56 protein-coding genes (2 of these 56 cut by a window edge) are annotated in these 57,671 nt (G+C 66.9%); 44 read left to right on the top strand and 12 right to left on the bottom strand.

All coding sequences use genetic code 11. From position 1 onward, the window contains the following. Both smc and CG716_RS02835 read left to right on the top strand, forming a co-directional pair. On the top strand, positions 1-3,519 hold the 3' portion of the coding sequence (smc, locus tag CG716_RS02840; protein WP_094476243.1) for a chromosome segregation protein SMC. 69 nt of this gene lie to the left of the window's left edge; 3,519 of the gene's 3,588 nt are visible here — the last part of the coding sequence; the start codon falls outside the window, past its left edge; its stop codon occupies positions 3,517-3,519. A gap of 138 nt (positions 3,520-3,657) precedes the next feature. Then, positions 3,658-4,008 carry an STAS domain-containing protein gene (locus CG716_RS02835; protein WP_094476241.1) on the top strand — a complete coding sequence of 117 codons (351 nt, stop codon included), beginning with the start codon at positions 3,658-3,660 and terminating at the stop codon, positions 4,006-4,008. Here CG716_RS02835 and fni read toward each other — a convergent pair. Then, positions 3,992-5,038, bottom strand: coding sequence for a type 2 isopentenyl-diphosphate Delta-isomerase (gene fni / locus CG716_RS02830; protein WP_094476240.1), 1,047 nt, complete (start codon positions 5,036-5,038; stop codon positions 3,992-3,994). The genes CG716_RS02835 and fni overlap by 17 nt on opposite strands. 67 nt (positions 5,039-5,105) lie before the next feature. On the opposite strand from fni, the gene ftsY reads away from it, so the two are divergent. The 6 genes from ftsY (at position 5,106) to CG716_RS02800 (ending at position 13,634) form a co-directional block, all read left to right on the top strand. Beyond that, positions 5,106-6,479 carry a signal recognition particle-docking protein FtsY gene (ftsY, locus tag CG716_RS02825; RefSeq protein ID WP_094476238.1) on the top strand — a complete coding sequence of 458 codons (1,374 nt, stop codon included), beginning with the start codon at positions 5,106-5,108 and terminating at the stop codon, positions 6,477-6,479. 194 nt (positions 6,480-6,673) lie between these two features. Next, the gene (locus CG716_RS02820) at positions 6,674-8,035 is read left to right on the top strand and encodes an ammonium transporter (RefSeq protein WP_094476236.1); all 1,362 of its coding nucleotides are present in this window, start codon (positions 6,674-6,676) and stop codon (positions 8,033-8,035) included. A gap of 5 nt (positions 8,036-8,040) precedes the next feature. Then, positions 8,041-8,379, top strand: coding sequence for a P-II family nitrogen regulator (locus CG716_RS02815; RefSeq protein ID WP_005148837.1), 339 nt, complete (start codon positions 8,041-8,043; stop codon positions 8,377-8,379). A 75-nt stretch (positions 8,380-8,454) separates the two neighbouring features. Next, a complete protein-coding gene (locus CG716_RS02810) occupies positions 8,455-10,938 on the top strand; it encodes a [protein-PII] uridylyltransferase (protein WP_094476234.1) in 2,484 nt (827 codons plus the stop codon). 54 nt (positions 10,939-10,992) lie between these two features. After that, positions 10,993-12,558, top strand: coding sequence for a signal recognition particle protein (ffh, locus tag CG716_RS02805; RefSeq protein WP_094476232.1), 1,566 nt, complete (start codon positions 10,993-10,995; stop codon positions 12,556-12,558). A gap of 5 nt (positions 12,559-12,563) precedes the next feature. Continuing rightward, positions 12,564-13,634: a metal-dependent hydrolase family protein gene (locus tag CG716_RS02800; protein ID WP_094476230.1), complete on the top strand. Its 1,071-nt coding sequence runs from the start codon at positions 12,564-12,566 to the stop codon at positions 13,632-13,634. Positions 13,635-13,654: 20 nt separating this feature from the next. On the opposite strand, the gene CG716_RS02795 is transcribed toward CG716_RS02800, so the two are convergent. Beyond that, positions 13,655-14,683 carry an Ig-like domain-containing protein gene (locus tag CG716_RS02795; RefSeq protein WP_133066856.1) on the bottom strand — a complete coding sequence of 343 codons (1,029 nt, stop codon included), beginning with the start codon at positions 14,681-14,683 and terminating at the stop codon, positions 13,655-13,657. Positions 14,684-15,435: 752 nt separating this feature from the next. On the opposite strand from CG716_RS02795, the gene CG716_RS31035 reads away from it, so the two are divergent. Next, complete coding sequence (locus tag CG716_RS31035) at positions 15,436-17,685, top strand: hypothetical protein (RefSeq protein WP_165773998.1); 2,250 nt, start codon at positions 15,436-15,438, stop codon at positions 17,683-17,685. A 315-nt stretch (positions 17,686-18,000) separates the two neighbouring features. Continuing rightward, positions 18,001-18,636, top strand: coding sequence for a DUF1942 domain-containing protein (locus CG716_RS02780; RefSeq protein WP_094476224.1), 636 nt, complete (start codon positions 18,001-18,003; stop codon positions 18,634-18,636). Positions 18,637-18,646: 10 nt separating this feature from the next. Here CG716_RS02780 and CG716_RS02775 read toward each other — a convergent pair whose 3' ends face one another. Both CG716_RS02775 and CG716_RS02770 read right to left on the bottom strand, forming a co-directional pair. After that, positions 18,647-19,519 (bottom strand): D-alanyl-D-alanine carboxypeptidase family protein, encoded by an 873-nt coding sequence (locus tag CG716_RS02775; RefSeq protein ID WP_094476222.1) that lies wholly within the window; start codon positions 19,517-19,519, stop codon positions 18,647-18,649. Between the two features lie 40 nt (positions 19,520-19,559). Then, complete coding sequence (locus CG716_RS02770) at positions 19,560-21,194, bottom strand: diflavin oxidoreductase (RefSeq protein ID WP_094476220.1); 1,635 nt, start codon at positions 21,192-21,194, stop codon at positions 19,560-19,562. A gap of 108 nt (positions 21,195-21,302) precedes the next feature. Here CG716_RS02770 and CG716_RS02765 point away from each other — a divergent pair, with 108 nt between their 5' ends. After that, complete coding sequence (locus tag CG716_RS02765; RefSeq protein ID WP_094476219.1) at positions 21,303-21,719, top strand: nuclear transport factor 2 family protein; 417 nt, start codon at positions 21,303-21,305, stop codon at positions 21,717-21,719. A gap of 268 nt (positions 21,720-21,987) precedes the next feature. Here CG716_RS02765 and CG716_RS02760 read toward each other — a convergent pair whose 3' ends face one another. After that, positions 21,988-22,578 (bottom strand): fasciclin domain-containing protein, encoded by a 591-nt coding sequence (locus CG716_RS02760; RefSeq protein WP_207760557.1) that lies wholly within the window; start codon positions 22,576-22,578, stop codon positions 21,988-21,990. Between the two features lie 346 nt (positions 22,579-22,924). On the opposite strand from CG716_RS02760, the gene CG716_RS02755 reads away from it, so the two are divergent. The 8 genes from CG716_RS02755 to CG716_RS02720 all read left to right on the top strand — a co-directional run bounded on the left by CG716_RS02755 (position 22,925) and on the right by CG716_RS02720 (position 30,806). Continuing rightward, positions 22,925-23,488, top strand: coding sequence for a sigma-70 family RNA polymerase sigma factor (locus CG716_RS02755; protein WP_094476598.1), 564 nt, complete (start codon positions 22,925-22,927; stop codon positions 23,486-23,488). After that, positions 23,485-24,186 carry an anti-sigma factor gene (locus tag CG716_RS02750; RefSeq protein WP_094476218.1) on the top strand — a complete coding sequence of 234 codons (702 nt, stop codon included), beginning with the start codon at positions 23,485-23,487 and terminating at the stop codon, positions 24,184-24,186. The genes CG716_RS02755 and CG716_RS02750 overlap by 4 nt, the downstream gene beginning before the upstream one ends. 373 nt (positions 24,187-24,559) lie before the next feature. Beyond that, complete coding sequence (locus CG716_RS02745) at positions 24,560-26,299, top strand: cytochrome c biogenesis protein DipZ (protein WP_094476216.1); 1,740 nt, start codon at positions 24,560-24,562, stop codon at positions 26,297-26,299. Positions 26,300-26,566: 267 nt separating this feature from the next. After that, positions 26,567-27,052: a 30S ribosomal protein S16 gene (gene rpsP, locus CG716_RS02740; protein ID WP_094476214.1), complete on the top strand. Its 486-nt coding sequence runs from the start codon at positions 26,567-26,569 to the stop codon at positions 27,050-27,052. Continuing rightward, entirely contained in the window at positions 27,049-27,291 is a 243-nt protein-coding gene (locus tag CG716_RS02735; protein ID WP_005148848.1) for an RNA-binding protein, read from the top strand. The genes rpsP and CG716_RS02735 overlap by 4 nt, the downstream gene beginning before the upstream one ends. A gap of 40 nt (positions 27,292-27,331) precedes the next feature. Further along, positions 27,332-27,862 (top strand): ribosome maturation factor RimM, encoded by a 531-nt coding sequence (rimM, locus tag CG716_RS02730; RefSeq protein WP_094476212.1) that lies wholly within the window; start codon positions 27,332-27,334, stop codon positions 27,860-27,862. 1 nt (position 27,863) lies between these two features. Further along, positions 27,864-28,553: a tRNA (guanosine(37)-N1)-methyltransferase TrmD gene (gene trmD, locus CG716_RS02725; protein WP_094476210.1), complete on the top strand. Its 690-nt coding sequence runs from the start codon at positions 27,864-27,866 to the stop codon at positions 28,551-28,553. Positions 28,554-28,610: 57 nt separating this feature from the next. After that, positions 28,611-30,806: an MDR family MFS transporter gene (locus tag CG716_RS02720; protein WP_264005812.1), complete on the top strand. Its 2,196-nt coding sequence runs from the start codon at positions 28,611-28,613 to the stop codon at positions 30,804-30,806. Here the strand turns inward: CG716_RS02720 and CG716_RS02715 are convergent. Continuing rightward, the gene (locus CG716_RS02715) at positions 30,803-31,732 is read right to left on the bottom strand and encodes a serine hydrolase (RefSeq protein WP_094476206.1); all 930 of its coding nucleotides are present in this window, start codon (positions 31,730-31,732) and stop codon (positions 30,803-30,805) included. The two genes, CG716_RS02720 and CG716_RS02715, sit on opposite strands and share 4 nt — an antisense overlap. Before the next feature lie 311 nt (positions 31,733-32,043). On the opposite strand from CG716_RS02715, the gene rplS reads away from it, so the two are divergent. From rplS to CG716_RS02695, 4 genes are all read left to right on the top strand, one after another. After that, positions 32,044-32,385 (top strand): 50S ribosomal protein L19, encoded by a 342-nt coding sequence (gene rplS, locus CG716_RS02710; protein WP_094476204.1) that lies wholly within the window; start codon positions 32,044-32,046, stop codon positions 32,383-32,385. 76 nt (positions 32,386-32,461) lie between these two features. Further along, positions 32,462-33,295 (top strand): signal peptidase I, encoded by an 834-nt coding sequence (lepB, locus tag CG716_RS02705; protein ID WP_165774006.1) that lies wholly within the window; start codon positions 32,462-32,464, stop codon positions 33,293-33,295. Between the two features lie 11 nt (positions 33,296-33,306). Then, entirely contained in the window at positions 33,307-34,035 is a 729-nt protein-coding gene (locus tag CG716_RS02700) for a ribonuclease HII (protein ID WP_275988786.1), read from the top strand. A gap of 48 nt (positions 34,036-34,083) precedes the next feature. Continuing rightward, entirely contained in the window at positions 34,084-34,389 is a 306-nt protein-coding gene (locus CG716_RS02695) for a DUF2469 domain-containing protein (protein ID WP_094476198.1), read from the top strand. A gap of 1 nt (position 34,390) precedes the next feature. Here CG716_RS02695 and CG716_RS02690 read toward each other — a convergent pair whose 3' ends face one another. Beyond that, complete coding sequence (locus CG716_RS02690) at positions 34,391-35,569, bottom strand: ROK family protein (RefSeq protein ID WP_094476196.1); 1,179 nt, start codon at positions 35,567-35,569, stop codon at positions 34,391-34,393. A gap of 175 nt (positions 35,570-35,744) precedes the next feature. Here CG716_RS02690 and CG716_RS02685 point away from each other — a divergent pair, with 175 nt between their 5' ends. From CG716_RS02685 to CG716_RS02640, 10 genes are all read left to right on the top strand, one after another. Further along, complete coding sequence (locus tag CG716_RS02685) at positions 35,745-36,965, top strand: MFS transporter (RefSeq protein WP_094476194.1); 1,221 nt, start codon at positions 35,745-35,747, stop codon at positions 36,963-36,965. Positions 36,966-37,086: 121 nt separating this feature from the next. Next, positions 37,087-37,695: a hypothetical protein gene (locus CG716_RS02680; RefSeq protein WP_094476192.1), complete on the top strand. Its 609-nt coding sequence runs from the start codon at positions 37,087-37,089 to the stop codon at positions 37,693-37,695. Between the two features lie 110 nt (positions 37,696-37,805). Next, positions 37,806-38,546 carry an HAD-IIA family hydrolase gene (locus CG716_RS02675; protein WP_275988805.1) on the top strand — a complete coding sequence of 247 codons (741 nt, stop codon included), beginning with the start codon at positions 37,806-37,808 and terminating at the stop codon, positions 38,544-38,546. A gap of 85 nt (positions 38,547-38,631) precedes the next feature. Then, entirely contained in the window at positions 38,632-39,000 is a 369-nt protein-coding gene (locus tag CG716_RS02670; protein ID WP_094476190.1) for a hypothetical protein, read from the top strand. 36 nt (positions 39,001-39,036) lie between these two features. Then, positions 39,037-39,552, top strand: a complete 516-nt coding sequence (locus CG716_RS02665) for a hypothetical protein (protein WP_094476188.1) — start codon at positions 39,037-39,039, stop codon at positions 39,550-39,552. 113 nt (positions 39,553-39,665) lie between these two features. Beyond that, positions 39,666-40,031: a YraN family protein gene (locus CG716_RS02660; protein WP_094476187.1), complete on the top strand. Its 366-nt coding sequence runs from the start codon at positions 39,666-39,668 to the stop codon at positions 40,029-40,031. Beyond that, positions 40,031-41,542 (top strand): YifB family Mg chelatase-like AAA ATPase, encoded by a 1,512-nt coding sequence (locus CG716_RS02655; protein ID WP_094476186.1) that lies wholly within the window; start codon positions 40,031-40,033, stop codon positions 41,540-41,542. Before CG716_RS02660 ends, CG716_RS02655 begins: the two co-directional genes overlap by 1 nt. Next, entirely contained in the window at positions 41,539-42,687 is a 1,149-nt protein-coding gene (dprA, locus tag CG716_RS02650; protein WP_094476185.1) for a DNA-processing protein DprA, read from the top strand. Before CG716_RS02655 ends, dprA begins: the two co-directional genes overlap by 4 nt. Positions 42,688-42,755: 68 nt before the next feature. After that, a complete protein-coding gene (locus tag CG716_RS02645) occupies positions 42,756-43,604 on the top strand; it encodes a siderophore-interacting protein (protein WP_094476184.1) in 849 nt (282 codons plus the stop codon). A gap of 111 nt (positions 43,605-43,715) precedes the next feature. After that, on the top strand, positions 43,716-44,609 hold the full coding sequence (locus CG716_RS02640) for a tyrosine recombinase XerC (protein WP_410431425.1): 894 nt from the start codon (positions 43,716-43,718) through the stop codon (positions 44,607-44,609). A 4-nt stretch (positions 44,610-44,613) separates the two neighbouring features. Here CG716_RS02640 and CG716_RS02635 read toward each other — a convergent pair whose 3' ends face one another. Beyond that, on the bottom strand, positions 44,614-46,044 hold the full coding sequence (locus tag CG716_RS02635; protein WP_094476182.1) for a protein adenylyltransferase SelO: 1,431 nt from the start codon (positions 46,042-46,044) through the stop codon (positions 44,614-44,616). A gap of 29 nt (positions 46,045-46,073) precedes the next feature. Next, positions 46,074-46,571 (bottom strand): M23 family metallopeptidase, encoded by a 498-nt coding sequence (locus tag CG716_RS02630; protein ID WP_094476181.1) that lies wholly within the window; start codon positions 46,569-46,571, stop codon positions 46,074-46,076. Positions 46,572-46,859: 288 nt separating this feature from the next. On the opposite strand from CG716_RS02630, the gene rpsB reads away from it, so the two are divergent. The 6 genes from rpsB (at position 46,860) to CG716_RS02600 (ending at position 51,923) form a co-directional block, all read left to right on the top strand. Further along, complete coding sequence (rpsB, locus tag CG716_RS02625) at positions 46,860-47,687, top strand: 30S ribosomal protein S2 (protein WP_094476180.1); 828 nt, start codon at positions 46,860-46,862, stop codon at positions 47,685-47,687. An 11-nt stretch (positions 47,688-47,698) separates the two neighbouring features. Then, positions 47,699-48,526 carry a translation elongation factor Ts gene (tsf, locus tag CG716_RS02620; protein ID WP_094476179.1) on the top strand — a complete coding sequence of 276 codons (828 nt, stop codon included), beginning with the start codon at positions 47,699-47,701 and terminating at the stop codon, positions 48,524-48,526. Positions 48,527-48,660: 134 nt separating this feature from the next. Next, a complete protein-coding gene (locus CG716_RS02615; protein ID WP_234817684.1) occupies positions 48,661-48,969 on the top strand; it encodes a hypothetical protein in 309 nt (102 codons plus the stop codon). Continuing rightward, complete coding sequence (locus tag CG716_RS02610) at positions 48,969-49,832, top strand: LLM class F420-dependent oxidoreductase (RefSeq protein WP_094476594.1); 864 nt, start codon at positions 48,969-48,971, stop codon at positions 49,830-49,832. Before CG716_RS02615 ends, CG716_RS02610 begins: the two co-directional genes overlap by 1 nt. Before the next feature lie 40 nt (positions 49,833-49,872). Then, positions 49,873-51,315 carry an amidase gene (locus CG716_RS02605; RefSeq protein WP_094476177.1) on the top strand — a complete coding sequence of 481 codons (1,443 nt, stop codon included), beginning with the start codon at positions 49,873-49,875 and terminating at the stop codon, positions 51,313-51,315. Positions 51,316-51,452: 137 nt separating this feature from the next. Further along, positions 51,453-51,923, top strand: a complete 471-nt coding sequence (locus CG716_RS02600) for a copper amine oxidase (RefSeq protein ID WP_234817683.1) — start codon at positions 51,453-51,455, stop codon at positions 51,921-51,923. Between the two features lie 3 nt (positions 51,924-51,926). Here CG716_RS02600 and CG716_RS02595 read toward each other — a convergent pair whose 3' ends face one another. Then, entirely contained in the window at positions 51,927-52,343 is a 417-nt protein-coding gene (locus tag CG716_RS02595; RefSeq protein ID WP_094476176.1) for a MarR family winged helix-turn-helix transcriptional regulator, read from the bottom strand. Positions 52,344-52,389: 46 nt separating this feature from the next. Here CG716_RS02595 and CG716_RS02590 point away from each other — a divergent pair, with 46 nt between their 5' ends. From CG716_RS02590 to rlmN, 5 genes are all read left to right on the top strand, one after another. Next, a complete protein-coding gene (locus tag CG716_RS02590) occupies positions 52,390-53,070 on the top strand; it encodes a class I SAM-dependent methyltransferase (RefSeq protein ID WP_094476175.1) in 681 nt (226 codons plus the stop codon). 260 nt (positions 53,071-53,330) lie between these two features. Beyond that, the gene (gene pyrH, locus CG716_RS02585) at positions 53,331-54,086 is read left to right on the top strand and encodes a UMP kinase (RefSeq protein ID WP_094476174.1); all 756 of its coding nucleotides are present in this window, start codon (positions 53,331-53,333) and stop codon (positions 54,084-54,086) included. A gap of 12 nt (positions 54,087-54,098) precedes the next feature. Next, positions 54,099-54,656: a ribosome recycling factor gene (frr, locus tag CG716_RS02580; RefSeq protein ID WP_094476173.1), complete on the top strand. Its 558-nt coding sequence runs from the start codon at positions 54,099-54,101 to the stop codon at positions 54,654-54,656. Beyond that, on the top strand, positions 54,656-55,549 hold the full coding sequence (locus CG716_RS02575) for a phosphatidate cytidylyltransferase (RefSeq protein ID WP_207760556.1): 894 nt from the start codon (positions 54,656-54,658) through the stop codon (positions 55,547-55,549). The genes frr and CG716_RS02575 overlap by 1 nt, the downstream gene beginning before the upstream one ends. 32 nt (positions 55,550-55,581) lie before the next feature. After that, a complete protein-coding gene (rlmN, locus tag CG716_RS02570) occupies positions 55,582-56,673 on the top strand; it encodes a dual-specificity RNA methyltransferase RlmN (protein WP_094476172.1) in 1,092 nt (363 codons plus the stop codon). 4 nt (positions 56,674-56,677) lie between these two features. Here rlmN and CG716_RS02565 read toward each other — a convergent pair whose 3' ends face one another. Then, positions 56,678-56,932, bottom strand: coding sequence for a DUF2631 domain-containing protein (locus CG716_RS02565; RefSeq protein ID WP_094476171.1), 255 nt, complete (start codon positions 56,930-56,932; stop codon positions 56,678-56,680). Positions 56,933-56,995: 63 nt separating this feature from the next. Next, positions 56,996-57,671, bottom strand: the 3' portion of a protein-coding gene (locus CG716_RS02560; protein WP_094476170.1) for a cryptochrome/photolyase family protein. 671 nt of this gene lie beyond the right edge of the window; only the last 676 of its 1,347 coding nucleotides appear in the window; its start codon lies beyond the right edge, outside the window — the gene reads right to left on this strand; the stop codon is at positions 56,996-56,998.

The raw sequence follows: 57,671 nt of genomic DNA, 5'->3' as shown, positions 1-57,671 counted from the left end.
CCGGGCATCACCTGCGTGGTCGGCCCCAACGGGTCCGGCAAGTCCAACGTCGTCGACGCGCTGGCCTGGGTGATGGGCGAGCAGGGTGCCAAGACGCTGCGTGGCGGCAAGATGGAGGACGTCATCTTCGCCGGCACCTCCTCGCGGGCGCCGCTCGGGCGCGCGGAGGTGACGCTGACCATCGACAACTCCGATCATGCGCTGCCCATCGAGTACTCCGAGGTGTCGATCACCCGCCGGATGTTCCGCGACGGCGCCGGCGAGTACGAGATCAACGGCAGCAGCTGCCGACTGATGGACGTCCAGGAGCTGCTGAGCGATTCCGGTATCGGCCGCGAGATGCACGTCATCGTCGGCCAGGGCCGGCTCTCCCAGATCCTCGAGTCCCGGCCCGAAGATCGCCGGGCCTTCATCGAAGAGGCCGCCGGTGTGCTCAAACACCGTAAACGCAAAGAAAAGGCGGTCCGCAAGCTCGATTCGATGGGCGCGAATCTGGCACGGCTCACCGATCTGACCACCGAACTGCGCCGCCAGCTCAAGCCGCTGGGTCGCCAGGCCGAGATGGCGCGCCGCGCCCAGACCATTCAGGCCGATCTGCGCGACGCGCGGCTGCGGCTGGCCGCCGACGATCTGGTGAGCCGGCGCGCCGAGTTCGCCGGTGCCGACGACACCGAGACCACGCTGCGCCGCGCGCACGACGAGGCGACCACCCGCCTCGAAGTGGCCACCGAGGCGCTTACTGCGCACGAGGCCGCCGTGGCCACACTGTCGGAACGCACCGATGCTGCCCAGCAGGCCTGGTTCCGGTTCTCCGCCCTCGCCGAGCGGGTCAGCGCCACCGTCCGCATCGCCAACGAGCGCACCCAGTACCTGGACGCCGAACCCACCGCCAGCACCGGCCCCGACCCTGATGCCCTGGACGCCGAAGCCGACGAGGTCGCCGCGCGCGAGCAGGAGCTGCTCGCCGAACTGTCCGAAGCCCAGACCCGGCTGGAGATCGCCCGCGCGGAGCTGGGTGAACGCGAACGCGCTGCCGCCGAGGCCGAACGGGCCCACATGGCCGCCGTACGCGCCGAAGCCGACCGCCGAGAGGGCCTGGCCCGGCTGTCCGGTCAGGTGGACACCCTGCGAGCCCGGGTCGAGTCCATTGACGATGGGGTGGCTCGGCTGACCAACGCGATCGAGGAGGCCGCCGCTCGCACCCAGCACGCCAGGGCCGAGTTCGAGACCGTGCAGAGCCGGGTCGGCGAGCTGGACCAGGGCGAGGTGGGGCTCGACGAGCATCACGACCGTACGATCACCGCGTTGCGGTTGGCCGATGAGCGGGTGGCCGAACTGCAATCCGCCGAGCGTGCCGCCGAACGCCAGGTGGCATCGCTGCTGGCCCGCATCGACGCACTCGCGGTCGGGCTGGAACGCAAAGACGGCTCGGCGTGGTTGACCCAGAACCGCAGCGGCGCAGGACTTTTCGGCACCATCGCCAAGCTGGTCCGGGTGCGCTCCGGCTACGAGGTGGCCGTCGCCGCGGTGCTGGGCGCCGCTGCCGACGCGGTGGCCGCTGATGACTTCGCCGCCGCCAGTTCGGCAGTGCGCGCGCTGAAGGAAGCCGACGGTGGACGTGCCGCAATCGTGTTGGGGGACTGGCCGATTGCGCCGCGCCAGTTCGGCTCGCTGCCGGACGGGGCGGCGTGGGCCCTGGACTTGATCGAGACGCCGTCCCGGCTGCAAGGCGCGATGAACGCAATGCTGTCCGACGTCGCCGTCGTCCAGGATCTGGGTGCGGCTCTGGATCTGGTCGCGGCGCGCCCCACGCTGCGTGCCGTCACTCGCGAGGGCGACCTGGTCGGTGCAGGCTGGGTCAACGGCGGCTCCGACCGCAAGCCGAGCACGCTGGAGATCGCCAGCGAAATCGACAAGGCCAGAGCCGATCTCGCCGCGGCTGAGACACAAGTCGCCGAGCTGTCGGCCGCGCTGGCCGGTGCGCTCAGCGAGCAGGGCAACCGTCAGGACGCCGCCGAGCAAGCGCTGGCCGCGCTCAACGAATCCGATGCCGCGATCTCGGCGATCTACGAACAGCTCGGCCGACTCGGGCAGGAAGCCCGTGTCGCCGAGGAGGACTGGCGCAGGCAGCTGGCCCAGCGCGGCGAGCTCGAGGCAGGCCGGCTGCAGACGGTCGAAGAGCTCACCGATCTGGAGAACCGGCTGGCCGCTGCACAGGACACCCAGACCTCCGTCGACGACGAGCCGGTGGACCGCCAGTACATGCAGGCCGCCGCCGAAGAAGCGCGCGCCGTCGAAGTGGAAGTCCGGCTAGCGGTGCGCACCGCCGAGGAACGCGCGAATGCTGTTCGCGGGCGCGCAGATTCGCTGCGCCGCGCCGCGGCGGCCGAGCGGGAGGCGCGGATCCGCGCGCAGCGCGCCCGCGCCGCCCGCGAACACGCCGCCGCGGTCGCCGCCGCGGTGGCTGAGTCCGGCCGCCGCGTCGCCGAGCACCTGTCCGGAGTGGTCGCGGCGGCGTCCCGCCGCCGCGACGGTCTGGCCGCCGAGCGTCAGCAGCAGGCCGCCGCGATGGCGGCAGCCCGCGAAGAGGTGACCGCGCTGAACAGTCGCATCACCGCGCTGACTGATTCGCTGCACCGCGACGAGGTGGCCAAGGCGCAGGCGGCCATGCGTATCGAACAGCTCGAGCAGACGGTACTCGAGCAGTTCGGCATGGCCCCCGACGATCTGATCGCCGAGTACGGCCCCGAGGTGACGTTGCCGCCCTCCGAGCTGGAGATGGCCGAATACGAGCAGGCCAAGGAGCGCGGCGAACAGGTGACCGCGCCCGCGCCCATGGTGTTCGACCGACCGACCCAGGAGCGTCGCGCCAAGCGGGCCGAACGCGAGCTGGCCGAGCTGGGCCGGGTGAATCCTCTTGCGCTGGAGGAGTTCGCGGCGCTGGAGGAGCGCTACAACTTCCTGGCCACGCAGCTGGAGGACGTCAAAGCCGCCCGCAAGGACTTGCTCGACGTGATCGCCGACGTCGACAACCGGATCCTGCAGGTGTTCGCCGAGGCCTACGCCGACGTCGAGCGCGAGTTCGAGCAGGTCTTCTCGGCGTTGTTCCCCGGCGGGGAAGGCCGGCTGCTGCTGACCGACCCCAACGACCTGCTGACCACCGGCGTGGAAGTGGAGGCCCGCCCGCCAGGCAAGAAGGTCAAGCGGCTCTCGCTGCTGTCCGGTGGGGAGAAGTCGCTGACCGCGGTGGCGATGCTCGTGGCCATCTTCCGCGCCCGCCCGTCCCCGTTCTATGTCATGGACGAGGTCGAGGCCGCGCTCGACGACGTGAACCTGCGCAGGCTGATCGGGCTGTTCGAGCAGCTGCGGTCGCAGTCCCAGCTGATCGTCATCACCCACCAGAAGCCGACGATGGAAATCGCCGACGCGCTCTACGGCGTCACGATGCAGGGCGACGGCATCACCACCGTCATCTCGCAGCGCATGCGCGGCGAAGAACTGGTGTCGGCCGCCACCTAGCGGCGGTGCGGGACACCGGTTCCCGACGTGTTTGCTATCGCTTCTGCTCTGGCTCTACTGTGTTCGTCGGGTTCAAGCAGCAGCCTTTCGGAATACGTTATCGCCCGGCATCCGGGCATTAATCGTCGAAGGGTAGCTGTGCACGTTTACGATCCCCGCCTGCACTGGGTGGGCAGAACTGCCGTCGTCAGCGTGTCAGGAGCCTTGGATCTACTGACCGCGCCCGGTCTGGACCAGTTTCTCGCCAGCACACTGCAGCAGGGACCCGCCAGCCTGATCATCGATCTGACCGACGTGGATTTCCTCGGCTCGGCGGGCATGCAGGTACTCGTCGACGTTCACGGCGCCACCACACCCGATATCGGGTTTGCCGTGGTCGCCGACGGTCCGGGCACCAGCCGGCCGTTGACGCTCATCGGCCTGACCGAGGTGTTCGACGTGGTCTCGACACTGCAGCTCGCCGTCGACGGGCTCAGCCGAGAGGCGTGAGGCTCAAACCCCGCAGTGTGGGCAGGTCGGGCGCTCCGCAGCCGTGCAGGCAGACCCGCAGCTCCTCGATGAACCCGTGCAGCGCGTCGATCGCCGCGGCGGGCGACTCGATGGCGGGGGCCAGTAGCGGGCGGGCCAGCGCGACCATGTCGGCGCCCATCATCAAGGCCTTGGCGGCGTCCACGCCGGTGCGGATACCACCGGAGGCCACCAGCGGCACGCCCGGCAGCGTCGCCCGCACCTCGGTGAGCGCCTGTGCGGTCGGTACGCCCCACTCGGCGATCGCCGGGTGGCGGACCTCGCCATAGCGCACCAGCTGCTCGACCCGCGCCCACGACGTCCCGCCCGCACCGGCGACATCCACCGCGGCGATCGGCAGGCCACGCAGCCGCTCAGCGGCCGCCGCACCGATCCCATGGCCGACCTCTTTCAGCAACACCGGGAACGGCAGCTCCTCAGCGAGGCGGCCTAACCGCTCCAGCGAGCCGGTGAAGTCGGTATCGCCGTTGTCCTGCATCGCCTCCTGCAGGGGATTGGTGTGCACCGCCAGCGCGTCGGCGCCGATGCGGTTCAGCGCCGCAGTCAGTGTGGGAGTCAGGGCGTCGGAGAGCTGGGCCAGGCCGATATTGCCGATCAGTAAGACGTCGGGTGCCAACTCGCGCACCTCGAAAATGGTTGCGGCAGAGTCATTATCGAGCATGATGCGCTGCGAACCGAGCATCATGCCGATGCCCAGTTTCTGGGCCGCCTCGGCCAGGTTGCGGTTGATCGTGCCCGACAGTTCGGCCCCGCCGGTCATGGCGCCGATCAGAACAGGCGCTCGAAGCGGGGCGCCCAGGAAGGTGGTTCTCAGGTCGACGGCGCCCAGGCTGGTCTGAGTCAGCGCGTTGTAGGGCAGCCGGTAGCGCTCGAAGCCGGTCGTCACTGTCTGGTAGGAAACAGGCCCGTGCAGGCAGGCGTCGATGTGGCGCAGCTTCCGGTTTGCCATCGGCGCAGACACCCCCGGCCCGCTGGGTTCGGTGGAATCCATGCCCACTCAGGTACCCCGTTGTGAAGGCGTGGCACGGCTCATCTCCGCGCCCTGAAACAATGGCACGGTGTCAGAGGGTCTCTGGATCGCTATCGCGGTCATCGCTGTCCTGGTTATCGCTGCACTCGTCGTCGGGCTGGTGCGGTTCCGGCGGCGTCAGATCAGTCTGCGCCCCGGCTCAGAGAGTCCCACACCGATCGACCGATCCGGCGGATACAGCGCCTCGTCGGGCATAACTTTCACACAATCGCCCACGGTCGACGCTTCCGGCGGGCGGGAGCGTGGCGACTCGGGGATTGGCACGGGGCTCCCCGGGGTCGGCGACGATGCGGCCGTGCCGCGCGACTCGGTCAAGCGGCCGATCGCCGACGTACGACTGCCCGAGCCGCCGGTAGTCATCGAGGAGCCCGCGGCTGAGGAGCCCGCGGCTGAGGAGCCCATAACTCCGCCGGAAGCCCCAGCCCCGGAAGCCCCAGATGTCGAGGTCGTCGCGCCTGCTGCTCCCGACATCGAGGCCATCGCGCCTGCCGAAGGCCGCTTGGAGCGCCTGCGTGGGCGGCTGGCCAAATCGCAGAACGCGCTGGGGCGCAGCATGCTCGGCCTCCTCGGCGGCGGCGACCTCGACGAGGCCTCCTGGGAAGAGGTCGAGGACACCCTGCTGATCGCCGACCTCGGACCGGTGGTCACCGCATCGGTGATGGAACAGCTGCGCAGCCGGCTCGCGAGCAGCACCGTGCGCACCGAGGCCGACGCCCGCGCAGTCCTGCGCGACGTATTGATCACCGAACTCAACCCCGCTCTGGACCGCTCGATCAAGGCGCTGCCGCACGCCAACAAGCCGTCGGTGCTACTGGTTGTCGGCGTCAACGGGACCGGCAAGACCACCACCGTCGGCAAGCTGGCGCGGGTCTTGGTGGCCGACGGGCGCCGGGTCGTACTCGGTGCGGCCGACACCTTCCGTGCTGCGGCCGCCGACCAACTGCAGAGCTGGGGGTCGCGGGTCGGGGCCGAGGTGATCCGCGGCGCTGAGGGCGCCGATCCCGCGTCGGTTGCCTTCGACGCGGTGGACAAGGGCATCGAGGCCGGAGCCGACGTCGTCGTGATCGACACCGCCGGGCGACTGCACACCAAGACCGGTCTGATGGACGAACTCGGCAAGGTCAAACGAGTGGTCAGCAAACGTGCGGCCGTCGACGAGGTGTTGCTGGTGCTCGACGCGACGATCGGCCAGAACGGTCTGGCTCAAGCCAGAGTGTTCGCTGACGTCGTCGACATCACCGGGGTGGTGCTGACCAAACTCGACGGCACTGCCAAGGGCGGCATCGTCTTCCGCGTGCAGCAGGAACTCGGTGTGCCCGTCAAGCTCGTCGGCTTGGGCGAGGGTCCAGACGATCTCGCGCCATTCGAGGCTGACGCGTTCGTCGATGCGCTGCTCGGGTAGTCGTAATTCCGTTCTGAGCGCGGCAAATTGCGGGATGTAACACCGGCGAAACGATTAACGCTGATCCGTTCACATATGCGAAACACCTAGGCGTCTTAGCTGAAACAACCACTGCGCATTGTCTTGGCCTAGGTCAACGGTGCCTAACCGTGGCATGGGTGAAGGAGAAACTGCGAGTGGATGGATTTCCCGTAATGGGTGTGCCGGACACCGGCGACACAGCATGGATGCTTGCGAGCTCCGCGCTCGTGTTGCTGATGACGCCGGGTCTGGCCTTTTTCTATGGCGGCATGGTGCGTGCCAAGGGCGTGCTCAACATGATCATGATGAGCGTCAGTGCGATGGGCGTTGTCACGGTGCTGTGGGTGCTCTATGGCTACTCGATGTCGTTCGGCAACGATAAGTGGAGCGTCATCGGTGACCCCGGCCAGTATTTCGGCTTGAAGGGTCTCATCGGTGGTAATGCTGCTGCAGCAGTCGCCGCTGATCCGACGGCTGGCACCGTGGCGAAGGCCGCGGTGGACATTCCGCTCGCAGGCACGATTCCGCAGCTGGTGTTCGTGGCATTCCAGCTGATGTTCGCCATCATTACGGTCGCCCTGGTCTCGGGTGCCATCGCAGATCGCCTGAAGTTCGGGTCCTGGCTGGTTTTTGCGGCTCTCTGGGCGACGTTCGTCTACTTCCCGGTCGCACACTGGGTATTCGCGTTCGACGGCTTCACCGGTGAGCACGGCGGCTGGATTGCCAACAAGCTCAAGGCAATCGACTTCGCGGGTGGTACTGCGGTGCATATCAACTCCGGTGCCGCCGGCCTTGCGCTGTGTCTCGTTCTCGGCAAGCGCAAGGGCTGGCCGGGAACTCCGATGCGACCGCATAACCTGCCGTTCGTGATGCTCGGTGCCGGTCTGCTGTGGTTCGGCTGGTACGGATTCAACGCCGGTTCTGCGTTGAACTCGAATGGCACCGCCGCGTCGACGTTCATCACGACGACCGTGGCGACCGCCGCGGCCATGCTCGGCTGGCTGCTCACCGAGAAGATTCGCGACGGCCACGCCACCTCGCTGGGCGCCGCATCGGGCGTCGTTGCCGGGCTGGTTGTCATCACGCCCTCCTGTTCGTCGGTGAATGTGCTCGGTGCGTTGGCCATCGGTGCGATCGGCGGCATCGTCTGCGCCCTGGCAGTCGGGCTCAAGTTCAAACTGGGCTTCGATGACGCGCTCGACGTGGTCGGCGTGCACATGATCGGCGGCCTCACCGGCACGCTGCTCATCGGCTTCTTCGCCACCGCCGAGGCACCGGCGGCCGTCAAGGGCCTGTTCTACGGCGGCGGGTTCGACCAGCTGTGGCGGCAGGCAGTTGGTGCGTTCTCCGTTATGGGGTATTCGTTCATTGTCACGACTATCTTGGCCTTGATCCTGAAGTACACCATTGGCCTGCGCCTGAACGAGGAGGATGAGGTCAACGGTATCGATGAAGCAGAGCACGCTGAAACCGCATACGACTTCGCCACGGCGGGTACCGGTTCGAGCCTGAGCCGTCACGGCGCGGAGGAATGAGGGAAATGAAACTGATCACTGCGATCGTCAAGCCGTTCACGCTGGAAGACGTCAAGACCGGCCTCGAACAGACGGGTATCCTCGGGATGACCGTCAGTGAGGTCCAGGGATATGGACGCCAAAAGGGTCATACCGAGGTGTATCGAGGCGCGGAGTACTCCGTCGACTTCGTGCCCAAGGTGCGCGTGGAGGTCGTGGTCGATGACTCCGCCGTCGACAAGGTCGTGGACGTCATCGTGCAGGCTGCACGCACCGGCAAGATCGGTGACGGCAAGGTATGGGTCAGCCCCGTGGAGACCGTTGTTCGGGTCCGCACGGGCGAGCGGGGGTCCGACGCTCTCTGACGCATGCGATGTGACGTCTTCTTGCGGCCACACCGAATCAGCGTTAATTCGAGCGTCGGCCGTGGGAGGACTGAGATGACAAAGCAATCAAGAGATTCCGCCGCCGGCGCTTCCCGATGGGAAGCACCGGCGGCGGGCTCGTTTAAGCCCGCCAAAGACCTGGCCGCGGCCTGCCAGCAGCTGTTGGAAGGCGGTCAGCGCCAGTTGGATTCGGTCGCCTTGCGCGACGCACTCTTGGACCTGCACGAATTCTGGTTGTCTACCAAGGCCACCGAGATCGGGATCACGGCGACCAGCGGATTCGCCATCGTCGCCACCGGCGGCCTGGGCCGCGGGGAGTTCGTGCCGTACTCCGATCTCGACCTGATGCTGTTGCACGACAACATGCCTGCCGACGTCGTCACCCAGGTCGCCGAGCTCCTGTGGTACCCGCTGTGGGACGCCAATATTCGCCTCGATCACAGCGTGCGAACGGTGCCCGAGGCACTCAAAGTGGCCAGCGAGGATATCTCGGCCGGGCTGGCGATGCTGGAGGCCCGGCACATCGCCGGTGACTCCGAACTGTCCCAACTGCTGATCGGTGGGGCGCGGCGACAGTGGCGCACCGGAATCGCCGGCCGCTTCGACGAACTCGTCGACCAGACCAAGGCGCGCTGGCAGCGCAGCGGCGAGATCGCGCACCGCGCCGAGCCCGACCTGAAATGCGGCCGCGGCGGACTGCGTGACGTCCAGCTGCTCAACGCGCTGGCCATCGCCCAGCTGGCCGACGTCTACCCGAGCCACTCGCTGGCCTCGCCGACCGGATCGCTGGGTGGCGCGCATCTGGCGCTGCTGAACGTGCGCACCGAACTGCATCGGACCTCCAAGCGCGGCCGCGACCAGCTGTTGGCGCAGTTCGCCGACGAAATCGGCGCGGCACTGCGCATCGGTGACCGTTTCGATCTGGCCCGGGTGCTCTCAGACGCGGCGCGCACCATCAGCTACTACGTCGATGCTGGGCTGCGCACAGCGGCCAATGCCCTTCCCAAGCGCGGACTTTCGGCTCTGCGCCGGCCGGCGCGTCGCCCGCTCGACGAAGGGGTCATCGAATTCGCCGGCGAGGTGATCCTGGCCCGCGACGCCCGGCCGGAGCGCGATCCCGGCCTGATCCTGCGGGTCGCTGCGGCGTCGGCGACCACCGGACTGCCGATGTCGGGTTCGACGTTGAGCAGGCTGGCGGCCTCGGCCCCCGAGTTGCGCACGCCCTGGCCGCGCGATGCGCTCAACGACCTGCTGGTGTTGCTGGCCGCAGGCCCCACGACGGTGGCCACCGTCGAGGCGCTGGACCGCACCGGATTGTGGGGGCGGCTGTTCCCGGAGTGGGGCGCCGTCCGCGACCTTCCGCCCCGCGACGTCGTCCACATCTGGACTGTGGACCGGCATCTCGTCGAAACCGTCTCGCGGGCAAGCGCTTTCACTACCCGGGTATCGCGCCCCGATTTGCTGGTGCTGGGCGCCCTGCTGCACGACATCGGGAAGGGTCGCGGCGGCGACCACAGCGTCATCGGTGCCGAGTTGGCCGTCCAGGTCGGGACTCGACTCGGACTGTGGCCGTCGGACATCGACCTGCTCTCCGCCGTGGTGCGCTACCACCTGCTTCTGCCCGACACCGCGACCCGCCGCGATCTGCAGGACCCGCGGACCATCGCCCGTGTCATCGAGGCTCTCAACAGCGACCCGGTGCTGCTCGAACTGCTGGATGCACTGGCCGAGGCGGATTCATTGGCCACCGGACCGGGGGTGTGGGGCGACTGGAAGGCGTCGCTCATCGGCGACCTGGTGCGGCGCTGCCGGCTGGTCATGGCCGGCGAGCCGCTGCCGCAGGCGGATCCGGTTGATCCGCACCATCTTTCGCTGGCCGCCGATCTCGGGGTGCATGTCGAGATGACCCCGGGGGATAGCGCCCACACCTACAACGTCGCGATGATCGCCCCCGACCGGCGCGGCCTGCTGTCCAAGGCGGCCGGCGTGCTGGCGCTCAATTCGCTCCGGGTGCACTCGGCGTCGGTCAACAGCACCGGCGGTGCGGCGATCAACACCTTCGTGGTGTCACCACATTTCGGTTCACCACCCGCCGCCGAGCTCCTGCGCCAGCAGTTCATCCTCGCCCTGGGCGGCGAGCTCGACGTCATTGCCGCGCTGGAGAAGCGCGACCAGGAGGCCGCGCAGCCCGGCACCGGCCGGGTCGGTGAGGTCAAACTCGCCGTACCGATCAACGCAGTGCCCGCCCCGCCGCGCATCTTGTGGCATGACGGCAGCCAAGCGGGTCAGCTGATCGTCGAGATCCGCACCATCGACCGCACCGGGCTATTGGCGATGCTCACCGGGGTGTTCGAACGTGCGGCCGCCGACATCTCCTGGGCCAAGATCACCACGCTGGGCTCGTCGGTTGTCGACGCCTTCGGTATCTCGGTACTGGACGTGGAATCCATCGACGAGGTGCGCACGCAGCTCGAGGACGAGCTCTACGCGGTGCTGCCCACCCCGCCGCCGGCCAAGCCGGTCGAGGAAGCCAGCTAGCCGTGCCGCCGCCTGCGTCGGCGACGTCGGCGCTGCGCCAGATAGGCTTGCGTCGTGTTTGAATCCCTGTCCGACCGGTTGACCGGTGCGCTGGCTGGCCTGCGTGGCAAGGGTCGGCTCACCGACGCCGACATCGAAGCCACCACCCGTGAGATCCGGCTGGCGCTGCTGGAAGCCGACGTCTCGCTGCCGGTCGTGCGCACCTTCGTCAACCGCATCAAGGAGCGGGCGCGCGGCGCCGAGGTCTCCGGCGCGCTCAACCCGGCCCAGCAAGTCGTCAAGATCGTCAACGAGGAGCTCGTCGGCATCCTCGGCGGTGAGACCCGTCAGCTGGCGTTCGCCAAGAACCCGCCGACCGTGATCATGCTGGCCGGCCTGCAGGGCGCCGGTAAGACCACGCTGGCAGGCAAGCTGGCCAAATGGCTCAAGGGCCAGGGCCACACCCCGTTGCTGGTGGCCTGCGATCTGCAGCGCCCCGGCGCGGTCAACCAGCTCAAGATCGTCGGTGAGCGTGCCGGCGTCAACGTCTTCGCCCCGCACCCGGGCACCGCGCCCGACGCCGCTGACGCCGCAGATGCCGGCCCCGGCGACCCCGTCGCCGTCGCGGCGGCCGGTCTGGCCGAAGCCCAGACCAAGCACTTCGACGTCGTCATCGTCGACACCGCCGGTCGCCTCGGCATCGACGACGTGCTGATGGCGCAGGCCGCCGCCATCCGCGACGCCGTGCACCCCGACGAGACCCTTTTCGTCCTCGACGCGATGATCGGTCAGGACGCGGTGGCCACCGCCGAAGCGTTCGGCTCCGGCGTCGGGTTCACCGGCGTCGTGCTGACCAAGCTCGACGGCGACGCCCGTGGCGGTGCTGCGCTGTCGGTCCGCGAGGTCACCGGGGTACCGATCCTGTTCGCGTCGACCGGTGAGAAGCTCGAGGACTTCGACGTCTTCCACCCCGACCGGATGGCCAGCCGCATCCTGGGCATGGGCGATGTGCTCAGCCTCATCGAGCAAGCCGAGCAGGTCTTCGACCAGCAGAAGGCCGAAGAAGCCGCCGCCAAGATCGGCTCCGGTGAGCTCACGCTGGAGGACTTCCTCGAGCAGATGCTGGCGATTCGCAAGATGGGCCCCATCGGCAACCTCCTGGGCATGCTGCCCGGCGCGGGTCAGATGAAGGACGCGCTGGCCGCCGTCGACGACAAGTCGCTCGACAGGCTGCAGGCGATCATCCGCGGCATGACGCCGCAGGAGCGAGCCGACCCGAAGATCATCAACGCCTCGCGCCGGTTGCGTATCGCCAACGGCTCCGGCGTCACGGTGTCAGAGGTCAACCAGCTCGTCGACCGCTTCTTCGAAGCGCGCAAGATGATGTCGCAGATGGCCGGCGCGATGGGCATGCCCTTCGGGCGGCGCTCGTCGAAGAAGAACGCCAAGAATTCCAAGAACAGCAAGAAGGGCAAGAAGAGCGGGCGGGGCCCGACTCCGCCGAAGCGCAATCCGCTGCTCGCGGGCGGCATGCCGGGCGGGTTCCCCGATCTGTCCGGGATGCCCGAGGGCCTCAATGAGCTGCCGCCCGGACTGGCCGACTTCGATCTGTCCAAGCTGAAGTTCCCAGGCAAGAACTAAAACAGTTGGGGGCCCTACACGTTCGTGGTCGCGGCCTGCCCGACGGCGAACTCGTCGAATGGTGGATCGTCGACGGCGTCCTGCGCGCCGATCCGGTCGCTGACGCCGAGACGGTCTTCGATGGCGGGTGGATTCTGCCTGGTCTGGTCGACGCACACTGCCATGTCGGCCTGGGGGAGCGTGGCGAGATCCCGCTGGACGACGCGATCGTCCAGGCCGAGGTCGAGCGGGGCGTGGGTGCGCTGCTGCTACGCGACTGCGGCTCGCCGACCGACACCCGCAGCCTCGACGATCACCACGACCTGCCGCGAATCATCAGGGCGGGCAAGCATTTGGCCAGACCCAAGCGCTACTCGCCCGGTTTCGCCATCGAACTCGAAGACGAGTGGCAGCTACCCGAAGCGTTGGCCGCACAGGCCCGCCTCGGCGACGGGTGGGTCAAGTTGGTCGGCGACTGGATCGACCGGTCGGTGGGGGACCTGGCTCCGCTGTGGTCCGACGACGTGCTGCGGGCCGCGATCGCGGCCGTCCACGACGAGGGTGCCCGTGTCACCGCGCACGTGTTCAGTGAGGACGCGTTGCCCGGGCTGATCGGCGCCGGAATCGACTGCATCGAACACGGCACCGGACTGACCGACGACACCATCGAGATGATGATCGAGCACGGCACAGCCCTGGTGCCCACCTTGATCAACATCGAGAACTTCCCCGGATTCGCCGATGCCGCAACCAAATACCCGACCTACGCCGCGCACATGCGCGACCTCTACGCCAGCTGCTATTCGCGGATGGCCGCGGCACGCGAGGCCGGTGTGCCGATCTATGCCGGCAGCGACGCGGGCAGCACGATCGCACACGGCCGTATCGCCGACGAGGTCGAGACCCTTGCCCGGATCGGGATGAGCCCGACTGACGCACTCGGCGCGGCGTGCTGGGATGCGCGGCGCTGGCTGGGCCGACCGGTTCTCGACGACGGCGCCCCCGCGGACCTGGTGTGTTTCAGCGAGGATCCGCGCAGGGGCACCGACGTGCTGTCCAACCCCGACCGGGTGATCTTGCGCGGCCGGGTTTACTGACTCAGACGACGACGGCCGCCCTAGGTCGCGGGTACAGAGGCGACGACCGTGTAGAAGCCGCTTGCCTGCCAGGCCCACATGAAACCGCCCAGCGAGACTGGCGTGCTGCCCGCGTCGAGGTTGCCGTCGTTGACAAAAACCTTGCCAGTGCTCAGATCAATCCCGGTCACCACCACCCAGTGGTTTGCTTCTGGGGCAGCTTGAGGGTCGTTTTGGCCTGCAGCGTTGATGATGAGGAGCGCATCGACCGAGACAGCCACTGCTTTTCCAGCGGCAAGCGCGGCTTCGACGTCGGAGATCGCCCGTTGGCCGTCAGTCTGTGTTGCCTTGTTGGGGGCTTCACCGGGTTTGATGGCGTCGACGTACGACTTGCCGGTAGCTGTGAGACCCAGGATGTTCAGCAGCGCCACACCGTCGTCGTTGTAGACACCCGCTAACCCGGTGTCTTTCTTCGATCCCTGGTACATCGGTAGGGGCGGATCCACCACACTCGTTGTGGTTTCGCCCAGCGTGATGGCTTGAGCCTCAGTCAGCGCCTGTCCGGTGAGCTGCCCGATTATCGCGGCATCGGCTATCAGTACGCAGTCATTGTCGACAGTCTGCTTGATCCACCACTGGGCGGCCGCAACGGGATTGCCGTACTGGCCGCTGCCCGTCACGGTGACGTTGATCGTCTTCGTGATGGTGTCGGGTTGCGCGACGCCGATGGCGATGGCGATGGAGTGCAGCAGGTTTTGCAGCTGACCGAGCGCTCCCGGCTCGGCGGCCTTGGTTCCGTTGTTGATGCGGACCGTGAACTGGTCGACGATGCCGGGTTGGATCAGATCGGCACTGGCCACATAGGTGTACGTACCGTCAGGATTAAGGGTCAGCGTGCCGTATTTGGGCTGGGTTACGACGGTGTAGGTGAGCCCGTATCCGTTGTTGCTCTGCGCATTGAGGTTGCCGACGATCTCTTTGTTGGTGCCGCTTTGCGGGTCTTGGCTCGGGTTGGCGGTCGGCTTCCTGTTGAAGAAGATGTAGTTGAGCTGGCGAACCAGATCGCTCAACGCCTGCGCGGTTGTCGGTTGCGGTTGGGGCTCTGCCGAAGCGCCCACCGTCGCCGGTGACGGCCGTGTGGTCAGGTCCGTCGTAGCCGCAGCTGTGGACTTTGTCTGTATCGCTCCGTTGCTGTGATCATCAGCGACGCTGGTGCCAAAGGGCTCCAGTAATCGGCCTGTCGGCGCGCTGCCTACGGCCTTCGCCTGCGGCGCTGACTGCCCAAGGGCTGGGCGCAGAGAATTCGAAGTTGGCTTCGTGTGTGGTGCCGATCGGGCGACCGACGACGCCGATGTAGCGCCGGAAGCGGCGCTTTGCGAACCGGTCTCCGCGCTCGCGACGGCGGTGCCGGCCAACAACGACGCACCCAGGCCGGCAGCGGCGACGCCTGCGGCGAACCACGCCACAGCACGCGCCTTGCGGTTGATCCTCGCGCTTCGGTCAACCCCAGAGCTCTGAGCTTCGAACGATGAACCTGCCACCGCCCCACACCCCCTTCGGCTCGCCGTGGCCCGGGAATCTTCCTCGACCGGCAGACTCCACAGCCGGCAGGCCAGAGCATAAAAGCTTCACAGCAAATTGGAGAGCGTTTCGGACGAAGCGATTTGTACGGGACGGCGCTCTCGTCGCGACTCCCAGTTGTCCCTGACCACCGTGAAATTGCCAGACGCCGCCGTCAATTGGACCTAGGCTCCACTTTTGCCTGCGTAGACATCGCAGGCGCGACACCTGAGCGAATCCCGGTCATGGGGGGAGAGCCAAGATGAGTTCGATCGACGCCTTTGAAAGCAACCTGCGGGTTTGCGTGTACGGCGATCAACGTGCAAAGAGTGATGCCGCATTGCGGGCGGCTGTGCGGGCAGCGCTGCGGTGGGTGCCGACAACTCCGGTCGGGGTCGCGATCTCCGGGCTGACGGTCGCCCTGGGTCTTGGCGCCGCGGCGGTCTGGTCACCGGCTGTGGCGTCCGCTGATGCGACCGGGTCGGGTTCGCCGCTCTCGTCGTCGGCCGCGGGCGCGTCGGACTCGGCGGGACACGCCGGACGGCCGCGCACGGATCGTGTGCGGTCCGTTCATATCGCGCCCGCCACGCCCAGTGACGCACCCCCCAGGGGCGCGGCTACTTCGCGGGCGCACGCGCCGTCGCGCCCGGCAGCGGACGGTTCGACCTCGGATCGATCACCAACGGCGGTCGGGGTTTCGGGTAGCCAGCGCCCCGACAGGGCGGCCCCTGTTGGGGAGATGGTTGTTGCGACGAGTGTTCGTGCTGCCCCAGCGGCAGCGAGCGTGCAGAGTTCGGCGGCGGCAAGCCTGACATCCGGAATCGATTCCATCATCCGGCTTTTCATCGGCAATGGCACCGCGGACGATCCCAACGGCGGGATCCTCATCGGTAATGGCTACTCGTGGACCGCCGCGACGTGCGCCGGTAGCACGACCTGCAACGGTGGTAACGGCGGACTGATCGGTAACGGCGGCAACGGTTTCAACGGTGGTCGCGGCGGTTCCGCCGGCTGGTTCGGCACCGGCGGCAATGGCGGCGACGGGGTGAACGGTGCCAAGGCGGGCGCCGGCGGTAACGGTGGCAGTGGTGGTGCTGGAGGTCTGTTGGTAGGCAACGGCGGCCGCGGCGGTATTGGCGGGAGCGCCACCGTCACTGGTGGTGCCGGCGGTGCCGGAGGGAACGGCGGCAACACCGGGTTCATCTCGATATGGGGTACCGCGGGGTCCGGCGGATCCGGTGGGGCCGCCACCGCCGCCAGTGGAGTTGGTGGCACCGGTGGTACTGGCGGCAGCGCCGGCTTGCTGGCGGTGTTTTCCAACGGTGGCAAAGGCGGCGATGGTGGTGGCGGTCTGACCGGCGGCACTGGCGGCGGCGGCGGCACCGGAGGGCTCTGGGTGGGCAACGGCGGTGACGGCGGGTCCGGCGGTAACGGCAACAACGGCGGCAAGGGCGGGCAAGGCGCCGACGGTGGCAGTACCGGCCTGTTTTCTGTTCTCGGCAGAGGTGGAGACGGCGGTGATGGAGGTGCTGGTGGGGTCGGCTTGCGCGGAACGAGCCCGACTGGTGGCGGGGCGCCGGGTACGGCTGGCGGTACGGGTGGAGTTGGGGGCAACGGTGGCAACGGCGGTCAGGGCAGCTGGGTTTTCGGGACCGGTGGTGATGGCGGTGTAGGGGGTGACGGCGGGCCCGGCGGTATCGGAGGCAACGGGGCGGTCGGCGTCGCTGCCACTGCCGAGGGAGCCACCGGAGGTACTGGCGGTGTCGGCGGCGACGGTGGCGCGGGCAACGTAGGCGGGGTCGGCGGGCAGGCCGGAGTCGGTAGGTATCTGTTTGTGATCACCGCCAAAGGTTCACAGGGGCGTCTGGGTATTGATGGTGACGGTGGTGTTGGCGGCATCGGTGGTGACGGCGGGACTGCCGTCGCCGGAGGCGCCGGGGGGATTGGTGGTGCCGGCGGCGCCGGTGGGAAGGGCGTGAATGGGACGGCTTCCGTGACTGGCAGCGCAGGCGGTAAAGGTGGCGCCGGTGGTGTTGGCGGAATGGGGGCCGATGCCACAGCCGATGGGGCCACCGGTGGTGCTGGCGGCAAGGGTGGCAAGGGCGGCGCCGGTGGTGTCGGTGGCACTGACGGCGGCGCAGGCGGTGGTATCGGCGGCGCCGGTGGTAAGGGTGGCGCGGGCGGCGGGGGTGGTGCCGGCGCGGAAAGTGATGAGGGCGGCGGCAAGGGCGGCAAGGGCGGTGCCGGTGGCTACGGTGGCAACGGAGTGGATGGAACTGCCACCGTCGTCGGCAGCGATGGCGGTGACGGCGGTGATGGCGGGCCGGGCGGTGCCGGAGCCCCAACCAGCGGTAATGGCGGGAACGGCGGAACTGGCGGTGTCGGTGGCGCCGGTGGGGCTAACGGAGGCAAAGGCGCTGGAAATGACGGCACCGGTGGCACGGGTGGAGAGGGCGGTAAGGGTGCGCTTCCGAACGGTTCCAACGGCTCCAAGGGCTCCGATGGCGGCTAGCGGTCCGGGTTTCGGCTGCGTTTAGAGAACGGCGATGCTGTCAGACGGGTTCTGGGCGAAACCCCAGTCAGCAGCGCGGCCGCCTTGGTCAATTGCCTACTGCCCGCTGTGCCTCGGCGACATAGGTCTCCCCGGTCAGGCTGGTGCAGCCGGTCTTGCCACCGATGAAGCCCGGGTGATGGGCAGTGAGGGTTCGGCGAGATATCGGATTAATCGCCAAGAACCCGTTTGAGCGGGCGTTAGCAGGCAGGTCACAGTAATGTTCTCCGAAACATCCGCCGGGAGATGTTGGCACTGATCAGCTAGGGAGAGACCGTGAAGATCGCGAAACTGGCCGGAGCGGCCGCCACCATTGTCACGCTCGGGCTTGCTGGCGTCAACGCCGCACCGGCTTGGGCGACCGACAGCTTGAGGGTGTTCGGCGAGCAGGAAACGTTGAACGGGCCCGATGGCCTGCCGTACATCGGCTACGCCGTGGGAAAGCTCGTGCCCAGTAACGCCGCGGTGCCACACAGTGGCAAGTTGTACTCGGCCAAGCTGACGATCGACGGGTTCGGTGGTGGTTACCCACCATTCATCGAGCGCTTCGGTGCCCGGGCTGAGTCTGGCGATTTCTACCCATCCATCTGGGGCGCGTCGAACGCCGGAAGACTCTACTTCGACGTCGTCGGTGATATCCCGAACAGCGTCGTCTTCACCGACGGCACGCGCGACATCCTTGCCTGGGTGCCGGGTGAACCCGGCAGCACCGCGGCGCCCGTCATCGTGCCGCCGGATGAAGAGGACGAATCGCAGGTCTTGCCGGACAACCAGGGCGCCCCCAGTGCCCCGGCGCCGACAGGCGGCGATGCGGCCATCGTGGCCACGCCGAACAACCTGGCCAGCTCGCCCTATCAAATCACTGAGGGTGACGCCGCGCAGCCGGGGTTCAATGCGGGCGGACACCACTAGCGCAAGCGAACTAAAGCGTCGCGACGCCTTCGGCGGGGTTCTGGGCGAAACCCCAATCCAGCAGTGCGGCAGCCTGATCCCAGTAGGTGGGTCCGCCCTCATGGATCAGGCCGTACATCATCGCGATCACCAGTCGGCGCCCGCCGCGGTCGGCGGCGCCGACGAAGGTCTTGCGCGCGGCGTCGGTGAACCCGGTCTTGCCGCCGATCGCGCCGGGGTAGCGGGCCAGGAGTTCGTCCTGGTTGATCAACGGCTTGTCGCCGGTGTCGGTGGGAAACATCGCCGACGGCTGTGAGGTGATCTGCGCGAACACCGGGTTGGCCATGGCGGCGCGGAAGATCGCGGCCAGGTCGTGCGGGGTCGTCCATCCCGAGCCCCCCGGTCCGTCCAGCCCCGACGGGGTGGCGGCGTGGGTGTTGGTGGCGCCGACGGCGACGGCTTTGGCGTTCATCTTGTCCACCGCGGCATCGAAGCCGCCGAGCATGTCCGCCAGGGTGTTGGCGGCGTCGTTGCCCGACACCAGCAGCAGCGCGTCGAGCAGCTGGCGCGCGGTGTAGGTGCGGCCGGGGCGCACACCGGCGCAGTTGCATTCGACGAGGGTGTCGTTGTTATTCGCCACCACCGTCGCGTTCAGGTCGGGCAGCTCGTCCAGCACGGTCAGGGCCAGCAGCGTCTTGATGGTGCTGGCCGGCGGGTGGGCGGCATACATGTCCCGGCCCGCCAGCACCTGCCCGGTGTCCATGTCGGCGACGATCCACGCCGAGGCGGGGCCGTCTGGAATCGGGACGGAACCAGGCGGCTGATCGGTGTCGGCGTTGGCGATTGCGGCCGTCGAGGTCAGCAGGGTCAGCACCGTCATCGCGCTCACGAGAAGTCTGCGCATGGCCACCGAGCCTAACCCGAGGCCGGTGAGGTGTCCGACTTCAGTAGACGTCGCGCAGGTAGCGGTGGGCCTTGATCAGCTCGTTGACGTAGGAATGTGCGGCCGCAGCGTGCATGCCGCCGGCTTCGGCGACGATCTCGTGGATCGTCCGGTCGACGTCCTTGGCCATTCGATCGGCGTCGCCACAGACGTAGAGGTGCGCACCCTGCTCGAGCCAGGCGAAGAACTCGGCGGTGCTGTCCTTCATCCGGTGCTGCACGTAGGTCTTCGGCCCGTCATCATCGCGCGAAAACGCCAGGTCCAGCCGGGTCAGTGCGCCCGAGTTCAGGAATCCCGTCAGCTCGTCGCCATACAGGAAGTCGGTGGTGCGGCGACGGTCGCCGAAGAACAGCCACGCCTTGCCTGGTGCGGCGGCCGCTTGGCGCTCCTGCAGGAACGCCCGAAAGGGGGCGATGCCGGTCCCGGGGCCGATCATGATGATCGGCACGTCGGGGGCAGGGAGCCGGAAATTGTGGTTGGGGCGCAGGTGGATTCGCACTTCCTGGCCACTGGAGGCTCGGTCGGCTAGGAACGTGGACGCGACGCCGCCGCGGGCCCGCCCGCGGGCGTGGTAGCGGACGGTCGCGACCGTCAGGTGCAGGTGGCCGGGATGGGCCAGCGGGCTCGACGCGATCGAGTAGTCCCGAAACTGCAACGGCCGCAATACTTCCAGTACCTCGTCGACCGTCAGGTCGGCCAGCTCGAGCAGCTCGAGCACGTCGCGCCCGTACAGCCAGGACGACAGCACCGCAGGGTCGCCGGATCGTAGCGCCGCGGCCGCGTCGGCATCGTCGGTGCGGCTGGCGACCAACGCTTGCAAGGCGCGTGACGGCGCGCAGATCTCCAGATGGCCGGCCAGCAGTTCGCCCAGCGGCAGGTCCGCGCCGGTGGCGATGTGGGTAGCGTCGACGCCCAGCTTCGCCAGGATGGCCTCGACCAGGTCAGGGGAGTTGACCGGGTGCACGGCCACAGAATCACCGGCCTCGTAGGTGATCCCGGAATCGCCGAGATCCAATTCGACATGGCGGACTTCCTTGTCGGATTCCGCTGCGGTGAGCAGGCGGTTCACCACGGCCGTAGCCCGATACGGGCTCGCGTCCGTCCACGGGCTGACCTGGCGTAGCGGTGTCGGTCGCGGTTCCGCCGGTGTCGTGGCGGTGTGCCCGGATGCGGCGGCGCCGGCCGCCTCGAGCATCTTGGCGGTATCGGCTAGCCACTCCTGGGCGTCGCCTTCGCGGTAGCAGTCGAATTCGACGCGCTCGGCCAGCCGCTGTGCTCCGAGCTCGGTCAGGCGGTCGTCGATGATGCGGCCGGCGTTGCAGAACAATTCGTAGGAGCTGTCGCCCAGCGCCAGCACGGTGTAGCCAAGGCCGTCGAAACCGTCGTCGGTGGCCAGGAGCTCTTCCCAGAAGACCGTGCCGTTGTCGGGCACTTCGCCCTCGCCGAACGTCGAGGCCACCACGACGAAGTGGGTCGCGGCCCGGACGTCGTCGAGGGAGATGTCGTTGAGTTCAGTCTCGGTGGCATCGAGTCCGACAGCTTTGACTGCGTCGGCCAGTTGCATGGCGATGTACTCAGCGGTGCCCATGTCGCTGGCGTAGCCAATGATCAGTGAGAAGCCGCGACGCTCCGACACCCGTTCTCCTTGGTCGGTGGGGCTTTGGTTAGGGTTACCTTAGTCGCAATGTCCCGCTGGCGTGGACCTCCCCACCGCGGCCGGCCGCGACCGTGTTGAATCACACAAATGCTGAGTCTTGAAGAGATTTCGGATCGGTTGGAGATCCAGCAGCTGCTGGTGGACTACTCCACGGCGATCGACAGTCGCCGGTTCGACGACCTGGATCGCGTCTTCACCGCCGATGCCCACATCGACTACACCGAACTGGGCGGCATCGCAGGCACCTATCCCGACGTGAAGGTCTGGTTGTCCGAGGTCTTGCCCAATTTTCCGGCTTACTTTCACATGCTCGGCAACTTCGACATCCGCGTTGACGGCGACAAGGCGACGTCTCGGACCATCCTGTTCAATCCGATGGCCCTCGGTGACAACGGTCAGGTCATGTTCTGCGGCCTCTGGTATGACGACGAGTTCATTCGCACCGCCGAGGGCTGGCGGATGACGCGGCGCGTCGAATCGAAGTGCATCCAGAAGATCGTCTGAGCCCGGCATCGGTCAGCGTCGTGGAAGTGGCGACCGCGGCGATATTCCGTTCCCCATGTCTACTGAATTGTCTGTTCGTAGTTTGTGGCACCCTGCGACCGCCCGTATGAATGTCGTGACTGACGGAATCCGTTCGCTTGGAGGGTATTTCGTCGCGGATCGGCGACAGCCGGATAGCCGTGATCACGAGCCGAGCTTGAGCGCCTACTTGATCGGTGAGTAGGCGCCGTCGGCCACCACCACCCGCGTTCCTCGGGCGTCGTCAGGATCAGTTGGCCGGCGGGGTCAGAACGGTGTCGATCATGTACACGGTTGCGTTGGCTGTGTGTACGCCGCCGCACACCACCGATGCGCCATTCACCTTGAGGTTGTTGCCTGAGCCGGTCACGGTCACCGGTGCGCCTTGCACTGTTGGGTGGGTGCCGTCGATGTCGGTCGGACTGAGCTGACCGGCCACGACGTGGTAGGTGAGAATTTTGGTCAAACCCGCAGAATCGGATTTGAGCGCGTCAACAGTGGATGGCGCCAGCTTGGCGAAAGCAGCGTCGGTCGGCGCAAACACGGTGAATTGTCCGCCGTCCAAAGTGTCGACGAGATTCACGTTCGGATTGAGCTTGCCCGAGACAGCAGCAGTCAGGGTGGTCAGCATCGGGTTGTTCGACGCGGCAACGGCGACTGGGTCTTGTGCCATACCGGCGACAGAGCCTGGACCGGTGGGAACCTGCGTGGCATAACCCGCGCACCCTGGTCCGACCAAGTCATTGGTCATATCGGCGCCGGCAACGCCGGTCGAGATCGTGAGAAGGGCGGCCGCGGTCAGGGTTGTCGCTGCCACTGCGATGTCGCGTTGAATGTTCATTGACGTGTTTGTCCTCCGAGTCATCGGCGGCCAGGTGCCGCCTTCGTGGTGTACGAATGGGATTCGGAGCCGAATCCGCCGCGGATTGGTCGAACGGGAGACTCGCTCAATATGCGCCGGCTCGCTGTCCGCAGTGACTTCCACAGCCATCCGCGGTCTCGTTGGTTTCGAATTCCCTTGTGTGTCAGGCGGCAGCGCGGAGCGAGAACTACACCACGGGGCTCCGTGGATGGCGGCGGTGGCCGTGAGCGGTGCGCGCGTGCCCCGAATGGATTGCGCTGACAATCACCGGCGGCCTGGCCAACCCGTGGTGGTCGGGGGACTCGACACACTACGCTTCGGTTCGATGAGTGGATCGCCGCAATCCGGCAACGACCTCGATGCTTTGGTGTGTCTGGTCGGCCGCGGTGATGTCGACGCTTTCGCCGCGCTCTACGACCGGACCCGCACGCGCGTGTTCGGATTGATCGTGCGGCTCCTGCGCGACCCGGGCTATAGCGAAGACACCACCCAGGAGGTCTATCTCCAGGTCTGGCGCAGCGCTGCCCAATTCGATCCCGCGGCGGGTTCGGCACTGGCGTGGCTTTTGACCCTTGCTCATCGCCGCGCCGTGGACAGAGTCCGCAGCGAGGAAGCGGCCACGCGGCGCGACCTGCGCTACGGCGCGGCGAGCGGTGAACCGGCTGCCGATGTCGTGGTCGAATCGGCAATCCAGCACGACGAGGCCCGGCGGGTGGCTGACTGCCTGCAATCGCTGACTGACCTGCAGCGCGAATGTATCGAGTTGGCCTATTACCGCGGGCTGACGTATGTCGAGGTGTCCCAACGGTTGGCCGCGAACCTGCCGACAGTCAAGTCGCGCATGCGTGACGCGCTGCGCGGCCTGCGAACGTGTTTGGGGGTGTCATGACCGGTCCGTTGAACCCCGAATTGTTGGCGTTGGCCACCCCGTATGCCCTTGACGCCGTCTCCGACGCCGAGCGCGCAGACATCGAGCTGCGCCTGGCTGCCGCGCCCGCCGACGTCGTCGAACACTTCCACGACGAAGTGCGATCCGTGCGCGAGACGATGGCCGCTTTGTCGGCCAGCACACGTGCCGAACCTCCGCCAGAATTGCGTGAGCGGCTCCTGGCCGCGGTCGGACCGGCGCAGAATGCCCAAACACGCCGGCGCACAACCATATTGCTGGCGGCAGCTGCTGCACTGGTGGTGGCCCTGGCCGCCGTCAGTGTGGGGTTGGCGCTGCGGCCGGCGCCGCAACGGTCGACCGCCGAACAGGTGATCAGCGCGCCTGATATGCATTCGGTCAGCGCGCCCATCCCCTCCGGCGGTATCGCAACAGTCGTGTACTCGCGCGACAAGAATGCGGCAGTGTTGGTGATGAACAACGTCAATCCGCCTCCTCCCGGCACCGTCTACCAGATGTGGTTGCTGGGTGGCCAGGAACCGCGCTCGGCAGGCACGATGACACCCGAAAGCGTCGGCCCATCGACCACCGCGGTAGTGGCAGATCTGCAGACCGCACGTGCGCTGGCGTTCACCGTCGAGCCGGGTAACGGCTCGCCGCAGCCGACAACCACGCCCTTCGCCGAGCTACCGCTGACCTGAGCCGTGGCCGCCCCGCGCCGAAAAGTCCGGTATCACCGACAACTTCGGACGATCACCGATCCACACCCTGGGTGGCTCCGAACCCCTTGGGTAGCTCGGTGCCGGCACCTGCCGTACCGGGGCGCAGGGAAGGGGCCACGATGGACGGTCTGCGGGTCACGGCGCGAGTACTTACCCGCGCGGTGATAACGACGACGGCGGTGTGCAAGGCCGTCGGGACGTGTGGTCGCAACCTCTTGGGTGATCACGAGCCGGCGGCCGCCGGGCTGCGAGGCGCATTCTGCGAGCGGCAACCAGCACCAGGTCGGCGATACCACGAGGGTTTTTCACCAACAATCACGATCCATGGCCAGGGCGGCACCGAATACTGATCATGGCCGCGCTGCTGCTAATCGGTTTACTCGGTGGGTTGATCACGGGCATCTCGCCGTGTGTTCTTCCAGTCTTGCCAGTCGTATTCCTCTCGGCGGCAGACACCGGCGACGGGCGTGATATCGGTTCAGTGAAAACGGCTGGGGTGACGACGGCATCGGCACGTCTGCACAGATTTCGCCCGTATCTGGTGATCGCAGGACTGGTCTGTAGCTTCAGCGTCGTTACTCTCACCGGTTCGGCTCTGCTGTCTGCATTGCACCTGCCACAGGACGCGATCCGGTGGGTTGGCCTAGCCGCATTAGCCCTCATCGGTGTGGGGTTGATCTTCCCGCAGTTGGAAGCACTCCTCGAAAAGCCCTTCGCCGCAATCCCACAACGCAACTTTGCCTCGGGCAGGACCGGTTTCGGCCTCGGGTTGGCGCTGGGGGCGCTGTATGTGCCGTGTGCAGGTCCGGTGCTGGCCGCTATCGTATTGGCCGGCGCCACCGGACACATCGGCGCCGGCGTCGTATTACTGACTGTGGCGTTTTCGCTCGGTACGGCGCTGCCGCTGACCGTCTTCGCTCTCGCGGGGCAGCGGATCACCCAGCGTGTCAAGGCGTTTCGTGATCGCCAACGCACGATACGCGTGGCTGCCGGAATCGTGACATTAGCGTTGGCGGTTGCGCTCGCGTTCGATCTGCCCGCGGAGTTGCAGCGAGCGCTGCCCGACTACACCAGCTCGTTACAGGACAAGATCGAAGGATCTGATCAGCTCGGGGAAAAGCTGGACCTCGGCGGACTCATCAATGACCAGAACCGTGAGCTGTCCGACTGCACCAACCACGCAGCACAGCTGCAAAGTTGCGGCACCGCGCCCGACATCCGGGGCATCACGGAATGGCTGAACACCCCTGGCGGTGCCGCGCTGAATCTGGCGGACCTTCGCGGCAAGGTCGTCCTGGTCGACTTCTGGGCATACTCCTGCATCAACTGTCAGCGTGCCCTCCCACATGTGATCGACTGGTACGCCAAATACAAGGATCTGGGACTACAGGTCATCGGCATCCACAGCCCCGAATATGCCTTCGAAAAAGTGCGGTCCAACGTCGCCAGCGGCGCGGCCGCCCTTGGCATCACCTATCCGATCGCCTTGGACAACAACCTGTCGACCTGGGTCAATTACCGCAACCGCTACTGGCCCGCGGACTACCTGATCGACTCCGCCGGCACGGTGCGGCACATCACCTTCGGAGAGGGCGACTACGCCGACACCGAACGGTTGATGCGTCAGCTCCTCACCGACGCGCATCCGGGTGAAAAGCTACCCGCACCAGGTGATTTCCCCGACATCACACCACCGCAGGGGCTGACCCCCGAGACGTATTTGTCGGTGGGCAAAGTCGTGAACTACGGCGGTGAGGGCCAATACCGACAAGGCGAACGGAATTATCAATACCCGGCCCAGCTTCGCGACAATGCCTTCGCCTACCGTGGCACGTGGTCACTGGACTACCAGGGCGCGATCGCGGATGCCGACGACTGCGCCATCGAACTGAATTACCGGGCCAAAGACGTCTATCTGGTCGCTGGGGGCGCCGGAACCGTGACGGTGTCCGACGACGGCCAGACCCGGGTGATCCCCATCAGCGGACCGCCCACCAGCCACCAGATCGTGGCGGCCAACGATGTTGCGGCTCGACACCTCGAAATCCGCGTCAGCCGCGGAGTCCAGGCGTTCTCCTTCACCTACGGCTGAGAATCCCACCGGTGTTTGACGGCGGGGCCACCGATCATCGAGGCCAGTCGCGGCGGGTTCTTGCCCAGGGTATTCGCGCTCTGCCGGCAACGAGTGGAGGATTTTTGGTCGTAGCGATTAACACCTGACCAGCGGGATCTGGCACAATTGGCGGCTGTCCGACCCGCGACCACGGTCGCGCGCCGGTCACGCACGCGAGGCAAAACCGGATCCGGCACTTCCGCCGGCGTCGCTGAATTGCAGCGTGATACCCACAGGAGTTAGTTCATGGCTGTCAAGATCAAGCTCACCCGGCTTGGCAAGATCCGCAACCCCCAGTACCGCATCGCTGTCGCTGACGCGCGCACCCGCCGCGACGGCCGCTCGATCGAGGTCATCGGCCGCTACCACCCCAAGGAAGAGCCGAGCCTGATCGAGATCGATTCCGAGCGTGCTCAGTATTGGTTGTCCGTCGGCGCCCAGCCCACCGAGCCGGTCCTGAACCTGCTGAAGATCACCGGTGACTGGCAGAAGTTCAAGGGCCTGCCCGGTGCCGAGGGCACGCTCAAGGTCAAGGAGCCCAAGCCCAGCAAGCTCGACCTGTTCAACGCTGCGCTGGCCGAGGCCGACGGCGCCCCGAGTGGCGAGGCCACCCAGGCCAAGAAGAAGAAGGCGCCCGCCAAGAAGGCCGAGGCCGCTGAGGCCGAGCCCGCTGCCGAGGCCGTCGCTGAGGCTGAGCCGGCCGCCGAAACCACTGAGGCCGCCGCAGAATGAGCTCGGTCGTCGTAGACGCCGTAGAGCATCTGGTTCGCGGGATCGTCGACAATCCCGACGACGTCCGCGTGGACATGGTCACCAACCGGCGGGGACGCACGGTTGAGGTCCATGTCCATCCCGAAGATCTGGGCAAGGTGATCGGCCGCGGTGGTCGCACCGCGACCGCGTTGCGCACCCTGGTCGCCGGAATCGGTGGCCGGGGTATCCGCGTCGACGTGGTGGACACCGACCAGTAACTAGGTCGGGCAGGAGCGAAGCGACCCGGGGAGGAGCCGAGTGGAGCTCGTCGTCGGTCGCGTGGCCAAAGCTCACGGGATCACCGGCGAACTGGTGGTCGACGTTCGCACAGACGATCCCGACGAGCGGTTCGCGCCCGGTAATCGGTTGTACCTCAAGCCTTCTCGTGGGGGAGCCGGCAAGGACGTCGTCATCGAGACGGCGCGTCCGCACGGAGCCCGCCTGCTGGTCCGGCTGAACGGGGTATCCGACCGCAATGCCGCCGACGCGTTGCGCGGCAACCTGTTCGTCGTCGACACCGCCGATCTGCCCGAGATCGAGGACCCCGACGAGTTCTACGACCACCAGCTCGAGGGGCTGGCGGTCCGCACTGTCGACGGCCGCGCGCTCGGCTCTGTCGCCGAAGTGCTGCATACCGCCGGCGGTGAGCTGTTGGCGGTCCGCGGCGAAGACGGGGCCGAACTGCTGGTGCCGTTCGTCGGTGCGATCGTGACATCGGTATCCCTGGCCGACGGGGTCGTCGAAATCGATCCGCCGGAAGGGCTTTTGGATCTGGACGGCTTGACCTGAGATGCGGGTTGACGTCGTCACGATCTTTCCCGACTATCTAGCCCCGCTGCGACAGTCCCTGCCCGGCAAGGCCATCGAGTCGGGAATCCTGGACGTCACGGTGCACGATCTGCGCAGCTGGACCCACGACGTGCACCACTCCGTGGACGACTCTCCCTATGGAGGCGGTCCGGGCATGGTGATGAAGGCTCCGGTCTGGGGTGAGGCACTCGACGAGATCTGCACTGAGGCAACACTTCTAGTGATACCGACTCCGGCGGGCAGGCTGTTCACGCAGAACGATGCGCAGCGCTGGACGGCGGAATCGCATCTGGTGTTCGCCTGCGGTCGGTACGAGGGCATCGATCAGCGGGTCGCCGAGGACGCGCGCCGGCGGATGCGCGTCGAAGAGGTCTCCATCGGCGACTATGTGCTGGCCGGCGGCGAGGTGGCGGCACTGGTGATGATCGAGGCGATGGTTCGGCTACTTCCCAATGTGATGGGCAATCCGCTGTCACACCAAGACGATTCGCACTCGCCGGACAAAGACGGCCTGCTGGAGGGGCCGAGTTACACCCGCCCGCCGACGTGGCGCGACCTGCCGGTGCCCGAGATCCTGCTCTCCGGTGATCACGCGAAGGTCGCGGCCTGGCGCCGCGAGCAGGCCCTGGAACGCACTCGCGAGCGCCGGCCGGACTTGCTGGGGGAGTAATGAATGCCTCGGCGCGGTTCGGGTTATCGAGCGGTGTCGAGGGGTATGAAGGAATGCGTGACTCGTCCAACCACCGGCGCTCCGCCAGAACCGGCGGCCGCGCAGGTGACGGGCCGTCAACGCAATCTGGTCTTCCTGGCAGTGGTGCTGGGCATGCTGCTGGCCGCTCTGGACCAGACCATCGTGGCCACCGCACTGCCGACCGTCGTCGCCGATCTCGGCGGGGCCGGCCACCAGTCGTGGGTGGTGACCAGTTATCTGCTGGCCTCGACGATCGTCACGGCGGTGGTCGGCAAGCTCGGTGACACGTTCGGCCGCAAAGTGGTGTTCCAGGCGGCTGTGCTGTTCTTCCTGGCTGGATCGGTGCTGTGCGGATTGGCCGGGTCGATGACCGTGCTGGTCGCTTCCCGTGCCCTGCAGGGCATCGGCGGCGGCGCAATCACCGTCACGGCGGTCGCCGTCATCGGTGAGGTGATCCCGCTGCGCGAACGCGGCCGCTACCAGGGTGCACTGGGCGCGGTGTTCGGCGTCACCACCGTGGTGGGGCCGCTACTCGGCGGGCTGTTCACCGACCACCTCGGGTGGCGGTGGGCGTTCTGGGTGAACGTCCCGGTCGCGGTGGTGGTGTTGATCGTCGCGGCGTGGGCGATTCCGAAACTGGGCCGCAGCTCGCGGCCGGTCATCGACTACTCGGGCATTGTGCTGATCGGGCTCGGCGCGGCCGGCCTGACCCTGGCCACCAGCTGGGGAGGCACCACCTACCCGTGGGGCTCGGCCACGATCATCGGGCTGTTCGTCGGCTCTATCGCCGCGTTGGTGGCATTCGTCGTCGTGGAAAGCCGCGCGACCGAGCCGATTCTGCCGATCCGGCTGTTCAAAGACCCGGTGTTCACGGTGTGCTGCGTGCTGTCCTTCGTCGTCGGCTTCGCGATGCTCGGCGCGCTGACGTTCCTGCCGACGTATATGCAGTTCGTCGACGGCGTCTCGGCGACGGTGTCCGGACTGCACACCCTGCCGATGGTGGTGGGCCTGCTGGCGACGTCGTTGACCAGCGGTGTCATCGTCGGGCGCACGGGGCGCTACAAGATCTTCCCGGTCGTGGGGACCGCGGTGATGGCAGCCGGTTTCGTGTTGCTGTCGTTCATGGATGCACACACCTCGGTGCTGGTGCAATCCCTGGACCTGCTGATTCTGGGTGCCGGCATCGGGCTGAGCATGCAGGTGCTGGTGCTGACCGTCCAGAACACCGTGGACTTCACCGATCTGGGCGTCGCCACGTCGGGCGTCACCTTCTTCCGGACCATCGGCAGCTCCTTCGGCGCCGCGATCTTCGGCTCGCTGTTCAGCAACTTCCTGGCCGACCGGCTGCCCGCTGCGCTGGCCGCCAGCGGCACCTCCGCTGCGGTCGCACAGTCACCACAGGCGCTGCACAAGCTGTCCCACGAAGTCGCCGCCCCGATCGTCAACGCCTACGCCGACTCGCTGAGCAGGGTGTTCCTGTTCGCGGCGCCCGTCGCGGTGGTCGGATTCGTCCTGGCCCTGTTCCTCAAGCAGGTTCCGCTGCGCGACGCCGCAGCCATGGGCAGCACCGACTTGGGCGAAGGCTTCGGAATGCCGACGACGGAACCCGCTGAGAAGGTGCTCGAGGTGGCGGTCAGCCGGCTGCTACGCGAGTCCCGTGGCATGCACCTGCCTGCGGTGGCCCAATCGGCGGGTATCCATCTCGACACCGCGCGGATGTGGGCCCTGCTCCAGGTCTACCGGCATGCGCAGATGGCGGGTGCGGCCGATCTCGCCGCCATCGCCGCACGGCATCGGGTGCCGGTGGAGATTCTCGAACCGGCCTTCGCTCGGCTGGTCGCGGCCGGCTATGCGCAACGTGCCGGGGACTACTTCTCTCTCACCGCATCCGGTGCGACGGAGGTGAACTACGCCCGCAACCTCATCGCCAGCTGGATCACCGACACGCTGACCCGCTCGCCCGCATTCGAAGGCAGGCCGGACCGTTTGCAGGTGCAGGGCGCAATGGAACGCATCGCCCGCAACGTGTTGGCGCAAGAGGACGGGACGGATACCACGGCCACCCGTCCGTTGGTGATGGGTGCGGGGCGTCCCGCACCGGATGCCGCAGCCACCACCCGCCTTCCGATAGGGCCGGCATTGAGTGCGGGTATCGGCAACGAACCGACCCGGCCGTTCCGGCCGCGCGCTGAAATCCGCCGGCCGCCGCCGCCCGGACAACCGCGTCGCTAGACCCGCCCGTCGGGGAACATCGTCTTCACTGCCTGCGTCATGGTCGCGCGCGCGGTGGCGTCATCGACCGGCTGAAGGGAGGCCATGGCCATCACGAAGCGATGGTCGGCGCCGATGACGCCGGTAGTCATGTGCAGCCAGTTGCCGCCGTTCCAGCAGCACATCCAGCCTTGTTTGACCGCAACGGGTTCGGCGAACAGTCCGTCGGGGATCCCGAACCGCTGCGGATAGCCGTCGATGCCGGTGGGGGTGGAGTGCGATAGGTCGCCCAGAATGACGGCAGCCTCATCGGCGGGCAAGCCGCCGGCGCCGTCGAGCAGCATGTCGTAGTAGCGCACCAGATCCGCGGTCGTGCTCATGGTGTTCCACCAGTTGCCGTCGTAGGGCGCGCTGGTCGATCCCAAGCCGTACCGTGCGGTCACCCGGCTGATGATCGAGCTGCCGCCGCCCTCACTCCAGAACACATCGGCCGCGCTGTCGTCGGACGACCGCAACATCACGTCGAAGGACTGCTGCTCGTCAGTGGTCAGTTGCCGCTGGCCCTTGGCCACCTGCAGCAGGAGATCGTCGGCGATGAACAGTTTGCTGACCGATGCGATCGGGAAGGGGGCGCCGTCGCCGCCGGAGACCGTTTTGCCGGTGTTGCGGTCGAGCACTGTGAAGCTGATGTCGGCGCCTTCTTGAGCAGCGTCGGACGCGGCCGCCTTGGCGCGCATGTCCAGGCCGGCTACCGGATCAAGTGGCGCATCGGGCAGCGGAACGAGGACGGGAGCTTGCGGGACGTCACCTGGGCCGGCCGACAGCAGGTTCACCGGACGGGAACTGTCGCCTGCGCCGGCGCTCACCTGGGCCGAGGATGCGGCGACCAACACGCCGATCATCGCCGCCGCTGTGCCGGTGACCAGCATCGACAGATGCCGTCGCATGACGATCTCCTCGAAGCTCTGGTGGAACGCAGGATTGTGGGTTGCCGCGTTGCCGCCCGACGTCGTTCAGAATAGCCGCACCTTTTCTACACCGCCCGGTTAGCCAGCCGATACATCCCCGTGCACTCGGCGGGTCGCGCGATTTCACTGCTCGCGGTGCATCTGGCACAATTGAGCAGTTGCCGCGCGGGCCGGGACTTTTTCCGCCTGCTGCGCCAAACACCACGTGCCCGAAATCCATCGGCCCGGCGATCGCCAGCGCGTTTGCGCAGGCAGTCGGCTGCGCCGCGAACCGCAAGGAAGTGTCACCGATGAACACGCTGGACTTCGTCGACCAGGCGTCGCTACGCGACGACATCCCGACCTTCAGCCCCGGGGACACCATCAATGTCCACGTGAAGGTCATCGAGGGCAACAAACAGCGCATCCAGGTCTTCAAGGGTGTCGTCATCCGTCGTTCCGGCGGCGGCGTCCGGGAGACCTTCACCGTGCGCAAGGAAAGCTACGGCGTCGGCGTCGAGCGCACCTTCCCGGTGCATTCGCCCAACATCGACCACATCGAGGTCCTCACCCGCGGTGATGTGCGTCGCGCGAAGCTGTACTACCTGCGCGAGCTGCGCGGCAAGAAAGCCAAGATCAAAGAGAAGCGATGAGCTTCGACATTGGCTTGAGCGAAGCGTGAGCCTGTGGCGGCAGTGACCAGTCAGCTTGTCTGACTACGCTAATCACGTGACCGACAACACGGGCTCGGACGACTCCGCGCCGGACGCCTCCACTGCGACAGACGCTCCGGACGAATCCACCGCCGACGAGGCTGCGGAAAAGCCGGAAAAGAAGCGCTCAGCGCTGCGCGAGGGCGCAATCCTCGTCGGCATTGCAGTGGTCCTTTACTACGTGATGCTGACGTTCATCGCGCGTCCCTACCTGATTCCGTCGGAATCGATGGAACCCACCCTGCACGGCTGCGCCGGCTGCGTCGGCGACCGGATCATGGTCGACAAGGTCACCTACCGGTTCGGCACGCCGCGGCCCGGGGACGTCATCGTCTTCAAGGGCCCGCCGAACTGGAACGTGGGCTACAAGTCCATCCGGTCGAGCAACGCCGTGCTCCGCGGCGTCGAGAACGCGTTGTCGGTTGTCGGATTCGTGCCACCCGATGAGAACGACTTGGTCAAGCGGGTCATCGCGGTCGGCGGTCAAACCGTGCAGTGCCGCGCCGACACCGGCCTGACCGTCGACGGCAAGCCGCTCAAAGAGCCGTACCTCAACGCACAGACCATGATGGCCGACCCGCTGGTTTACCCCTGCCTGGGCAATGAGTTCGGTCCGGTCAAGGTGCCGGACGGCCGGCTGTGGGTGATGGGCGACAACCGCACCCACTCGGCGGACTCGCGCGCCCACTGCACCAGCACGCCGGCCGACGCACAGAAGGGCATCCTGTGCACCGGCGACCCGATGGCGGGCACCGTTCCGGTGAGCAACGTCATCGGCAAGGCGCGGTTCATCGCGTGGCCGCCGTCTCGGTGGGGTGGTGTGTCCTCGGTCAACCCGCAGCAGGGCTGACCGTGCCCTCGATGACGTGGCCGCCGCGGACGGTGATCCGTAAATCGTCGGGGCTGCGCACACTCGAATCCGCCTTGTATCGAAGCGGTTTGGGGCCGGTGGCCGGGGTCGACGAGGTGGGCCGCGGAGCCTGCGCCGGACCATTGGTGGTGGCCGCGTGCGTGCTCGGCCCGAATCGACTCGAGAGCCTGGCGGCCCTCGATGATTCCAAGAAACTGAACGAGAAGACCCGCGAGGAACTGTTCCCGGTGATCCGCCGGTACGCGCTGGCCTATCACGTGGTGTTCATCCCGGCTCCCGAGGTCGACCGCCGCGGTGTACACGTGGCCAACATCGAGGGCATGCGACGGGCGGTCGCCGGGTTGCCGGTGCGGCCCGGGTATGTACTGTCCGACGGCTTCCGGGTGCCGGGCCTGCCGATGCCGTCGCTGCCGGTCATCGGCGGGGATGCCGCGGCCGCCTGTATCGCGGCAGCCAGCGTGCTGGCCAAGGTCAGCCGTGACCGGCTGATGGTGGAGATGGACAACGAACACCCGGGCTACGGCTTCGCCGACCACAAGGGCTACAGCACGCCGGCGCACAGTGCGGCGCTGAACGAGCGCGGACCCTGCCGTGAGCACCGGTTTTCCTATATCAATGTGCGGCGGGTGGCGGGTATCGGTGGGACCGAGATGGTGGTCGAGTGCTCATCACCGCGGCGCGGTGATGAGGTGCCAGTCGAACGCGACAATCAGGTGTGAGTCAAGATGGTTGAACCCCGATGAAACGACAAGAGGACCGCTGAGCCGATGAGTGCCGAAGATCTCGAAAAATACGAGACCGAGATGGAGCTCTCGCTGTACCGCGAATACAAGGACATCGTGGGGCAGTTCAGCTACGTCGTGGAGACCGAGCGTCGCTTCTACCTGGCCAACGCCGTCGAACTGGTGCCGCGCAACACCGACGGTGAGGTCTACTTCGAACTGCGGCTGTCCGATGCGTGGGTGTGGGACATGTACCGTCCGGCTCGTTTCGTCAAGCAGGTTCGGGTGATCACCTTCAAGGACGTCAACATCGAAGAGGTTGAGAAGCCCGAACTGCGGCTGCCCGAGTAGGTCAGCGCAGCGCGGCGTCGATGGCATCGGCGGACAGGATCTGTTCCAGAACGAGCGCGGCGCTGCCGATGTTGCCGGCCTTGTCGCGATAGGTGGACGGGACGACCTGCAGATAGCGGGTGGCCAGCGCGGTTGCATTGCCGTACAACGTTTCTCGTAGTCCGGCCACGAAGACGTCGTAAGCACCTGACATGTCGCCGCCGACGACCAGAACCTCGGGGTTGAGCAGGTTCACCGCGGGGGCGATCACCTCGCCGACGTGGCGGCCGCTTTCGCGCAGCAGCCGGCGCACCTCGCTGTCTCCGTGGTTGGCCAGTTCGACGACGTCGCGGATGTGGTTGACGGAACGGCCCTGCTCCTGCAGCGTGCGCACGAGTGCCCACCCGCCCGCTATCGCCTCCAGGCAGCCGGTGTCACCGCAACGGCATGGGATACCCGCAGCCGCGGCAGTCTTGTTGTGGCCGAACTCGCCGGCCGCGCCCAGTGCGCCCCGCTGCAGGACACCGCCGGCCACGATGCCGGCACCCAGCCCGGTGGACGCCTTGATCAGCAGCACGTTGTCGTGGATCTTCAGTGGGCTGCGGCGCTCGGAGAGGGCCTGAACGTTGGTGTCGTTGTCGAGCACGACCGGTGCCGGGGTCAGCTTGCGGAAATAGGGCTCCAGCGGGACACCGTCCCAGCCGCTCATCACCGGGGAGGCCAGGCTGCAGCCGCGCTGCTGGTCGACGGTGCCGGGCAGGGACACTCCTACGCCGAGGATGTCGCGGGCCGGCCTGCCGGTCTCGTCGAGCAGCACCCCGAGGCGTTTGACCAGGTCAGGCATGAGGTCGTCGGGGCCGATGCGGATCTCGGAGTCCATGTCCGTCAGGGCGTGGATATCGCCGGCCAAGTCGCACACCGCCAGCCGGGTGCGGCTGCGGCCGATGGCTGCTGACAAGACCACGCCTGCGTCGGCGTTGAAGCGGACCAGCGCCGGAGGACGGCCGCCGGTCGACGGACCTTCCTCGCCTTCGGACACCAGACCACGGCGGGCCAGTGCGGAAATCCGGCTACCGACGGCCGTGCGCGACAGTCCCGTGAGTCCGCGGATCTCGGTCCGCGTGGTGGCCACCCCGTCGCGAATAAGCGCGAAAACTTCCCCCGCGGTGGCGGGGGAAGCAGAACGCCTGGTGACGGGCATCTTTCCATTGAACCAAGATCTATGCCCTGTAGTAAGTAATAGAGACACCTATCACTTTTGCTCTTTAAAGGCGTAAGTCAGTTGGAAGCGCGGTGAAAGTGGCGCTAGGGTCGGGATAGGAATCGAATGCTGCACAGCGGCAGCTACCGCCACCGCACAGAAAGTCGATACCTCTTTGACCGTCACCTCCCGGCCCGCCCAACCGGCGGCGTCTCCCGCGCTGTGCCCCGCCAGGGCACGACTGGGCATTGTTGCCCTCGCGCTCGGCGGATTCGGCATCGGCACCAATGAATTCGTCTCGATGGGTCTGCTGCCCGAGATTGCGCGCGGACTACACATCTCCGAGCCGACCGCAGGCCACGTCATCTCTGCCTATGCGCTCGGCGTGGTAGTCGGTGCGCCCGTGATCGCCGCGCTGACGGCCAAGTTCAACCGCAAGATCGTGCTGATGAGCCTGATGGCGCTGTTCGCCATTGGCAACGTCGTCACCGTGCTGGCGCCGAGCTATCCGGTGTTGATCGGCGCGCGTTTCCTGGCCGGCATTCCGCACGGAGCCTTCTTCGGGGTCGCCGCGCTGGTGGCGGCACAGCTGCTCGGACCTGCGCAGCGAGCCAAGGCCGTCGCACAGGTGATGACCGGGCTGACGGTGGCCACCGTGATCGGGGTACCACTGGCGGCGTGGCTGGGCCAAGCGTTCGGTTGGCGCAGCGCGTTCGCGTTGGTCGTGGCCATCGCAGTGGTGACATTGGCCGCGATCTGGATCTGGCTGCCTGACCTGGCGGGCGGTCACACCACCAGCACCCGCACCGAACTCAGCGCGTTGCAGCGTCCGCAGGTGTGGCTGGCGCTGGTGATCGGCATGGTCGGCTTCGGCGGCATGTTCGCCGTCTACACCTACGTCGCCACCACTCTGACCGACGTATCGGGAGTGTCTCAGGCATGGATTCCCGTGGGACTGATGGTTTTTGGTATCGGCATGGTGGTGGGCAACTTCGCCGGCGGACGGATGGCCGACCGTTCGGTGATCCGGGCGCTGTACGTCTCGCTGGCGTTGTTGGCCGTCGTGCTGGCGATCTTCGTTGCCGCCGCGCACAACCCATACACGGCGATGCTGTTGTTGTTCGGCATCGGCGCGAGCGGGGCGGCGATCGCGCCCGCATTGCAGACCCGGCTGATGGACGTCGCCGCAGAGGCCCAGACTCTGGCCGCTGCGCTGAATCACTCGGCGTTGAACATCGCCAACGCATCCGGCGCGTGGATCGGTGGACTGGTGATCGCAGCGGGGTACGGATACACCGCGCCGGCCGCGGCGGGCGCCGTGCTGGCCGTCGTCGGGCTCGTGGTGCTCACCGCTTCGGTGGCGCTGCAGCGGCGTCTTCCGGGGGTGTCGGCATGATCCGGGCAGTCATTGCTTTTTTCCGGCGGCTGCGCGGGCCGGTGCATGTTGAGCTGTATTTGCCTGCGCGGCAACGTGTCACGATCGTGATGGGGGAGCGAACTACGAGGAGGGCGAATTGATGGCCGATCATGTGATCTTCCGCTACGACCCGCAGGACCAGCTCCAGATCACCTTCCGGGGTGTTCCGAGCGAGTGCGCCGGCGGCGCCAGCACTCTGGGCGAGGCCCGTGCGTCGTACCGGATGTGCTTGTCGGCGCGGCTGCATGTGGATCGGCGCGAGTTGCCACCTGTCGTCGAACATATCGAGGGGCGGGTGTGTGGCATGTGGGTGCGGACCAAAGTCGGTGCGGTGCATCGGGATAAGTGCAGCGATAAAATGCTCCTGCAGATCCTTCTGGCCGAACAATCCGGACTTCGTGATGAGGTGACCCGGCTGACCGAGGCTGGGGTCGAGCCGGTGGTCGTGCTCGCTGAGCCTGACCATCTGATCGAGACGTTGCTGGACCAGATGTCGGGGCGGGATGCCCTGGTAGTCGCCCATTCCGACGACAATGGCTCTGTCGGTTGGGGTTTGCTCATGGGATCGCAATCATCTGGCGGACAGGGTCTTCCGCGTGTGCGCGATGACGCGGAGCTGCGAGCCACGGCGGTGGCGGCGTTCACGCAGACTTGCTCGGGCGTCGGCCGGGTGGTGCAGCGCCGCGCCGCTGCGGATATCGCATCATGACCGCCTTGCTCGATCGCGGGGTTGGCGACGCGCTGTCCGGGAACACTCATGTGCAGGACGTCCCCGAAGGGAGGACCGTGCGTACGACACCGGAATGCTGGCTGACCGACATGGACGGTGTGCTCGTCCGCGAGGAGCACGCGCTGCCCGGGGCCGCGGAGTTCTTGGCGTGCCTGATCGACAAGCAACGCCGATTCCTGGTGCTGACCAACAACTCGATCTACACGCCACGTGACCTTGCCGCGCGGCTGGCGCGTTCGGGACTCGACGTGCCGGAAGAGGCCATCTGGACCTCAGCCATGGCCACCGCGGCGTTTCTGAACGATCAGTTGCCCGGCGGGTCGGCATACGTCATCGGTGAGGCGGGGCTGACCACCGCCCTGCACGAGACGGGTTACACGCTGACCGACAGCGATCCGGACTTCGTGGTGCTCGGCGAGACGCGCACCTACTCGTTCGAGGCGATCACCAAGGCGGTCCGGCTAATCGGCAAGGGTGCCCGCTTCATCGCGACCAATCCCGACGTCACCGGACCGTCGGCCGAAGGCCCGATGCCTGCGACCGGGTCGGTGGCCGCGATGATCACCAAGGCCACTGGGCGCGAGCCGTATTTCGTGGGCAAGCCGAATCCGATGATGTTCCGCAGTGCTCTGAATCGGATCGAGGCGCATTCGGAGAGCACGGTGATGGTGGGCGACCGGATGGACACCGACGTGGTGGCCGGCATCGAGGCGGGGCTGGAAACCATTCTCGTGCTGACGGGGTCGACGACGCTCGAAGACGTTGAGCGCTACCCGTTCCGGCCGGCGCGGGTGCTGCCGTCGATTACTGAGGCGATCGACCTGATCTGAAATCCGTTAAGGCGCAGTTTGACTGACGTAGACTTCCGCCAAAGAGGTGGGGGAGTACGCGATGATCTGGGTGCGAGTATCGGTAATGAGTGCGGCCGTCTGCGCGGTCCTCGGGGGATGTTCGTCAACGCAGGCCCACCAGGAACCGCAGGGGCAACCAACTGTCGCGAACGGTGTGGTGGCGTCGGCGCCACCGAAACTCGCGCACCTCGTCGGCGATCAGAACGCCATCACCTTCGACTTCATCTACCCAGAGGGAAATCCACACTGGACCGATGAGGCCAAAGCGGCGCTGAACGACGCTGCCGATACCCTCGCCGCCGACCTCGTGGCTCCCAAGCCCGTCACCGTCACCTACAAGCTCTCGGACGACGACAACCCCGACAATCTCGCGCAGGCATCCAGTGCTCTGGTCGACCAAGAGGCGCCCGGCTACTTCCGGACCGTGGTGTAGCAGAAACTGATCACCGGCGAGGACGCGAACGGCGACTTGCCCGACGGCGAGATCGACATCAACTGGAAGGCCGACTGGGCCTTGGGCGATGACGTCGCGCCGGACCAGGCTGACTTCAAGGCAGTGATCATGCACGAGATGGGGCACACACTGGGCTTCGACACCAACATCCAGGGCCCAGGGTCGCCACCGGTTACAAACCATCCGATATTCGACAGCTTCGTCGTGAACGCCGACGGGGTGAAGGTGATGAACGACGACTTCACTTTCAACACCGCATTCGAGCCCAATCTGACCGGCGGCAACGGCGGACTGTTCTTCGGTGGGCCCAACGCCATGGCCGCCTACGACGGTAAACCCGTGCCTCTTTTCACTGACCCGGTATGGGGCGTCTCCAACGTGACGCATCTCGATGGCCGCACTTTCACCGGCGAGAACAAAAAGATTATGAATTCCGGTAACGAGGCCGGCGACGGACCGGAAGTGCATGTGCTGAGTCCGGTCGAGCTCGGCATCTTCGAAGATCTCGGCTACACGGTGGTGCAGCACTAGTTCCGGGTTCGTCCCTGTTGACGAATCTCTGATTGGGGATAACTGCCCGGTTTTCGGGGTGTTGCGGGTAAGACCTGTCGGTGTGTGTCGGTCGGTTCGTCGACGCTGCTGCCATGACGACATTCACGCGCAACCAGCTGGGCGCGTTGGGGGAGCAGCTGGCGGTTGATCATCTGACCGCTCTGGGGTTGCGGATCGTGGCCCGCAACTGGCGCTGCCGGTACGGCGAGCTCGACGTGATCGCTGCGGGCCCCGATCGCACGGTGGTGTTCGTGGAGGTCAAAACCCGTACCGGTGACAGGTTCGGCGGCTGGGAGCAGGCCGTCACGCCAGCCAAGGTGCGGCGCATCCGGCGGCTGGCCGGGTTGTGGCTGGCCGAGCAGGATCGCAGCTGGGCGGTGGTCCGCATCGACGTGATCGGTGTGCGTATAGGCCGCCAGCGCACCCCGGAGCTCACGCACCTGCGTGGGGTCGGCTGATGTCACTGGGGCGGGCTTACTCGGTCGCGGTGCGCGGCCTCGATGGTGAGATCGTCGAGATCGAGGCGCATATTTCCTCAGGGCTACCCGGGGTGTTCCTGGTCGGACTGCCCGACGCCGCATTGCGGGAGTCCCGCGACCGGGTTCGTGCCGCAATCACCAACTGCGGCAACGAGTGGCCGCAGTCTCGGCTCGTGCTGGCGTTGTCGCCGGCCACCTTGCCCAAGATTGGTTCGCTCTACGACATCGCCATCGCGGCGGCGGTCCTGTCAGCGAGCCGCAAGAACCCGTGGGATCGCCTCGAGAAGTCGGTGATGCTGGGGGAGCTGGCGCTCGACGGCCGCGTGCGCCCGGTGCGGGGTGTACTGCCTGCGGTGCTGGCCGCCAAGCGGCAGGGCTGGCCCACCGTGGTGGTACCAGTTGCCAACCTCCCCGAGGCCAGCCTCGTTGATGGCATTGAAGTGCTTGGAGTGCAGACACTTCGGCAGTTGCATGACTGGCTCAGGGGCAAAGCGCGACTCGACGAGCGCGTCGCCTCGCCCGCACCTACGGCCGAGCCGGTCGCTGACCTCGCCGATGTGGTGGGGCAGACGCACGCCCGGTTCGCCGTCGAGGTCGCCGCGGCCGGGGCGCATCACTTGATGCTGACCGGGCCACCGGGTGTCGGGAAAACCATGCTGGCCCAACGACTTCCCGGGCTCCTTCCTGAACTCACCGAAAGCGAGGCTCTTGAAGTCACCGCGATCCACTCGGTGGTGGGGCTGCTATCCGAAGACACCCCGCTGATCACCCGCCCGCCGTTCATCGCGCCCCATCACTCGTCCAGCGTCGCAGCGCTGGTCGGCGGCGGCTCCGGCATGGCTCGCCCCGGCGCGGTCAGTCGCGCGCACCGCGGGGTGTTGTTCCTCGACGAGTGCGCCGAAATACGGGTCAGTGTCTTGGAATCACTACGAACACCGTTGGAGGACGGCGAGATTCGACTGGCTCGTCGCGACGGCGTGGCGTGCTACCCGGCGAGATTCCAGCTTGTCATGGCCGCCAACCCCTGTGCGTGCGCGCAGGCCGACCCGAAAGACTGCATCTGCTCGTCGCACGAGAAACGCCGCTATCTCGGCAAGCTGTCCGGTCCGCTGATGGACCGGGTCGATCTGCGTGTGGAGATGCACATGGTCAGGGTCGGTGCCTTCGCACCTGATGCAGCGGAAAGCACTGCGGCCGTGCGTGACCGGGTAGCCCAGGCTCGCGCGGCCGCCGCTGAGCGCTGGCGCCGATACGGCTTCACCACCAACGCCGAAGTGACCGGATCGGTGTTGCGCCGCAAGTTCCGGCTCGACAGCACCGCGATGGCGCCGTTGAAAACCGCACTGGAACGCGGCGTGCTGAGCATTCGCGGGGTCGATCGGTCACTGCGTGTCGCGTGGACCATGGCTGATCTCGCAGGGCGTACCTCGCCGAACGTCGACGATGTGGCGGTGGCGTTGAGCTTCCGCCGAGGGGAGGTCAAGCCATGACAGACGCTGCCGAGGTCAGAAAACTGGCGTGGGCGTATCTGTCCCGGGTGGCCGAGCCGCCCTGCGACGAAATCGCCGACCTGGTCGCCGAGGTCGGACCGGTGGAGGCGTCATACCGCGTCGCTGGAGGCGAGGTGAGCCCGGCGTTGGCCGAACGTACTGCTGCGCGGCGCAGTATCGATGCAGCAGAAGCAGATCTGGACCTGCTGGTGCGTCGCGGCGGCCGGCTGATCACCCCCGCGGACGACGAATGGCCGACGCTCGCGTTCGCGGCGTTCGGCGGAACGGCCGCGCGAGACAAGCCGCAGGGCCGACCGCCGCTGGTCCTCTGGGCCATCGGCCCGGCCCGGCTCAACGAGGTCGCCGAGCGGGCCGCCGCGATCGTCGGCACCCGGGCTGCCTCCGGCTACGGCGAGCATGTCGCCGCCGACCTCGCGGCCGGGCTGGCCGAACGCGAGGTCGCCGTCGTGTCCGGCGGTGCCTACGGGATCGACGGGGCAGCGCACCGCGCAGCATTGGCGGTCGAGGGACCGACGGTGGCAGTACTGGCCGGCGGCATCGACAACCTGTATCCGGCGGGGCATTCCTCCCTGCTGCACCGGATCAGCAGCTCGGGCTTGTTGCTGACGGAGTATCCACCCGGTGTTCGACCGGCACGGCACCGCTTCTTGACCCGCAACCGGCTGGTCGCCGCGCTGGGGAAGGCCACCGTCGTGGTCGAGGCGGGCGTGCGCAGCGGGGCGGCGAACACCGCCGCGTGGGCACGGGCGTTGGGCCGAGTGGTCTGCGCGGTGCCCGGTCCGGTGACGTCGGCATCGTCCATGGGATGCCACGCCCTTCTCCGCAACGGTGCGGAGTTGGTGACCCGCGCTGAAGAGGTCATCGAATTGGTCGGGCGGGCAGGTGAATTGGCCGACGAGGAACCGCGACCGACCGGGCTACTCGACGGTCTGAGTGACGCCGAGAAGCAGGTGTACGAGGCACTGCCCGCGCGTGGCGTGCGCAGCGCCGACGAAATCGCGGTGGCCTCGGGCCTGCCGTCCACCGCGGTGCTCGGACCGCTGGCGATGTTGGAGATCGCCGGTCTGGTCCGTCGCGAGGACGGCTGCTGGCGGCTGGTCCGCGTTCCGGCTCAGTCGAGGTAGTCGACCTGACCAGCGCTTGGATACGTATAGTCGAGACGGTTGGCTATCGATTTTCGTCGGGAGGCGATGTGGCGGGTCGACCACTACACACATTTCAGGTCGTCAGCACCGAGCAGATCGCACCGCACATGGTGCGCGTCGTCCTCGGTGGCACCGGCTTCGACACGTTCAAGCCGGGCGAGTTCACCGACTCGTACGTGAAGTTCGTCTTCCTGCGTGACGACGTGGACGTGGCGAAGCTAGAGCGGCCGCTGACGCTGGACAGCTTCAAGGAGCTCTCGCCCGAACAGCAGCCCACCGTGCGCACCTACACCGTGCGCCGGGTCGACGCCGCGGCACGCCAGATCACGGTCGACTTCGTGGTGCACGGCGAGCACGGCGTGGCCGGGCCCTGGGCGGCCGCGGCCCAACCGGGCGACACGATCTACCTGATGGGCCCCAGTGGCGCATATTCACCCGACCCTGGCGCCGACTGGCATCTGTTCGCCGGTGACGAAGCAGGCCTGCCCGCGATCAGTGCGGCACTGGAAGCGCTGCCGTCGAACGCGATTGGAAAGGCTTTCATCGAGGTCGCTGGACCCGAGGATGAGATCGACCTGGTTGCACCGGAATCCGTCGCGATCAACTGGATCTACCGCGGTGGACGCGCCGACCTCGTGGGGGACGAACGCGCCGGTGACAACGCCCCGCTGATCGAGGCTGTCACCACTACCCTTTGGCTGCCGGGCCAGGCGCAGGTCTTCATCCACGGGGAGGCCCAAGCCGTCATGCACAACCTGCGGCCCTACGTCCGCAAGGAGCGCGGCGTCGACGCAAAATGGGCGTCGATCTCCGGCTATTGGCGGCGCGGCCGCACCGAGGAGACCTTCCGGCAGTGGAAGAAGGAACTGGCCGACGCCGAAGCCGGCCAGGACTAGGGCCCGCGAGCAACGGAATAGTCACGACGCCCGGACACGCCGCGCCTCCATGCACGCGCGTGCGTGCATGGATGCAACCGTAGGGGAGTGGACCCCGGCGACTACGCGGCGATCCTCGACGACTACGCCGAGCATCTCGCGCTGGAGCGTGGCCGTTCCGAGCACACCCAGCGGGCCTACCTGACCGATCTGCGCTCGCTGTTCGCTTTCCTCGACGAGCGCGCCCCCGGCGCCGGGCTGGCGGCCCTTAGCCTGGCGATCCTGCGTTCGTGGCTGGCCGCGCAGTCCGCCGGCGGGGCGGCGCGCACCACATTGGCCCGCCGTACCTCGGCGGTCAAGACGTTTACGGCCTGGGCCACCCGGCGTGGCCTGCTGGCCGAGGACCCGGCGGTTCGCCTGCAGCTGCCGAAAGCTCGTCGCACCCTGCCTGCCGTGCTGCGCCAGGATCAGGCGCTCGCGGCGATGGCCGCCGCCGATCTCGGTGCCGAACAGGGCGACCCGCTGGCGCTGCGCGACCGGCTGATCGTGGAGCTCCTGTACGCCACCGGTATTCGTGTCAGCGAGCTGTGCGGTCTGGACATCGACGACATCGACACTGGCCGCCGGCTGCTGCGGGTGCTCGGTAAAGGCAACAAGCAGCGGACCGTTCCGTTCGGGGCGCCGGCGCTGGCCGCGCTGACGGCTTGGCTGACCGACGGCCGTCCGGAACTGGCCACCCCCGACTCCGGGCCGGCGCTGCTGCTCGGACCCAGAGGCCGGCGACTGGACCCCCGCCAGGCGCGCACCGTCGTGCACCAGACCATGTCGGCGGTCGAGGGCGCGCCCGACATCGGCCCGCACGGCCTGCGGCACAGCGCGGCCACACATCTGCTGGAAGGCGGTGCTGATCTGCGCATCGTCCAGGAGATCCTGGGCCATTCGACGCTGGCCACCACCCAGCTCTACACCCACGTGACCGTTGCGCGGTTGCGAGCCGTGCACGATCAGGCCCACCCGCGCGCCTGAAAGATTAGGTGCCGCAGAAGGTTTGGAAGCAGCGCCCGAATTCGTCGGGAGCGGGGTCGGCGTAACGCTCGAACCCTGACCGCTCGTCGTAGGGAGAACTGATCACCGTGAGCAGCCGGTTGAACGGCTCCATGTCGCCTGCTGTGGCGGCGGCGAGCGTCTCCTCGACGAGGTGATTGCGCGGGATGTACACGGGGTTGACCCGCTGCATCGACGCCAGGTCCGGATCAAGGGTGCGCCACCGCGCGGCCCATGTCCCGAATGCCGGCTCCACCGTGCCGCGCGAGAGCCGGCGGAAGAAAGACGTGTAGTCGACGCGCTCACTCTCGAGGAGCTCCAACAGCTCCTCGATGAGGTGCTGGGCTACCGCGTCTTCGACATTTTCACCGAGCCCGAGTTTGGCGCGCATGCCCGCCGACCACGACGCCGTATGCAGCTTCGAAAAGTCCTGCAGCGCCGCCGTGGCCAACGTGACCGCATGCTCCTGGTCGTCGGCGATCAACGGCAGCAGTGCTTCGGCAAAACGAGCGAGGTTCCATGCGGCGATCGCCGGCTGGTTGCCGTAGGCGTATCGGCCCGATGAGTCGATCGAGCTGAACACCGTCTTTGGGTCGAAGGCGTCCATGAACGCGCATGGGCCGTAGTCGATCGTCTCAGCCGAGATCGTCATGTTGTCGGTGTTCATCACGCCGTGAATGAAACCGACCAGCATCCACCGTGCAATGAGCTCCGCCTGAGCGGCGATCACCGATTCGAGCAACGCGAGATACGGATTGTCAGCCCTTGCGGCGGCGGGGTAGTGCCTGCTGATCGCGTGGTCGGCGAGGCGGCGCAGCACCGTGAGATCACCTGCAGCCGCGACGTATTGGAAGCTCCCGACACGCAGGTGGCTTGCCGCGATGCGGGCGAGCACCGCGCCGTCCAGCGTGGTCTCGCGATGAACGGCGCGCCCGGTGGCGACGACGGACAGTGCACGGGTGGTTGGAATGGCGAGCGCGTGCATCGCTTCGCTGACGAGGTATTCGCGCAGCATCGGGCCGACGGCCGCGAGACCGTCCCCGCCGCGGGCGAACGGGGTGCGCCCGGATCCCTTCAGGTGCAGATCGCGCAACCGCTGCTTGGTGTCCACAAGCTCACCGAGCAGCAGAGCGCGACCGTCGCCGAGGCGGGGCACCCAGCCGCCGAACTGGTGGCCGGCATACCCCTGCGCGACCGGTTGCGCTCCGGCGGGCAACCGGGTCCCAACGAGGAGACCGATTCCGTCGGGGCTTCGCAGCCAGGCGGGATCCAGCCCGAGTTCGATGGCCAGCGACTCATTGAGCACAAGCAGTCGCGGAGCGGGAGTGGGCTCGGCCTGCCAACGCAGCGCAACTTCGGGCAGCTCGGTGGCGAAACGGTGGCCGAGGACGACGGTCGTGTCGGGAGCAATGCTCATCGCCAACCAGCCTAGGCCGTTCACGGCGGCTAACCGAGCCCCGCCAGCGGCTTGAGCCGGATCGGCGTGCTGGCCAGCAGCCCCAACGGGTCGACGTAGTCGGCCCGCGACGCCGGTCCCCACATGGCGCCCCAGTGCAGACAGGCCGCCGCTGGGCAGCCCTCGTGACCAGCAACCAGCCGGCCCAGAGCGGTCGATGAGTCGACCAGCTGCCCTACCTGCACCGCCGCCTCGACCGGTTCGTAGCTGGTGCGCAACCCGCCGGCATGGGCCAGCGATACCACCGGGCGCCCGGCCAGCTTTCCCGCGAACACCACCGTCGCCGGTCCCGCGGCGTACACCGGCTGTCCCGGAGCGCCGGCCAGATCGACGCCGCGGTGCCCGCGCTGCCAGTCCGGTGACGGCGCATCAAACGCCCGGGTCACCGCCGGCGGCGGCCGAAGCGGCCACGTGAGCCGCCCGGAGTCGGCCCGGCCAACCCCGGCGCACAGCAGCAAAACCACCGCAAGACCCGCGATGACTCGCATCACCCCAGTTCAGCGGCACACAATCAAGAAAGAAAGCCGCAGGAAGTGAAGCTGTGGATCCGCGTGGCGCTGTGGACAAAGCACCCCTTGCGGCGGTGTAAACTTTGATCCGCAACTCGCGCGAGCGGGTTGACTTCGCGCGTCTGTCCGCAAGTTCGCCACGTCGACTTGCACTACGCATGCCGGTTGGTCCCGTCTACGCGGGTCGGCATGCCCCAGGCGCCAGGGCTTGGCTTCACCCGAAGCCGGGCGACAACCGACAACAAAGAAAAGGCCAGCTACCTCATTATGGCTGTTGTAACCATGAAGCAGCTGCTTGACAGCGGCACGCACTTCGGGCATCAGACCCGACGCTGGAACCCCAAGATGAAGCGGTTCATCTTCACCGACCGCAACGGCATCTACATCATCGATCTGCAGCAGACGCTGACCTACATCGATCAGGCCTACGAGTTCGTCAAGGAGACCGTTGCCCACGGCGGCACGATCCTGTTCGTCGGCACCAAGAAGCAGGCCCAGGAGTCCATCGCCGAAGAGGCGACGCGCGTCGGCATGCCGTATGTGAACCAGCGCTGGCTGGGTGGCATGCTCACCAACTTCCAGACCGTGCACAAGCGCCTTCAGCGGATGAAGGAGCTCGAGGCCATGGAGCAGACAGGTGGCTTCGAGGGTCGCACCAAGAAGGAAATCTTGATGCTGACCCGCGAGAAGACCAAATTGGAGCGGTCCCTGGGTGGTATTAGGGACATGGCCAAGGTGCCGTCTGCGGTGTGGGTCGTCGACACCAACAAGGAACACCTCGCCATCAGCGAGGCCATCAAGCTCGGCATCCCGGTCATCGCGATCCTGGACACCAACTGCGACCCCGATCAGGTCAACTACCCGATCCCGGGCAACGACGACGCGATCCGCTCGGCGGCGCTGCTGACCAAGGTGATCGCCTCCGCGGTGGCCGAAGGTCTGCAGGCTCGCTCGGGTGTCGGTGCGGGTGACAAGCAGGAGGCCGTGGCCGAGCCGCTGGCCGAGTGGGAGCAGGAACTGCTGGCAAGCGCAACCGCGTCGGCCCCCAATGACTCCGGGCCGGTCGCAACTGAAACCACCACTGACGCTTCGTAAGGAAAGGCCACATGGCTAACTACACCGCTGCCGACGTCAAGCGACTTCGGGAACTCACCGGTGCGGGCATGCTCGACTGCAAGAACGCGCTGGCTGAAAACGACGGCGATTTCGACAAGGCCGTTGAGGCCCTTCGCATCAAGGGCGCCAAGGACGTCGGCAAGCGCGCTGAGCGCGCCACCGCCGAGGGCCTGGTCGCCGCCAAGGGCGGCGCGCTGATCGAACTCAACTCCGAGACCGACTTCGTCGCCAAGAACGCCGAGTTCCAGAAGTTGGCCGACGAGGTCGTGGCTGCCGCTGCTGCCGCGAAGGCCACCGATGTCGAGGCCCTCAAGGCCGCTCCGATTTCTGGCGAGCGGGCGACGACGACCGTCGAGGAAGCCATCGCGGAGCTGTCGGCCAAGATCGGCGAGAAGCTCGAGCTGCGTCGCGCGGCGTACTTCGACGGCAACGTCGAGGCCTACCTGCACAAGCGGGCTGCAGACCTGCCGCCTGCCGTGGGTGTGCTGGTCGAGTACACGGGTTCTGACAAGGACGCCGCGCATTCGGTGGCTCTGCAGATCGCCGCGCTCAAGGCCAAGTACCTCACGCGTGAGGACGTTCCCGCCGACATCGTGGCCAACGAGCGCCACATCGCCGAAGAGACGGCCAAGGCCGAGGGCAAGCCCGAAGCCGCGCTACCCAAGATCATCGAAGGTCGCGTCACCGGCTTCTACAAGGACGTCGTGCTGCTGGAGCAGGCGTCGGTGTCCGATAGCAAGAAGAGCGTCAAGGCGCTGCTGGACGAGGCCGGCGTGACAGTGACCCGGTTCGTCCGGTTCGAGGTCGGTCAGGCCTGACAAACTTGGGCGGCACACCAAGCCGTCCACTGGAAAACCCCGCGTCATCTCCGGCGATCCCGGCGACGCGGGGTTTTGCCATCTCGAGGCCAAAGGGGTCGCATGCGCGCGTGTGGCGTGTGAGGCTTTCACCTGTGTCGATCAGAGTGATTCTCGTTGCCGCTGCCAGCGCGGCGTTACTGCTGGGGAGTCTCGCCGTGTGCGCCGCGGCGCCGGGGGTCAGTTGTCCGCCCCAGAACCAATCCCAGATCGACATTGTGGACGGTCCGATCACTTGCGGCGACGCCTACGCCACGGCGGCGCAGTACCAGGCGGAAGGCGAGAAGTATCAGCAGATCGGTCCCTTCACCTGCTACTCGGGCACTGCAATGACACAGCCCGTCGTCTTGAACTGCACGTCCGACTCAGCAGAGTTTGCGGTCTCGACCGTCCCGCAACAGTGATCCGCATCGGCGTCACCTTCCCCCAGACCGAACTCGGCGGCGACCCCGGCGCGGTCCGCGCCTACGGGCAGCGCGTCGAGGAATTGGGGTTCAGCCATCTGCTGGCCTACGACCACGTGCTGGGCGCCGACCCTGAGGTGCATGAGGGCTGGGCCGGGCCCTACGACGTGCGCACCACGTTCCACGAACCGCTGGTGATGTTCGGCTACCTGGCTGCCGTTACGACGAGCCTGGAACTGGTCACCGGCGTGATCATCCTTCCGCAACGGCAGACCGCCCTGGTGGCCAAGCAGGCGGCCGAGGTGGATCTGCTCAGCGGTGGACGGCTGCGACTCGGAATTGGGTTGGGCTGGAACGCAGTTGAGTACGAAGCGCTCGGCGAGGACTTCACCAACCGCGGTCGGCGATCCGAGGAGCAGGTCGAGGTGATGCGCCGGCTCTGGACCGAACGGAGCGTGACGCTGCAGGGGCGCTTTCACACCGTCACCGGCGCGGGCCTTTCCCCGCTGCCGGTTCAGCAGCCCATACCGGTGTGGTTCGGCGCCGCGTCCGCCCGGGCCTACGAGCGCGCGGGACGCCTGGGCGACGGTTGGTTCCCGATGATGTCGCCGGGCCCCGTGCTCGACGAGGCACGCGTCACGGTGGAGCGCGCCGCGGTAGCTGCCGGACGTGACCCCGCGACGCTGGGCATGGAGGGCCGGGTCGACTACCGCCGCGACCGCGACGGCGTGGCTGAGGAGCTCGCCGCCTGGTCAGCGGCCGGAGCCACGCATGTCTCGATCAACACGATGGGCGCCGGTCTGGGCGGGGTCGATGGCCATCTGGCCGCGTTGGAAGCGGTGCTCGCCGACCTTCCGGCGTGAGCGCCCCTTTATTGAACACGTGCCTGCTAGCGTCGGGTGAATGCAGCATGTGCACGCCTTCGGCGACGACGCGCTCGGCGCTCTGGATGCGGTCGCCCTGGTCGACGCCCTCCGCACCGGCAAGGTCTCCCGCCCTGAGCTCGTCGAGGCCGCGATCGTCCGCACCGAGAAGGTGAACCCGATCCTCAACGGCCTGGCATACGAGACCTTCGAGCGGGCGCTGGCGCGCGCATATGCCGGCGGCGGCGGATATTTCGATGGGGTGCCGACGTTCTTCAAAGACAACGTCGACGTCGAGGGCATGCCGACGATGCGCGGCACCGACGCGTGGGCGCCACACCCGCTGCCTGATGACGGTGACTTCGCCCGTTTCTTTCTGGCCACCGGGCTGGTGCCGCTGGGCAAGACCCAGCTCTCGGAGTTCGGATTCAGCGCTGCCGCCGAGCATCCCCGCATCGGACCGGTCCGCAATCCGTGGGACACCGACTACACCGCCGGGGCATCTTCGTCGGGATCGGGTGCCTTCGTCGCCGCCGGCGTGGTGCCCATCGCCCACGCCAACGACGGCGGTGGATCGATCCGGATCCCGGCCGCGTGCAACGGTCTGGTCGGGTTGAAGCCGTCGCGGGGGCGGCTGCCGGCTGAGAAGCTGGCCCGGCAGATGCCGGTGCAGATCGTCAGTGAGGGAGTGCTGACCCGCACGGTCCGCGATACCGCCGCGTTCTACCGGGAAGCCGAACACATCTGGCGCAACCGGCGGCTGCCACCGATCGGTGCGGTTACCGGGCCTGGCCGCGAACGGCTGCGGATCGCGGTTGTCACCCAGTCGCTGAAACGGCAGGCCGGCCCAAGCGTGCGCGAACTCACGCTGCAGACCGCCGAACTGCTTGCGGGCCTTGGCCATAACGTCGAGTACCTCGACCGTCATCCGGTGCCGAGCTACTTCCTCGACGACTTCCTTTTGTACTGGGCACTTTTGGCCGTGGCGCAGGTGCGTACCGGGCCACGCGTGCTGGGCCCGACATTCGACAAGACCAAGCTGGACAACCTCACTCTGGGACTCGAGCGTTACGGGATCCGTAACCTGCACCGGATGCCGGTGGCCATCACACGGCTGCGACGGCTGCGCCGGGTCACCGCCCGGTTCTTCCACAACTATGACGTGCTGCTCACACCCACGCTCGCCGACGAGACACCGCGCGTCGGGCACTTGGACCCCACGGCGGACTACCAGCAGATCATCGATCGGCTGGTGGACTGGGTGGCCTTCACGCCGCTGCAGAACACGACGGGTGAGCCGGCGATCTCGTTGCCGCTGGGCCACTCTCCGTCCGGTATGCCGGTGGGGATGATGCTGTCGGGACCGACCGGTCACGAGCGCCGGCTGTTGGAACTGGCCTTCGAACTCGAGGCGGCCAAGCCATGGCCGCGCATCGACACCTCGCTACAGAAGCCGCTGTCGGACGCATCGCGTGAATCGTGAGCTGACACGTTGATTTAACAGCACGATGGGTGACGTAACCCGGGCGACATCAGCGGCTTCGGTCCGCGAAACAGGCCAACCTGAGTACACCTTTCTACGGACCGAACCACCAGCACTTCTTCAACTTCCGTCTCGACATGAGTGTGGACGGCGCGAAAATAGTGTGTAGGAGGTGGATTCGATTCCTGAGCCCGATCCCGAAGAACGAACTGGGCAGCCGCGTTGCCTACAAGCTGGTGCCGCGCGAGATCGTCCCGGTGATGGTGCAGGAAGGCTCTCACATCTATGACCGGGCAAGATTTCTGCAGCACAACCTGTGGGTGACGAAGTACGACCCGGCCGAGAAGTTCGCGGCGGGCGGCTACATGTATCAGAGCCCTGACGCGCAGGGGTTGCCGCAGTATGTGGCCGATGACGCACCGCTGGAGGACACCGATGTGGTGCTCTGGTACACCCTTGGCGCTCACCACATCGTCCGGCCGGAGGACTGGCCGGTGATGCCGTGTGCATACGCGGGATTCCATCTGAAACCGATCGGGTTCTTCGACGGCAATCCGGCGCTCGACCTGCCGCCGTCACCACCGAAGGGCTGCCACGCCCACCACTGAGGTCTAACCGAGGGCGGCGAGAATTCTCCGGAATTCTCGCCGCTGCTCGGCGCTCAGGTTCACCATCAACCGCTGCTCGGCGGCCCGCACTCCAGTATCGGTGCGCGCCAGCAGTTCTACGCCCGCGCGGGTCAATTTCGCCGGCAGGGAACGCCCCGATTCCACGGTGGCCGGTCGGGCCACCAGTGCACGGTCCTCGAGGCTGCGCAGCACCATGTTCATCGCCTGCGGCGACACCCCGGTATCGCGGGCCAACTCGGCATTGGACCGCTCGGGGAACTTGGACAGGATCCGCATGCAGATGTACTGCGGGAACGACAGACCGGCCGGGTCGAGCGCGGTGGCAGTGACTTCCGCGCGCAGTGCCGAGGCCACCCGATGAAGCAAGTAGCCCAGCGGCTCGTCGTGGCTCGCACCCATGTCAATGATATTGACATATATCAATCCGGTTGATATTCGTGGAGGTATGACTACACCTGAAGATCTCTTTGATACGGCCTACCGTCGTGCAGCTCCGGAGTTCGAGGGCTTCCGCCCGCCGTGGAGCATCGACGAGCCGCAGCCCGAAATCGCGGCCCTCATCGAGCAGGGCAAGTTCCACGGCGACGTCCTCGACGCCGGGTGCGGGGAGGCGGCGGTGTCGCTGTACCTCGCAGAACGCGGCTTCACCACCGTCGGGCTGGACCTCTCGCCGACGGCCATCGCGCTGGCCCGCGAGGAAGCAGCCAGGCGCGGCGTGACCAACGCCAGTTTCGAGGTTGCCAACATCGCCGACTTCGACGGCTACGACGGCCGGTTCGGCACCATCGTCGACTCCACACTCTTCCATTCGATGCCCGTCGAGTTCCGGGACGGCTATCAGCGTTCGATCGTGCGGGCGGCCGCCCCTGGCGCGTCCTATTTCGTATTGGTCTTCGATGTCGCCGGAATCCCGGCCGACGGCCCTGCGCATCCGGTGACCGAGGACGAGTTGCGTGACGTGGTGTCCAAGTACTGGGTGATCGACGAGGTCCGCCCGGCCCGCATCCACGCCAACGTCCCCGACGACTCGCCGATGATGGCGAACTTCGTCGAGCGCGACCTGCGTGACGAGGGGCGGGGCCGTAAGTCCATGCCGGCCTGGCTGCTGTCGGCGCACCTCGGCTGAAAATCAGCGGGGGACAAAAGTACGCTGACCGCATGGAACTACTACGTCGTGTAGTTGTGAACCCGTGCCGCGCCCGGTCTTCGTCTCGGTCGGTGTTTTGTCGCTCGCAGCGGCGGCCATCGCTGTCCTTTGGTGACCCGCGCACCAGGCATAACCCGAGAAATCGCCAGGTTCGGCAATAAGGCAAGATGGAAGTGCCGTCCCGAATGTCGCCGGGATGGCACTCTCATGCCAGGAGCCCGACTAGTCCGAGGAGTCTGATGGGGGAGACGGTCAGTACCAACGGCGCCGGACCGACGCAGGAACTGCGTCCCAGATTCGAGCGAGTGGTGCTCAAGCTCGGCGGGGAGATGTTCGGCGGCGGGTCGGTGGGGTTGGATCCCGACGTCGTTGCCCAGGTGGCTCGCCAGATCGCCGAGGTGGTGCGCAGCGGTGTGCAGGTCGCCGTCGTGATCGGCGGCGGCAACTTCTTCCGCGGCGCCCAGCTGCAGCAGCGAGGGATGGAACGCACTCGCTCGGACTACATGGGCATGCTCGGCACCGTCATGAACAGCCTTGCGCTGCAAGACTTCCTGGAAAAGGAAGGCATCGTCACCCGGGTGCAGACCGCCATCACCATGGGACAGGTCGCCGAGCCCTATATCCCGTTGCGCGCGGTGCGCCACCTGGAGAAGGGCCGCGTGGTGATCTTCGGGGCGGGCATGGGGCTGCCCTACTTCTCCACCGACACCACGGCCGCGCAACGCGCGCTGGAGATCCGCGCCGACATCGTCTTGATGGCCAAGGCGGTCGACGGTGTCTTCACCGCCGACCCCCGCCAGGACCCGAACGCCGAGATGCTCACCGAGATCAGCCACCGCGAGGTGCTCGACCGCGGCCTTCAGGTGGCCGATGCCACCGCCTTCAGTTTGTGCATGGATAACGGCATGCCGATCCTGGTGTTCAACCTGCTCACCGACGGGAATATCGCCCGGGCGGTCGCAGGTGAGAAGATCGGAACACTGGTCAGCGGTTGAGGAGTACTAACTTTGATTGAAGAGGCTCTCTTCGACGCCGAAGAGAAGATGGAAAAGGCCGTCGCGGTTGCCCGCGACGATTTGTCGTCCATCCGAACCGGACGGGCCAATCCCGGCATGTTCGCGCGCGTCGTCGTCGACTACTACGGGTCGCCGACCCCGATCACCCAGCTGTCGAGCGTCAACGTGCCGGAGGCACGGATGGTTGTCATCAAGCCCTACGAGGCGTCCCAGCTGCGCGCGATCGAGGACGCCATCCGCAACTCGGACCTGGGCGTCAACCCCACCAACGACGGCAACATCATCCGGGTGTCGATCCCGCAGCTGACCGAGGAACGGCGCCGCGATCTGGTCAAGCAGGCCAAGTCCAAGGGTGAGGACGCCAAGGTCTCGGTGCGCAATGTCCGACGCCGCGCGATGGAGGAACTTCACCGCATCCGCAAGGACGGCGAGGCCGGCGAGGACGAGGTTGGTCGCGCGGAGAAGGACCTCGACAAGGCCACCGCGACCTACGTCGGTCAGATCGACGAATTGGTCAAGCACAAAGAAGGCGAGTTGCTGGAGGTCTGATGGCCGCTCAGCAACCATCGCCCGTGGCAGACATCGAGTCCGGCGCCCCAGGTTCGGCGGGGCCGGAACCTAAGCCCTCTCGCGCCGGCCGTGACCTGCCTGCCGCGATCGCCGTCGGCGCCGCGCTCGGCGCCATGGCGATCGGCAGCCTCCTGTTCGCGCCGAAATGGTGGCTGCCACTGCTGGCCATTGCGATCGCGATCGCCACCCACGAGGTCGTCCGCCGCTTGCGTGAACACGGCTACGTGATGCCCGTAGTGCCGCTGCTGGTCGGCGGCCAGGCGATGATTTGGCTGGCATGGCCGTGGGGCGTGGCGGGGACGCTGGGCGCCTACGGCGGCACCATTGTCGTCGCCATGGTGTGGCGTCTACTCGGCCAGGGTTTACGCGAGCAGCCGGTCAACTACCTGCGCGATATCGCCGCCACGGTCCTGCTGGCCACCTGGGTGCCGTTGTTCGCCAGTTTCACCTCACTGCTGATCTTCCAGGACAACGGCGGCGCACGAACCTTCATCGTGATCGCCACGGTCGTCTTCGCCGATATCGGCGGCTACACCGCCGGCGTGCTGTTCGGCAAGCATCTGCTGGCCCCGGCGATCAGCCCCAAGAAATCCTGGGAGGGGCTGGGCGGCTCCCTGCTGTTCGGCATCACCGCGGCCGTGCTGTCGGTGACGTTCCTGCTGCACAAGCCGTTCTGGGTCGGCTTGCCGCTCGGGTTGATGCTGGTTATCACGGGCGTTCTGGGCGACCTGGTCGAGTCCCAGGTGAAAAGGGACCTGGGCATCAAAGACATGGGAACGCTGCTGCCGGGCCACGGCGGGATCATGGACCGCATCGATGCGATGCTGCCCTCGGCGGTCGCCGGCTGGATCGTTCTGACGCTGCTGGCCTGAGCCGGGTTGCCGGCTCAGCGATACTGGACGTAATGAAACAAGAGCTCGTCTTCGAGGCGCCGCGGCGTGCCCTTCCGCCGCGCCATCTCGCCGATCTGGACGCCGAGGGCCGCGCGGCCGCGGTGGCCGAGTTCGGGCTGCCGCCGTTTCGGGCCAAGCAACTAGCCCAGCAGTACTACGGCCGTCTGTTGGCCGACCCGCAGCAGATGACCGATCTGCCCGCCGCCGTGCGCGAGACCGTCGCCGACGCACTATTCCCGAAGCTGCTGTCGGTCGCCCGCGAGATCGAATGCGACGCGGGGGAAACTCGAAAGACTTTGTGGCGCGCCCACGATGGGACCACCTTCGAGTCGGTGCTGATGCGGTACCCGAACCGCAACACGGTGTGCATCTCGTCGCAGGCCGGCTGCGGCATGGCCTGCCCGTTCTGCGCGACCGGCCAGGGCGGGCTGACCCGCAACCTGAGCACCGCCGAGATTCTCGAGCAGGTGCGCGCCGCGGCGGTGACGTTGCGCGACTCGTTCGGTGACCGGCTGTCCAACGTGGTGTTCATGGGCATGGGCGAGCCGTTGGCCAACTATGGGCGGGTGCTCGCGGCGGTGCAACGCATTACCGCCGCGGTGCCGGAGGGCTTCGGAATTTCGGCTCGGTCGGTGACGGTGTCGACGGTCGGGCTGGCTCCTGCGATCCGAAAGCTCGCCGACGAGCACCTGGGCGTGACGCTGGCGGTGTCGCTGCACACGCCCGACGACGAGCTGCGCGACACCCTGGTGCCGGTGAACAACCGCTGGAAGGTCAGTGAGGTGCTTGATGCGGCGCGCTACTACGCCGACGCGACGGGCCGGCGAGTGTCGATCGAGTACGCGCTGATCCGCGACGTCAACGACCAGCCGTGGCGGGCCGAGCTACTCGGCAAGAAACTGCACAAGGCACTCGGGCCGCTGGTGCACGTCAACCTGATTCCGCTCAACCCGACGCCGGGCAGTGAATGGGACGCCAGCCCGAAGCCGGCCGAGCGGGAGTTCGTCCGACGGGTGCGGGCTCAGGGGGTGTCGTGCACAGTGCGGGACACCCGTGGGCGCGAGATCGCGGCGGCCTGCGGTCAGCTCGCCGCCAGCAGCTGAAGACTTACCGGATCCAGCCGCGGCGACGGCCCCACCAGTCGCGCACGGTGGCTGCGAACACCAGCACCGCGAACACGATCAGCACGTAGTCCTCGACGTGGCCGACGTGGTTGCCGCGCAGCATCGCCAGCAGGAACAGGGTGACGAAGATGCCGACGCCGTGCCAGGTACGCGGGTTGACCTTGCTCCAGCCCCAGGCCGCCGAGGGTACGTCGCCGGTGTCGACGTCCGTGTAGCGCTCCACCTCGGTGCTGACCATTGCGACTCCTGTCGGGCTCAATCGGCAATTGCGGTAATTCTGGCACACCCACGCGGCGCAAGCTCAGCCGATCTGGCCGTAGCGCCGCAACGCCTCGGCGCGCTCGGCGGCGTGCTCGACGATCGGCGCCGGATAACCGTCGGGCGGCCCGCCCTTGAGCGTGTGGACATCGTCGACGGCGGCCAGCTCGCCCACCCAGCGCCGCACATAGTCACCGTCGGGATCGAACTTCTGGCCCTGTGTCGTCGGATTGAACACCCGAAAATACGGCGCCGCATCGGTCCCCGAGCCCGCGCACCACTGCCAGCCGTGCTGGTTGCTGGCCATATCGCCGTCGACCAGCTGCTCGAGAAACCATCGCGCGCCCCACTGCCACGGCAGATGCAGGTCCTTGACCAGGAACGACGCCACGATCATCCGGACCCGGTTATGCATGAGCCCGGACTCGCTCAGCTCGCGCATCCCGGCATCGACGATCGGGTAGCCGGTGCGGCCGGCCTTCCATGCCTCGTATGCCTCGTCGGCGTGCGCGTCGGTGTCGACCTCGATGGCGTCGAACTTGCCGTTCCAGTTCCACCACGCGCTCTCGGGCCACTCGTGCAGAACGGTGGCGTAGAAGTCGCGGAAGGCCAGCTCCCGCAGATAGGCACCCGCTCCGGTGGCGCGCGAGTTCAGATCGACGGCCATGGTCCGGGGATGGATCGTGCCGAACTTCAGGTGTGCCGACATGCGGCTGCTG

This window comes from Mycolicibacterium sphagni, assembly GCF_002250655.1.
GTDB classification, from domain to species: Bacteria; Actinomycetota; Actinomycetes; order Mycobacteriales; family Mycobacteriaceae; genus Mycobacterium; species Mycobacterium sphagni.
The sequence above is the reverse complement of the archived record's forward strand: the minus strand, read 5'-3'. Positions and strand labels throughout refer to the sequence as shown.

Coding starts and splice junctions, on each gene's coding strand:
- fni (WP_094476240.1), bottom strand. CDS start 5,038: ATGGATTCCACCGAACCCAGCGGGCCGGGGGTGTCTGCGCCGATGGCA.
- CG716_RS02820 (WP_094476236.1), top strand. CDS start 6,674: ATGGGTGTGCCGGACACCGGCGACACAGCATGGATGCTTGCGAGCTCC.
- CG716_RS02815 (WP_005148837.1), top strand. CDS start 8,041: ATGAAACTGATCACTGCGATCGTCAAGCCGTTCACGCTGGAAGACGTC.
- CG716_RS02810 (WP_094476234.1), top strand. CDS start 8,455: ATGACAAAGCAATCAAGAGATTCCGCCGCCGGCGCTTCCCGATGGGAA.
- CG716_RS31035 (WP_165773998.1), top strand. CDS start 15,436: ATGAGTTCGATCGACGCCTTTGAAAGCAACCTGCGGGTTTGCGTGTAC.
- CG716_RS02775 (WP_094476222.1), bottom strand. CDS start 19,519: ATGCGCAGACTTCTCGTGAGCGCGATGACGGTGCTGACCCTGCTGACC.
- CG716_RS02765 (WP_094476219.1), top strand. CDS start 21,303: ATGCTGAGTCTTGAAGAGATTTCGGATCGGTTGGAGATCCAGCAGCTG.
- CG716_RS02760 (WP_207760557.1), bottom strand. CDS start 22,578: ATGAACATTCAACGCGACATCGCAGTGGCAGCGACAACCCTGACCGCG.
- CG716_RS02755 (WP_094476598.1), top strand. CDS start 22,925: ATGAGTGGATCGCCGCAATCCGGCAACGACCTCGATGCTTTGGTGTGT.
- CG716_RS02750 (WP_094476218.1), top strand. CDS start 23,485: ATGACCGGTCCGTTGAACCCCGAATTGTTGGCGTTGGCCACCCCGTAT.
- CG716_RS02745 (WP_094476216.1), top strand. CDS start 24,560: ATGGCCGCGCTGCTGCTAATCGGTTTACTCGGTGGGTTGATCACGGGC.
- rpsP (WP_094476214.1), top strand. CDS start 26,567: ATGGCTGTCAAGATCAAGCTCACCCGGCTTGGCAAGATCCGCAACCCC.
- CG716_RS02735 (WP_005148848.1), top strand. CDS start 27,049: ATGAGCTCGGTCGTCGTAGACGCCGTAGAGCATCTGGTTCGCGGGATC.
- trmD (WP_094476210.1), top strand. CDS start 27,864: ATGCGGGTTGACGTCGTCACGATCTTTCCCGACTATCTAGCCCCGCTG.
- CG716_RS02715 (WP_094476206.1), bottom strand. CDS start 31,732: ATGCGACGGCATCTGTCGATGCTGGTCACCGGCACAGCGGCGGCGATG.
- rplS (WP_094476204.1), top strand. CDS start 32,044: ATGAACACGCTGGACTTCGTCGACCAGGCGTCGCTACGCGACGACATC.
- CG716_RS02700 (WP_275988786.1), top strand. CDS start 33,307: ATGACGTGGCCGCCGCGGACGGTGATCCGTAAATCGTCGGGGCTGCGC.
- CG716_RS02695 (WP_094476198.1), top strand. CDS start 34,084: ATGAGTGCCGAAGATCTCGAAAAATACGAGACCGAGATGGAGCTCTCG.
- CG716_RS02690 (WP_094476196.1), bottom strand. CDS start 35,569: ATGCCCGTCACCAGGCGTTCTGCTTCCCCCGCCACCGCGGGGGAAGTT.
- CG716_RS02680 (WP_094476192.1), top strand. CDS start 37,087: ATGGCCGATCATGTGATCTTCCGCTACGACCCGCAGGACCAGCTCCAG.
- CG716_RS02675 (WP_275988805.1), top strand. CDS start 37,806: ATGGACGGTGTGCTCGTCCGCGAGGAGCACGCGCTGCCCGGGGCCGCG.
- CG716_RS02670 (WP_094476190.1), top strand. CDS start 38,632: ATGAGTGCGGCCGTCTGCGCGGTCCTCGGGGGATGTTCGTCAACGCAG.
- CG716_RS02660 (WP_094476187.1), top strand. CDS start 39,666: ATGACGACATTCACGCGCAACCAGCTGGGCGCGTTGGGGGAGCAGCTG.
- CG716_RS02655 (WP_094476186.1), top strand. CDS start 40,031: ATGTCACTGGGGCGGGCTTACTCGGTCGCGGTGCGCGGCCTCGATGGT.
- dprA (WP_094476185.1), top strand. CDS start 41,539: ATGACAGACGCTGCCGAGGTCAGAAAACTGGCGTGGGCGTATCTGTCC.
- CG716_RS02635 (WP_094476182.1), bottom strand. CDS start 46,044: ATGAGCATTGCTCCCGACACGACCGTCGTCCTCGGCCACCGTTTCGCC.
- CG716_RS02630 (WP_094476181.1), bottom strand. CDS start 46,571: ATGCGAGTCATCGCGGGTCTTGCGGTGGTTTTGCTGCTGTGCGCCGGG.
- rpsB (WP_094476180.1), top strand. CDS start 46,860: ATGGCTGTTGTAACCATGAAGCAGCTGCTTGACAGCGGCACGCACTTC.
- tsf (WP_094476179.1), top strand. CDS start 47,699: ATGGCTAACTACACCGCTGCCGACGTCAAGCGACTTCGGGAACTCACC.
- CG716_RS02605 (WP_094476177.1), top strand. CDS start 49,873: ATGCAGCATGTGCACGCCTTCGGCGACGACGCGCTCGGCGCTCTGGAT.
- CG716_RS02600 (WP_234817683.1), top strand. CDS start 51,453: ATGAGTGTGGACGGCGCGAAAATAGTGTGTAGGAGGTGGATTCGATTC.
- CG716_RS02595 (WP_094476176.1), bottom strand. CDS start 52,343: ATGGGTGCGAGCCACGACGAGCCGCTGGGCTACTTGCTTCATCGGGTG.
- CG716_RS02590 (WP_094476175.1), top strand. CDS start 52,390: ATGACTACACCTGAAGATCTCTTTGATACGGCCTACCGTCGTGCAGCT.
- pyrH (WP_094476174.1), top strand. CDS start 53,331: ATGGGGGAGACGGTCAGTACCAACGGCGCCGGACCGACGCAGGAACTG.
- CG716_RS02575 (WP_207760556.1), top strand. CDS start 54,656: ATGGCCGCTCAGCAACCATCGCCCGTGGCAGACATCGAGTCCGGCGCC.
- rlmN (WP_094476172.1), top strand. CDS start 55,582: ATGAAACAAGAGCTCGTCTTCGAGGCGCCGCGGCGTGCCCTTCCGCCG.
- CG716_RS02565 (WP_094476171.1), bottom strand. CDS start 56,932: ATGGTCAGCACCGAGGTGGAGCGCTACACGGACGTCGACACCGGCGAC.